At 45.8% G+C, this 47,776-nt stretch carries 40 protein-coding genes and 2 pseudogenes; 25 read left to right on the forward strand and 17 right to left on the reverse strand.

The features are described 5' to 3' along the window. The first annotated feature begins 311 nt into the window (after nt 1-311). Nucleotides 312-737, forward strand: a complete 426-nt coding sequence (locus MiSe_RS22030; protein ID WP_226584934.1) for a pre-16S rRNA-processing nuclease YqgF — start codon at nt 312-314, stop codon at nt 735-737. Between the two features lie 73 nt (nt 738-810). On the opposite strand, the gene MiSe_RS22035 is transcribed toward MiSe_RS22030, so the two are convergent. Continuing rightward, entirely contained in the window at nt 811-1,074 is a 264-nt protein-coding gene (locus tag MiSe_RS22035; protein WP_226584935.1) for a DUF3146 family protein, read from the reverse strand. 889 nt (nt 1,075-1,963) lie between these two features. Between MiSe_RS22035 and MiSe_RS22040 the strand changes: the two genes are divergently transcribed. Next, nucleotides 1,964-3,373, forward strand: a complete 1,410-nt coding sequence (locus tag MiSe_RS22040; RefSeq protein WP_226584996.1) for a GTP-binding protein — start codon at nt 1,964-1,966, stop codon at nt 3,371-3,373. Between the two features lie 153 nt (nt 3,374-3,526). Here the strand turns inward: MiSe_RS22040 and MiSe_RS22045 are convergent, their stop codons facing one another. Continuing rightward, entirely contained in the window at nt 3,527-5,227 is a 1,701-nt protein-coding gene (locus MiSe_RS22045; protein WP_226584936.1) for a mechanosensitive ion channel, read from the reverse strand. 228 nt (nt 5,228-5,455) lie between these two features. On the opposite strand from MiSe_RS22045, the gene MiSe_RS22050 reads away from it, so the two are divergent. After that, entirely contained in the window at nt 5,456-5,908 is a 453-nt protein-coding gene (locus MiSe_RS22050) for an SRPBCC family protein (protein ID WP_226584937.1), read from the forward strand. 115 nt (nt 5,909-6,023) lie between these two features. On the opposite strand, the gene MiSe_RS22055 is transcribed toward MiSe_RS22050, so the two are convergent. The 4 genes from MiSe_RS22055 to MiSe_RS22070 form a co-directional block, all read right to left on the reverse strand. After that, nucleotides 6,024-6,845 carry a SirB1 family protein gene (locus tag MiSe_RS22055; protein ID WP_226584938.1) on the reverse strand — a complete coding sequence of 274 codons (822 nt, stop codon included), beginning with the start codon at nt 6,843-6,845 and terminating at the stop codon, nt 6,024-6,026. Then, nucleotides 6,846-7,550, reverse strand: coding sequence for an actin-binding WH2 domain-containing protein (locus tag MiSe_RS22060; RefSeq protein ID WP_226584940.1), 705 nt, complete (start codon nt 7,548-7,550; stop codon nt 6,846-6,848). An 80-nt stretch (nt 7,551-7,630) separates the two neighbouring features. After that, entirely contained in the window at nt 7,631-8,332 is a 702-nt protein-coding gene (locus MiSe_RS22065) for an actin-binding WH2 domain-containing protein (protein WP_226584942.1), read from the reverse strand. Nucleotides 8,333-8,462: 130 nt separating this feature from the next. Further along, on the reverse strand, nt 8,463-10,013 hold the full coding sequence (locus tag MiSe_RS22070) for an FAD-dependent oxidoreductase (RefSeq protein WP_226584944.1): 1,551 nt from the start codon (nt 10,011-10,013) through the stop codon (nt 8,463-8,465). Between the two features lie 90 nt (nt 10,014-10,103). On the opposite strand from MiSe_RS22070, the pseudogene MiSe_RS53945 reads away from it, so the two are divergent. Continuing rightward, nucleotides 10,104-10,345: pseudogene (locus MiSe_RS53945) on the forward strand (hypothetical protein). Then, a complete protein-coding gene (locus MiSe_RS22075; protein ID WP_226584946.1) occupies nt 10,342-10,614 on the forward strand; it encodes a ParE family toxin-like protein in 273 nt (90 codons plus the stop codon). Before MiSe_RS53945 ends, MiSe_RS22075 begins: the two are co-directional and overlap by 4 nt. A 483-nt stretch (nt 10,615-11,097) precedes the next feature. Here MiSe_RS22075 and MiSe_RS22080 read toward each other — a convergent pair whose 3' ends face one another. Both MiSe_RS22080 and MiSe_RS22085 read right to left on the reverse strand, forming a co-directional pair. Next, a complete protein-coding gene (locus tag MiSe_RS22080; protein ID WP_226584949.1) occupies nt 11,098-12,354 on the reverse strand; it encodes a succinate--CoA ligase subunit beta in 1,257 nt (418 codons plus the stop codon). A 50-nt stretch (nt 12,355-12,404) separates the two neighbouring features. Continuing rightward, a complete protein-coding gene (locus MiSe_RS22085) occupies nt 12,405-13,322 on the reverse strand; it encodes an SDR family NAD(P)-dependent oxidoreductase (protein WP_226584951.1) in 918 nt (305 codons plus the stop codon). Nucleotides 13,323-13,613: 291 nt separating this feature from the next. Between MiSe_RS22085 and MiSe_RS22090 the strand changes: the two genes are divergently transcribed. Next, nucleotides 13,614-15,464, forward strand: a complete 1,851-nt coding sequence (locus MiSe_RS22090; RefSeq protein ID WP_226584953.1) for a hypothetical protein — start codon at nt 13,614-13,616, stop codon at nt 15,462-15,464. Nucleotides 15,465-15,777: 313 nt separating this feature from the next. Next, nucleotides 15,778-15,945 (forward strand): annotated as a pseudogene (locus MiSe_RS22095) (AAA-like domain-containing protein); the annotation flags it as partial. Between the two features lie 105 nt (nt 15,946-16,050). On the opposite strand, the gene MiSe_RS22100 reads toward MiSe_RS22095, so the two are convergent. Beyond that, nucleotides 16,051-16,824, reverse strand: coding sequence for an ABC transporter permease (locus MiSe_RS22100; RefSeq protein ID WP_226584957.1), 774 nt, complete (start codon nt 16,822-16,824; stop codon nt 16,051-16,053). Nucleotides 16,825-16,979: 155 nt separating this feature from the next. Here MiSe_RS22100 and MiSe_RS22105 point away from each other — a divergent pair, with 155 nt between their 5' ends. Further along, nucleotides 16,980-18,155 (forward strand): DegT/DnrJ/EryC1/StrS family aminotransferase, encoded by a 1,176-nt coding sequence (locus MiSe_RS22105; protein ID WP_226584959.1) that lies wholly within the window; start codon nt 16,980-16,982, stop codon nt 18,153-18,155. 247 nt (nt 18,156-18,402) lie between these two features. Next, on the forward strand, nt 18,403-18,534 hold the full coding sequence (locus MiSe_RS51105) for a hypothetical protein (RefSeq protein ID WP_264196640.1): 132 nt from the start codon (nt 18,403-18,405) through the stop codon (nt 18,532-18,534). Nucleotides 18,535-18,575: 41 nt separating this feature from the next. Here MiSe_RS51105 and MiSe_RS22110 read toward each other — a convergent pair whose 3' ends face one another. Both MiSe_RS22110 and MiSe_RS22115 read right to left on the reverse strand, forming a co-directional pair. Beyond that, entirely contained in the window at nt 18,576-19,322 is a 747-nt protein-coding gene (locus tag MiSe_RS22110) for a DUF561 domain-containing protein (RefSeq protein WP_226584961.1), read from the reverse strand. A 314-nt stretch (nt 19,323-19,636) separates the two neighbouring features. Next, nucleotides 19,637-19,813, reverse strand: a complete 177-nt coding sequence (locus tag MiSe_RS22115) for a hypothetical protein (protein ID WP_226584963.1) — start codon at nt 19,811-19,813, stop codon at nt 19,637-19,639. Between the two features lie 204 nt (nt 19,814-20,017). On the opposite strand from MiSe_RS22115, the gene MiSe_RS22120 reads away from it, so the two are divergent. The 3 genes from MiSe_RS22120 to mutT all read left to right on the forward strand — a co-directional run bounded on the left by MiSe_RS22120 (nt 20,018) and on the right by mutT (nt 22,184). Then, nucleotides 20,018-20,977, forward strand: coding sequence for an RNA polymerase sigma factor, RpoD/SigA family (locus MiSe_RS22120; protein ID WP_226584965.1), 960 nt, complete (start codon nt 20,018-20,020; stop codon nt 20,975-20,977). Between the two features lie 319 nt (nt 20,978-21,296). Then, nucleotides 21,297-21,641 (forward strand): DUF760 domain-containing protein, encoded by a 345-nt coding sequence (locus MiSe_RS22125; protein ID WP_226584998.1) that lies wholly within the window; start codon nt 21,297-21,299, stop codon nt 21,639-21,641. A 132-nt stretch (nt 21,642-21,773) separates the two neighbouring features. Beyond that, entirely contained in the window at nt 21,774-22,184 is a 411-nt protein-coding gene (gene mutT, locus MiSe_RS22130; RefSeq protein WP_226584967.1) for an 8-oxo-dGTP diphosphatase MutT, read from the forward strand. A 23-nt stretch (nt 22,185-22,207) separates the two neighbouring features. Here mutT and MiSe_RS22135 read toward each other — a convergent pair whose 3' ends face one another. Continuing rightward, nucleotides 22,208-23,371 carry a histidine kinase gene (locus tag MiSe_RS22135; protein WP_226585000.1) on the reverse strand — a complete coding sequence of 388 codons (1,164 nt, stop codon included), beginning with the start codon at nt 23,369-23,371 and terminating at the stop codon, nt 22,208-22,210. Nucleotides 23,372-23,680: 309 nt separating this feature from the next. On the opposite strand from MiSe_RS22135, the gene MiSe_RS22140 reads away from it, so the two are divergent. Beyond that, entirely contained in the window at nt 23,681-25,387 is a 1,707-nt protein-coding gene (locus tag MiSe_RS22140; protein ID WP_444980533.1) for a DUF2079 domain-containing protein, read from the forward strand. 275 nt (nt 25,388-25,662) lie between these two features. Beyond that, nucleotides 25,663-26,850 (forward strand): glycosyltransferase family 4 protein, encoded by a 1,188-nt coding sequence (locus tag MiSe_RS22145; protein WP_226584969.1) that lies wholly within the window; start codon nt 25,663-25,665, stop codon nt 26,848-26,850. Between the two features lie 56 nt (nt 26,851-26,906). On the opposite strand, the gene MiSe_RS22150 is transcribed toward MiSe_RS22145, so the two are convergent. Continuing rightward, on the reverse strand, nt 26,907-27,044 hold the full coding sequence (locus MiSe_RS22150; RefSeq protein WP_226584971.1) for a hypothetical protein: 138 nt from the start codon (nt 27,042-27,044) through the stop codon (nt 26,907-26,909). Between the two features lie 452 nt (nt 27,045-27,496). Here MiSe_RS22150 and MiSe_RS22155 point away from each other — a divergent pair, with 452 nt between their 5' ends. The 3 genes from MiSe_RS22155 (at nt 27,497) to MiSe_RS22165 (ending at nt 36,806) form a co-directional block, all read left to right on the forward strand. Beyond that, nucleotides 27,497-30,541, forward strand: a complete 3,045-nt coding sequence (locus tag MiSe_RS22155; protein ID WP_226584973.1) for a hypothetical protein — start codon at nt 27,497-27,499, stop codon at nt 30,539-30,541. Then, nucleotides 30,538-34,218: a helicase gene (locus tag MiSe_RS22160; RefSeq protein ID WP_226584974.1), complete on the forward strand. Its 3,681-nt coding sequence runs from the start codon at nt 30,538-30,540 to the stop codon at nt 34,216-34,218. The genes MiSe_RS22155 and MiSe_RS22160 overlap by 4 nt, the downstream gene beginning before the upstream one ends. A 365-nt stretch (nt 34,219-34,583) precedes the next feature. After that, nucleotides 34,584-36,806 carry a sensor histidine kinase gene (locus MiSe_RS22165; protein ID WP_226584975.1) on the forward strand — a complete coding sequence of 741 codons (2,223 nt, stop codon included), beginning with the start codon at nt 34,584-34,586 and terminating at the stop codon, nt 36,804-36,806. Here MiSe_RS22165 and MiSe_RS22170 read toward each other — a convergent pair. Further along, nucleotides 36,803-37,978, reverse strand: a complete 1,176-nt coding sequence (locus MiSe_RS22170) for a cysteine desulfurase family protein (RefSeq protein ID WP_226584976.1) — start codon at nt 37,976-37,978, stop codon at nt 36,803-36,805. The two genes, MiSe_RS22165 and MiSe_RS22170, sit on opposite strands and share 4 nt — an antisense overlap. A 149-nt stretch (nt 37,979-38,127) precedes the next feature. Then, nucleotides 38,128-38,520: a hypothetical protein gene (locus tag MiSe_RS22175; protein WP_226584977.1), complete on the reverse strand. Its 393-nt coding sequence runs from the start codon at nt 38,518-38,520 to the stop codon at nt 38,128-38,130. A 22-nt stretch (nt 38,521-38,542) separates the two neighbouring features. On the opposite strand from MiSe_RS22175, the gene MiSe_RS22180 reads away from it, so the two are divergent. After that, nucleotides 38,543-38,980, forward strand: coding sequence for a CAAD domain-containing protein (locus MiSe_RS22180; RefSeq protein WP_226584978.1), 438 nt, complete (start codon nt 38,543-38,545; stop codon nt 38,978-38,980). A 132-nt stretch (nt 38,981-39,112) separates the two neighbouring features. Here MiSe_RS22180 and MiSe_RS22185 read toward each other — a convergent pair whose 3' ends face one another. After that, nucleotides 39,113-40,231: a WD40 repeat domain-containing protein gene (locus MiSe_RS22185; protein ID WP_226584979.1), complete on the reverse strand. Its 1,119-nt coding sequence runs from the start codon at nt 40,229-40,231 to the stop codon at nt 39,113-39,115. A gap of 191 nt (nt 40,232-40,422) precedes the next feature. On the opposite strand from MiSe_RS22185, the gene MiSe_RS22190 reads away from it, so the two are divergent. The 3 genes from MiSe_RS22190 (at nt 40,423) to MiSe_RS22200 (ending at nt 42,737) form a co-directional block, all read left to right on the forward strand. Further along, the gene (locus MiSe_RS22190; protein WP_226584980.1) at nt 40,423-41,091 is read left to right on the forward strand and encodes an AAA family ATPase; all 669 of its coding nucleotides are present in this window, start codon (nt 40,423-40,425) and stop codon (nt 41,089-41,091) included. A gap of 235 nt (nt 41,092-41,326) precedes the next feature. Further along, nucleotides 41,327-42,181 carry an FAD-binding domain-containing protein gene (locus MiSe_RS22195; protein ID WP_226584982.1) on the forward strand — a complete coding sequence of 285 codons (855 nt, stop codon included), beginning with the start codon at nt 41,327-41,329 and terminating at the stop codon, nt 42,179-42,181. A gap of 136 nt (nt 42,182-42,317) precedes the next feature. Further along, entirely contained in the window at nt 42,318-42,737 is a 420-nt protein-coding gene (locus tag MiSe_RS22200) for an adenine nucleotide alpha hydrolase family protein (protein WP_226584984.1), read from the forward strand. Nucleotides 42,738-42,775: 38 nt separating this feature from the next. Here the strand turns inward: MiSe_RS22200 and MiSe_RS22205 are convergent, their stop codons facing one another. After that, nucleotides 42,776-43,393: a Uma2 family endonuclease gene (locus tag MiSe_RS22205; RefSeq protein ID WP_226584986.1), complete on the reverse strand. Its 618-nt coding sequence runs from the start codon at nt 43,391-43,393 to the stop codon at nt 42,776-42,778. A 194-nt stretch (nt 43,394-43,587) separates the two neighbouring features. Here MiSe_RS22205 and argF point away from each other — a divergent pair, with 194 nt between their 5' ends. The 4 genes from argF to MiSe_RS22225 all read left to right on the forward strand — a co-directional run bounded on the left by argF (nt 43,588) and on the right by MiSe_RS22225 (nt 47,522). After that, nucleotides 43,588-44,508, forward strand: coding sequence for an ornithine carbamoyltransferase (gene argF / locus MiSe_RS22210; protein WP_226584988.1), 921 nt, complete (start codon nt 43,588-43,590; stop codon nt 44,506-44,508). Nucleotides 44,509-44,992: 484 nt separating this feature from the next. Beyond that, on the forward strand, nt 44,993-45,634 hold the full coding sequence (gene lexA, locus MiSe_RS22215; protein ID WP_226584990.1) for a transcriptional repressor LexA: 642 nt from the start codon (nt 44,993-44,995) through the stop codon (nt 45,632-45,634). A 78-nt stretch (nt 45,635-45,712) separates the two neighbouring features. Next, the gene (locus MiSe_RS22220) at nt 45,713-46,993 is read left to right on the forward strand and encodes an AmpG family muropeptide MFS transporter (protein ID WP_226584992.1); all 1,281 of its coding nucleotides are present in this window, start codon (nt 45,713-45,715) and stop codon (nt 46,991-46,993) included. 100 nt (nt 46,994-47,093) lie between these two features. Next, complete coding sequence (locus MiSe_RS22225; protein ID WP_226584994.1) at nt 47,094-47,522, forward strand: Spy/CpxP family protein refolding chaperone; 429 nt, start codon at nt 47,094-47,096, stop codon at nt 47,520-47,522. Nucleotides 47,523-47,776: the final 254 nt, after the last annotated feature.

A 47,776-nucleotide genomic window follows, 5' to 3' on the forward strand; every position in this document is an offset into this window, starting at 1 on the left:
TGCCGCACCCTCAAGGGTGCGGCTACACAACCACAGCCTGCCTACGCAGGCTCAAAAATGTATATATGAATCATGCTACTACTGCCGCACCCTCAAGGGTGCGGCTACACAACCACAGCCTGCCTACGCAGGCTCAAAAATGTATATATGAATCATGCTACTACTGCCGCACCCTCAAGGGTGCGGCTACACAACCACAGCCTGCCTACACAGGCTCAAAAATGTATATATGAATCATGCTACTACTGCCGCACCCTCAAGGGTGCGGCTACACAACCACAGCCTGCCTACGCAGGCTCAAAAATGTATATATGAATCATGCTACTACTCCCGCTCAGGCAGGGATTTTGGGCTTCGATCCGGGGCGTGATAAATGCGGTATTGCCGTCATGGGAGCGGATCGCCAACTGTATTACCATGAAGTGATTCCGGCAGAAGTGGCGCTCGCTACCATTTCCCGCTTGCGGCAAAAGTATCCCATCTCGGTTTTGGTGATGGGAGATCAAACGACGGCTAAAGCATGGAAACGGCAACTGGAACAAGACTTGCCAGAACCACCGCCGATTATACTGGTAGACGAGCGCTATAGTACCCTGGAGGCGCGGGATCGCTACTGGCAAATGTACCCCCCAAGCGGTCTTTCTCGCCTCGTTCCAAAGGGAATGCGACCCCTTCCACGACCCGTAGATGACATTGTAGCTATCCTCCTGATTGAAAGATACTTATCGCGGGCATAGGGGATTGCAGATTGCAGATTGAAGATTGCAGATTGAAGACAAATCTAAAATCTAAAATCTAAAATCTGCAATTCTACAACTCGGCTCGGATGGTAAAAGCATAGTCCCCCCCAGGTTCCAGTTTGTAGTCGGATTTCTCCAAAAAACGGCTGAGGGGTTCTTGAATCAGAGCGCGTCCCAGGGAAGGCTGAAGGAATAATTTCCCCTGCTTGAAACACCACTGGAACTGCCAATCATATTCACCCGCTCTCACTTCGCCCTCAATTTTGCCCAACTCCCATGACTGTACGGTAATCCGGACATAGGCAGTGGTTTCCGGTAAACGTTTAGAACTCACGGTTCAATGGTTAGTCGATTTATTCCCAGTTCGTTTAACTAATTCGGCCCAATTCCCCATCCCTCTTATAGGGTGGGGATTATTGCCGGACGGCGACGAAACCATCCCCGACTAATATCAACCTAACGGTTGATCTGGGAGTGGGGTGGTTGTTGTCCCATCAACTCTTGGACTAGGCAATCTGTCGATCCAATCTTCAATCAACTGCGTCATAGTCTTTTCTTTGGCTTCTGCATATAGCTTTAGCTTGTTGTATCGACGCTCCGAAATCCTGAATCGTAATGATTTTTCCTTCATTTATGTGTACACAACGCGCCGCGCTTATGCTAACATAGAGATGGTCGATCACCCGCCCGACTGACTAAAAGGCTACCTATTAGGTGTAAAAGTACTAGCAGAGATCGGGGAAGACGCAAGTCTAGCTGGTTAGCCATTGCTGTAAATCCAAGATCAGCGTGTCGAAACATAAATCAAACTGCCTATGGAAGATAGGCGGCTGCCTGTGGAGGCAAAGTAAGACCATCATCGGGCCCGTGTCCCGAATACCTTCTTGGTATTCCTAACGTGGCAAGAGCCTGTGAAGCGGTAAACTCTGCATGACGAATAAGACCGTCCCTGAATTAAGTTGTTGTTGGAGAGCCACCAACCTCAGCTCTCGCAGGTTGGGGTACTTCACTTACCCATGATAAAAACCTCTTGCCATCACCAGCTTGGGCCGCAAATGTCGATATTAAATATTTCTTAGGATCGAAGCAGCATATAAGGCGATGCGGCTAAAAATCGCATCTCACCACAGCTATCCTTTGCCTTGGAGAATCCCCTCTTGAGTACTAAAAATTCTGGGGACAAGAAACCATTCTTCCCCCCTACTCCATTAAATCCCCCAGACCTGGATCGGCAACTCCAAAGCACGGTCGAGAGCTTTTCCGATCTTCAGGCGCAATTGAATTACAAACAAGCACAAACGGCGTTGCGAGATTTGGTAGAAAATCTAGATCTGACGCCTCAAGAGCGGTCTGGACTAGAACCGGCGATTTACGATTTGCAGGCGATGCTTTCCAAGCTAGAACGCTCTGTGGTGCAGATCGCGGTTTTTGGCATGGTGGGAAGGGGTAAATCTTCCATCCTGAATGCGCTGTTGGGTGAAAAAGTATTTGAAACTGGACCATTGCACGGCGTTACTCGCACGAGTCAGCGCGCGAATTGGCAACCTTCTGGGGATAGCGATCGCTCTATCCTACAAGTAACCATTAGCGGTGCAGACAATTCCCAAGTAGAACTCATAGACACTCCCGGACTCGACGAGGTGGACGGAGAAACCCGCGCCACTTTGGCTCGCGACGTAGCTAAAACTGCCGATCTGATATTATTTGTCATCGCGGGGGACATGACCAAAGTCGAACACGAGGCGCTATCTCAATTGCGAGAAGTGGGTAAGCCAATTTTGCTCGTGTTTAACAAAATTGACCAATATCCAGACGCCGATAGGCAGGCAATTTATCAGAAAATCCGCGATGAACGGGTGCGGGAGTTGCTTTCCCCCGATGAAATTGTCATGGCGGCGGCATCCCCCCTGATTGCTCAAGCCACTCGCCGTCCTGATGGCAGTTTAGCAGTGCAGCGGCAACCCGGTGCCCCCCAAGTCGATGAATTGAAGCTAAAAATTCTGGAGATTTTGCATCGAGAAGGGAAATCTTTAGTTGCTTTAAATACCATGCTCTACGCAGATGATGTCAACGAGCAATTGGTGCAGCGAAAGATGGAAATTAGAGATAGTAGCGCCAACCGATTAATTTGGAATACAGCTATTACTAAAGCCGTGGCGATCGCCCTCAACCCGATCGCAGTTATCGATTTGCTCAGCAGCGCTGCGATTGATGTCGCGTTAATCTTGACTTTATCTAAACTATATGGTATACAGATGACCCAAGCCGGAGCGGTTAACTTACTGCAAAAGATTGCGATCGCAATGGGTGGTTTAAGTGCAGGGGAACTGCTGGCGAACTTCGGTTTAAGTTCGCTCAAAAGCTTGTTGGGTTTGGCAACACCCGCAACAGGTGGGGTATCTTTAGGCGCTTACGTATCCGTCGCGCTTACCCAAGCGGGGGTTGCCGGTGTTTCTTCCTACGCCATCGGACAAGTAACGAAAACTTACTTGGCTAATGGCGCTGCTTGGGGACCAGATGGCCCGAAAGCCGTTGTATCGAGCATTTTGGCATCGCTTGATGAAGAATCGATTCTTAGCCGACTTAAAGATGAACTGCAAGCTAAGTTGAAATTGCCAATAGCTAATCGCTAATGGCTAATTGGTAATGGCTAATTGGTAATGGCTAATTGCTAATGGCTAATTGCTAATTGCTCGTGAGCATATTTTCTGGCTTTACCATGAGCAATTAACTATTAGCCATTAGCTATTAGCAGCCCTCAAAAGGTAACTAGCAACTTACGTTACTTAGTGTTGGTCTTTCTTGTCTTTAAATGAGGCTAGCCAATCTCTCACTTGGTCGGCGGCGATATCGCGACTCCCCAAACCAAAGGCGAGGGCAATGGCGACAGCGATCGCGCCCAACAACAAACCAAACGCCAAGTTAACGATATCGCTGGCGATTCCCATTTGTTGCAGTGCCATTGCAGAGACTAGGGCAATAATCGCAATTCGGGCTGCATTTCCCAGGATCTTACTTTGTGCCGTGCCGGAACTGACAATCAGGCTAAAGGCTAGGTTAGCCAGATACATACCAATGGCAAATACGAGCAATCCCGCGAGAATGCGACCAAAAATCCCCAGAATTCCCGTGACAATCGCCGTTAATCCTGCGAAAGCCAGTACCTCGGTTGCCGGTACGATCGCTAACAACATAATCCCCACCAGCACCACAATCCCCGCAATTTCTGAGGGAGTGCGGGTGGTTTTGGGTGCTGGCTGAGATTCGGGAGAGATATCTTCGACTACTGGCGTCGCAGTCCTTCTGGGTGCAGGTAGACCCAGCCAAGTGAAGATATTGTTAAAGCCAACGCTAGTCAGGATACTCGTGACAAAATCTGCCACAAAGCGTCCGATGAAGTAGGCGATCGCCAAAATTACCCCAGCGGTGAAGATTCTGGGAATGGCGTTGAGAATTTGGTTGAGCATAGCGATCGCCGGGGCGGAGATCGCATCAATTCGCAGCGCATTGAGGGCGGCGATCGCGGTCGGAATTAAAATCAATACGTAGACAACCGTACCGATAATTCCAGACAAAGATTGACCCGAAGTAGCGGGAGAAATGCCGAATTGGACACCTAGCCTATCCGTCCCTGTTGCTGCTAACAAATTCGTGACAATGCGGCGGACAACTTGAGCAATTAACCAACCGATTGCGCCAATTAATAACGCAGCAAAAATGTTCGGCAGAATCGACAGAATTTCATTGAGCAGCTGCTGTACTGGTTGCAGAGTTCCCTGCAACTGTAAAGTGTTCAGTATAGCCGGGAGAAACAGCAAAAAGATAAACCAATACAGCGTATTGCCAATGGTTTCGCTCAGAGAAAACCCAGTCGTGGGTGCTTCTCCAACTTGCTGACCCAAACGCCGATCCAAATTGAGCGTCCGCAGGGAGCGAGTTACCAGTAGTTTGACCAAACTTGCCAGTAACCAAGCAACTCCCAACAGAACCGCAGCACCTGCTAACTTGGGCAGGAAATCAAAAATTTGGGTGAGTAATTGGTTGAGGGGGGTAGAAACTGCCGTCAGCTGGAGTGTCTGTAAAAAGGCAACCAACGTGAAGATAATGATAATCCAATAGACCGCTTTGGCAATCCATTTCTCCACCTCTGGTGCCTCAGCGCCATCCGGACGCCCCGCTATCCAAGCAGAAATGCGGTTATCGATATTGGTGCGATTGAGGATACCCAGGGTTGCAGCGGATGCGATCGCCGCGATCACCCACCCCAGGACTAAGATCGCGATCGCTGCCAGGATGTTCGGGATAAAGCTGCCTAAATTTAGCCAAAATGTTTGGAAAAAGGCAGCCGTTTCGGCAGGAATATTCTGAGCCGGCGGCGGGGGTGCCGGTCGGGGTGGTGCGTTCTGTGCCTGTGCCAGAATTCCATTGATTGGCATCAATAAGCCCACATGCAGGGGTTGTGCCATATCTTGCCATATTTTATTCATGGTTCTCGATCAACCTCAGAATTCAGCGGCAAAAAGGCGAAAACTATCGCTTAAAGCGAAGTAATCGCTGACTGAGATACTACACTAATGCACCGAGTGTGGGAAGCCAGTATTTGTTATATTTTGCTACCAAATCGAGGCAAGGCATCTTGTGCAGGTGAGCAGGTGAGCAGGTGGGCGGTATTATCTGAGAACAGAGTGCTTTCTCCTCTCCCTCTGACTATAAAAATGTCACAGCAGCAAGTTTTTGAACAATCGATTCAAATCAATGCTCCAGCTACAGTAGTTGAGCATTGTATCGCCGACCGCGTTTTGATGCACCGATGGCTGAACCCCGCGTTGCGATGCGATCCGGTGGGTGAGTGGAGTACAGATATGGGGAGTCGCAGTCGCTTTGTCATTGAGGTGCCCCTGTTACAGCCTACACTGGAAAGTACGGTAGTCGAGCGAGAACCGGGGCTGATAGTATGGGAGTTTGACGGATTTTTTAAAGGACGCGATCGCTGGGAATGCCAACCGATCGAAAAAGGAACCCGTCTACTGAACCGCTTTGAATTCGAGGTTCCCAACCCGATAATTCGCTGGGGGTTCAATACCTTTGCCGCTGCTTTGACTCAACAAGATATGCAAGCGCAACTGCGTCGCCTCAAACGAGTCGCAGAAGGGCAAATAGGCAAGTAAGGGCGGGTTTTACCGACGATCTTTCTTTGCCAAAAACAGACTATTAAACTAAACCCACCCCTACCCCATGCAATTAGCAATTAGCAATTAGCAATTAGCAATTAGCAATTAGCAATTACCCATTCCCAATCTGGTCTAATAACTTGCGAATCGCGCCAGCATCTTCAGCATTGGGGACGCGGACGAGATAAGTTTCCAGATCCTGACTTGCCAGGGTCAACTCTCCGATTTGATAGTATAGAAGACCGCGATCGCGCAATTCCATCGGCGCACCCGGAAACAACAGCAAAATGCGCTCAACTACTGCCAGCGCTTGCTCCAACTGATGGCGATTCAGGTAAATTAATTTCAGATTCATCAGCATCCGCGCTAAAAAGCGGCGGTTACTAACTGGCTCTAAAAACGAGGGTTTTAACTCCACTCTTTGCTGATAAAGCTGAGATAATCTTTCCTGACAATCCTGCTTAAACAAAGTTTCGCCGCGATTAAACGCATCCACATAGATGCCAGCATCTTGAAAATCAGGTCGAATTAGAAAATGACCGGGCATCCCTATTCCCACCATTGGAAAATCAACCCGCTTGGCAATTTCCAAGTAAACTAAAGATAGAGTAATCGGGATGCCAGTGCGCCGCTCGATGACATCATTTAAGAAGCTGTTACGCGGGTCGTAATAATCATCCTTATTTCCAGAGAACCCCAAGTCATCATAAAGATACTGGTTAATCGTCTGGATGACCCGCAGGGGATAGCGTTGAGCTGGCAGACGCTCTTTCACCTCATCTGCCATTGTATCCAGGGCGCTGAGGTATTCATCCGGGTCGAGGTCTGGATACTCCTCTTGGGCAATATACAAAGCTGCCTTTGCCAGGTCGATTTGTTCTTCTGGCTGATATATTTCTTTGTAGAAGTATTGCCGTGGGAGGGGGAAGTCCATCTAATTAAAACCAAAAATTTCAGACACTGCTTTTACGATATCAAGATAAATGTTGCCTTGCATCTGACGAAACAGTTCAAAAGGCTGGTGGGGAGAGCCAAAAATCGGCCTCAGAGTCCAGCCTAGCTGACTTCCGACGAATCCATAAAGCAGCAACCATAACTGCAAGATCCTGGTACGAATTGCTTGACCTTCCGGGTCTTCATCGGAAATTAGCTGAATTCCATTATAAAGGAATTGAACCCCAATTACCCCCGTGAGCATAAAAATTGCCACATTCAGCAGTTTAAAGAACTGATAATGCCCAGTTGTAATCAGAAAAAACAAAGTGACGGGTGCAAAACCAAATAAAAGCGCGCTAATCACAGAAGCCGCACTCAGGACAACTGCAAAATGCTGCCCCAGACTGCGATTCGAGCCAAAAAAAGTACTAAAAATGTACAGGGTTGGTAAACAGATTAACAGCGTCAGCAAATAAAGACTTGGCAGCTTAATTGCCGAAGATAAAGATTGAGCCGGACTGTGGAATAAGCCAACAATTGCCCCATAAAGAGCGAAACAAACCGAACTGCAAACCAACAGCGAGATAATCTTACCTTGAAGCCCTTCACCCTGACGAATTTCTTGGAGAAAAGCTTTGCGATCGCGCAGCAGCGTAATCAACACCGTAAAATGATTTGTTGAGCGAGATGTTTTCTGAATCATAACTAACCTTGGTAATTGCTAATTGCTAATTGCTAATTGCCTCTTCTTCTCTTTGCGTCCTAGCGCTGACGCGCGTTCAATTAACGAAATCCCAAAAGATAGGCGAGAGATTGAAACACGCTCACATAAAAATTACCCTCCCTTTCTCTAAACAACGAAAACGGAGAATCAGGCATCCCGAAAAAAGGTCTAAGCGTCCATCCTAACTGACAACCGACGAAAGCGTAAAGAAATAACCAAGCTTGTAAAATCTTTCGCCGCGTATCGCTACCTTCAGTATCTTGTTCCAAAATACAATTTGCCGCCTGATACAACGAAGATACCCCAATCCATCCAGTTAAAGTGAAGATAGCCACATTCAACAAAATGAGAAACTGGTAATGGGTAGTACTAATCAAGAAAAACAGCGTAATAGGCGCAAAACTGAACAACAGCACGCTCGTTACCGAAACCGCCGTTAGCACCAAAGCGAAATGCTGACCAAACCTGCGCTTGGAGCCAAAAATAATGTTATAAAAGTACAGCGTTGGCAGACAAACAAGCAGCGTAATTAAGTAAAGCGCTGGCAATTTAACTGCCGAGGATAAAGCTTGCATCCAGCTATGATAAATTCCCATAATTCCGCCATAAATTGCCAGGAATAGCGAACTGCAAACGAGCAGAGAAAAGATTTTGCTGGGGATTTTTACCCCTTGACGAATTTCTTCTAAAAAGAGGGCGCGCTCCCGCAGCAGACTTATCATCACACCAAAGGATTTCGCCCCCTGAAATTGCTGTTTCATCCTGCTTTTATCCTCAACTAATTTATCTCGTACCCAGGCTCAGGCTGGGTACGAAACTGTGGATCCTCTGCATCGTTTTACTCATCCAGGCAGAGCCTTGAGGATCTAGTTCCCAGGCTGAGCCTGGGAACTAGAGTATAGAATAATCGCCGCCAGAACCATACTGCCAAGCTTCCACCCAACGATGGTAATAATATTGCTGAATAGGCGGTAAATTTTTCATCCCAGGTTCGATTGCTTTACCCAGTGGATAAAGAGCGCTATAAGCACCTAAATTTACATAATGAACCATCCAATCCAACAAGGTCAATAAACCTACCTGCGGAATAATTTTGACTACTAATCCAGGCTGGGCGAGAGAAGTTTTAAACAGCGTTTGCGACAGGGCGGGAAATTGCACCACATCTTGTAAAAACGGTTTTAACACATCTTCTCCCAACTGCTCCATTTCTTTAAATACCCCCGTCAAAAGTTCGTTAATTTGATTCGGGGGTATTTGTTGATTAATCCCGGCGCTCATCGAACGTTGAAACATCCACGTCACCGCTATACTTGGCTGATAAGGCTGTAGGAGTTTCAAAGCATTTTGACTCAATTGGTCGCTTTGTAGCGCCTCTTGGACGCCGTTCGCGAGACGTTTTAGATGCCGTACCATTGCCCCAAAACCGCCAAAACTCAAAGGCGATTGACTGCCGCTACTATCTCCAATCGGAAGAATGCGATTCCAAGGCATTCTTAAGGGACTTTCGCGGAAAGTAGGGAAGAAACCAAACAGCGCCCGTTTAAATTGCAATTGTTCGAGTTCTACCTGCTGATATTGGGGTAAAAGGCGCAGGTAGTCTTCAAAAAATGCTTCTAAACTAAAGCGCTGTGGGTTAGCATCCATGTAAGTAAACAGGTAGGTTGTTCTGCCATCGCGGGCGGGAAAGGCTTCCCAGAAGTACTGGCATTGATTTTGCAACGGTGTGAAGGAGTACAACAAGTCGCCCGTGTCGTTTTTCGGAAAACCTGTGGCACAAGTTCCGACAACTAGACAGACGCCATCGGGTTTTGTTCCTGCCCTGGCTTGTTGTACGATGGGGGAAAAATGTCCCATTGCGTCGATTAAGAGGCGAGTTTTGAAGTTGTTACCCGCTTCCAGCATTACTCCATCTGGATGGATAACTGCGCTTTGGAAGGGGGTTTTTTCAAATAGCTTGCCGCCCGCTTCGAGGAATTTTGTTTTGAGGGTTTCTAGGAGATAAACTGGATCGACGCCGATGTTGAGAACGTCTTTTACCCAGATATCGTTGCCGCCAAAAAAGCCGATGCGGGCGGGGTTATATTCGGTGGCGATCGCTTTTTCCAATTCTGCTGCTGAAAGCAGTCCCAATTCGACAAATGTTTCTAATTCTTTGCGGGATATATTCCATTCTTGATCTCTGCCGCGCAAGATTCCTCGTTCAACTACAGCAACTCGCCAACCTTTTTTGGCTAAAGCAGCGCCGATTAATATTCCTAAAGTGCCGCCGCAGATGACGACATCAAAATCTACTTCTCCCAAGGGTGTGGGATTTTCTTTGACTACGTTGGGGATGGGTGCGGTGTTTTCTTTGATGGTTTTCCACAAGGTATCGACGCGGCGCAGTTGTGCTAAGACATCGCCGGGGATTTGGGAAAGAATTTGTTCGGTGAGGGTCATGATGGGAGTGGGTTAGAGATAAAATACTAATTGTTATGGTAGTGCGATAAAATAATTGTGTCAGTATATCTGCTTGTGAATGCAGTAATTATGACCGAGTTATTAGAACAAGCCATTACAAAATTGAAGCAATTGCCAGCTAGCCAACAGGATGCGTTGGCGTAGCCTGCCGGAGGCATCTCGCTGCATTAATTCTGGAAGAATTAGAAGATGAAGTTTGTTGGGACAAAGCATTTGAGGAGTCTCAAGATTTACTCGCTATTCTGGCAGCAGAGGCGATGACTGAATATCGCGCAGGTAAAACTCAAGAGTTAGATCCGGATAGATTGTGAAATCCCGCACAACGGCTCAATTTCGTAAAGCTTTTGCCGATCTGCCAGCGCAAGTTCAAGCACAAGCGAGGGCAGCATATCGCCAGTTTAGGGAAGAGCCATCCCATCCCAGCCTTCGGTTTAAGCAGGTGCATCCAACTTTACCAATCTATTGTGCTAGATTCAGCAAAATTTATCGGGCAGTCGGTCAACCCATCGACGATTGTATTGTGTGGTTTTGGATTGGATCGCACGCTGATTACGATAAATTGTTGTCTCAGTTGCGGTAATAGTTTAATACAAAGCGATCGCTTGTTGTTGTGCCGAATGGGTGCGTTCGCTCCTGCTTCACTCTGAGCAAATTCCCAGCATTGCACAAACTTTTGACAATGAAATAGCTAATCATAGGGAACGCATTGAAAACATTGGGATTATTTTAATTAGGACAGGACTTACGCACGCTGCGCCAAAAACAAAGGTGATGCGTCAATCTCGCGACTGGAAACCCATGATTTTTCGTATCACCTTTGTTTTTTTGCGTAAGTCCTGTAGGACTTACGCCAATCACCTTTTTTTCTATGAAAAATCGTCACTTTGGAACTATAGATCCCAGCTTGAAACCAGGTTTCTACGATCGTCGTGGGTAAGTCCTGTTCTAGATCAATGCTGTCACGATATCAACACAACCAGGGATGGCTGGTTGAACTCGTACCCTAGTCCTGGCTTTCCACCATACAAGAAACCCGGTTTTTCTAAAAAACCGGGTTTCTTGATTATTTGGCTAAGGAAACTGCTTTTGAGACTGCTTCATCCAATTTATCTACCACAGATACTCCCAACCCTGCCAAACGCTCTCTAGCTGTGGCTAGGTAGGAACCCGCGAGGCGCACTACAAAATGGGGATAGTGAGTGTGCGATCGCACTTCCACCCCAGCAGCTACTTCCTGGGTCACGCTAACCCCACTACGGCGGCGACTCCCACTCGTTGAATTCACTGTTGGTTCTGTTTCCCCACTTGGTGGCAGATATTTGGCAATAATGCCAGCTACGCCATCGCAGGAAGTAGCTCCGCCTAAAATATTCACTAAAACAACCTTAATCCCCTTATTTTCGCTCAATAATCCCAGTCCCCTTTCCAAGCGATCGCACAACGTCGTTCCTGTCCCCATCCCCGTCATCTCTTCGCCTATATTCAAGTAGCTGGCTGGCTTTCCCCCTCCTTGGTATACCAAATCTAGGGTCACCATCCCCATCCCACTCCCGTTACACACCACCGCAATATTCCCTTCCGTTTCCAATACCTGGGGCGTTTGATTATAACACAAACTTAAATCTTTAGCAAGAGTGCGATCGTCTCCCTTTTCTTTTTCCCGCTGTTTTGCCAGCATTACCAACTCGCGATGGCGTCCCAAAGCCGCATCGTTGGCGATGACTTTACCATCTAGCGCCATGACTTCGCCAGCGGCACTGACACCCAGGGGATTAATTTCGACTAAATCCAAGTCTTTCTGGATAAACAATTTATACATCGCTTCGACGATGGTACTGACAGCGGAAATTAACTGACCCTGCAATCCCATCTTCAAAGCCAAACGGCGGGCGTAGAATGGGGAAAATTCACCCTCTACAATTACCTGCTGCATTTTCTGCCGCACCGCATCTGAATCCATACCGCCCTGGGGCGAACCCAACAAAACGGGGCGACAAAGGGTATAATCTAGGGCGACTGCCAGATAGAATTCTTGTGCGGCGTTGTAGCGAGCTTCTGCTAGGAGTACTTTGGGATACTCGCCCCGAATGGGTAATTGGAAAATAGTTTGAGCTGCGGCGATCGCATCGATTGTATTTTCCACAAATTTAATCCCGCCTGCTCTTCCCCTATTCCCCTTTGGCACCTGAGACTTCAACACCACTGGATAGGGTATCTTTAAATCCTTCAGGTCGCTAGGGCGGTCGATGCGTTGGGACGGTAAAACCGGAATGCCGATTTCGCGAAATAATTCTTTAGCTTGATATTCTAGTAGGTCCATAAATAATTGCGGTAGTGTGTATTGCGGTGTATAGTGACTAGATTCACCCACTACTTATTACCTACTACCTTTTCTTGCCAGTCTTTGGCGACTAGATCGATGCCGTAGAACCGCTGCCAGAAGCGATCTACAACCTTTGTCGGCAAGACTTTGGTCATGAGAAACAGCAAAATCTTGCCGCCCGTAGCAGCAGTATAGCGGGGTTTTGGATTGGTGTCTGTAAGACTACGCACAATTACCTCTGCCACGCGCTCAGATGTCCAAGCGCGGGAACTGGTTTTATCCTGCAATCCTTTTAAATTCTCAAACGCAGCGCGGTAGGGTGTATTTTCGGGATTTGTTACCGCTTGCTCAACGCCTTGGGCGGCTACGTCAAAAAAATCCGTACTCACCGGCCCTGGTTCAATAAGGCTGACTTTAATATTAAACGGCTCCAACTCCATCCGCAGGGCATCGCTTAGCGATTCCAAAGCAAATTTAGAAGCGCTATATAACCCGCCAAACGGAAACGCCACCCGTCCCCCGATTGAACTAATATTAATAATGCGTCCGCCGCCAGAGTTACGCATAACGGGAATTAATGCTCGGCTCAACGCCAACGGTCCCAAGACGTTAACTTCAAATTGCCGCCTTGCTGCTTCTGCCGGAACTAATTCTATCGGCCCCATTTGACCGTACCCGGCATTATTAACCAAGGCGTCAACGCGACCAAATCCTTCCAAGGCAATGCTTGCCAAGGCTTCGACTTGCTCGACCTTTGACATATCTGTGGGGACGACCAATACTTCCGCACCGGCTTTGCTACAGTAGGTGGCAACGGCTTCGAGCTTTTCGCTGTTGCGAGCTGCCAGAACTAATCGGATGCCTAAAAATCGTTGAGCCAAAACTTGTGCTAAAGCCGCTCCAATTCCCGTGGAGGCACCAGTGATCAGTACAACTTGTTCGGATAAGGCAGGAAAATCGGGCATAGTAAATTTAGTACTCCTAAGAAACTCCCTCAAGAGCAGGTGGGCAGGTGAGCAGGAGTTTCTTTTTTATATGACTGGTTGCGTTTGCTGCCCTGGGGACGCTCTTAATCTTATCTTTACATTTCTTATAAGTTTTCGCAGCGCACATGTCATGTTTGTGAGGTGGGAAAATTGACTTATTTGGCTGGTTGGATCTGAGAATAAACCCGGATGGGAGTTATCTGTAACAAACATCGACGTGAAAATCAAATTGATTAAAATTAACACTCAAAAAACCAAAGGTGGTACCCTATGCAAACAGTAGCGCAGCAGGATGAGATCAAAGCACTAAAGCGATTTTTGCAGAAGCGGTTGCAGTCAGAAGCAGCCTTGGAAGTACCCTTCCAACTACAGTGCGTTCTCAAAGATGGGGAATTATTGATTTTGGTGCAACACGAGGCATCAAACGGATTTGACGCGACAAACATCTTCAACACGCTACAGCAAGCAATTTCTGCCGTGGGATCGGCTTTGCCCAACCCAGGGTCGGACTTCCAGCAGGTACACGTTTTCCTGAGAGTGGCGGGACAAAAGCAGCCTTATGCAGCGGAAGATTTTACAGTAGAGAACCCAGTCGCTTCGACGAAGAACGCTTCTGAACTGGAAAACCTGCTGGCATTGGAAGAAGAAGAAAACCCGCCCCTAAGCTGGGATAATTCCACAAACGATCCCGAAACATCCGCAACGGGGACATCAAAACCAACAGTCGAATATCACCAAGGCGTCCAAAAGCAACCCACGCCAAAGCGAGAGAACCCGTTTAAAACAACACCCAAGGTGCAACAGCACAGCAGTGACAGCGAAACACCGTCGAGTGCGCCCCCAGTACCATTGTTGGCAGCCGTTGGTGTAATGGCGGGGGTGCTGTCATTGGCAAGTATTTACGCCTTGACGCGTCCTTGCACCATCGGATCTTGTTACCAGCTACAAAACGCGCAGCAGTTAAATCAAGAGTCAATTGCAATTCTGCGTCAAGCCAAGTCGGGGCAAGAATTGGTGGTAGCGCAACAGAAATGGCAGCAAGCCACCGAACAATTGAAAAGTATAGCCCCTTGGGCGCGCGATCGCGCCAAGGCACAAAACCTGTTACAGAATTACTCAGCGCAGATGGCGAGGCTAGACTTGGTTTTAACCGGGTTAAACAAAGCCACCCAAGCAACGCAAAAAAGTCAAAATCCTCCCCACTCGGTGCAAGAATGGCGAGACATCCTGGCGCTGTGGAACGAGGCGATCGGGCAAATGCGGCAAGTCGCTCCCAATAGTTCGGTTTATCCCCTAGTCAAGCAAAGATTAGAAGAATACCAGCTCAACGTCGCAATTGTCAACCAGCGCATCCGCACCGAACAACAAGCAGACCAAGAATTGATCGAAGCCAAGCAAACGGCACAAGTTGCCGAAGCGCGCATGGGGAACGCGCGCACGTTTGAAAACTGGCAACAAGTTTTCAATAGCTGGCAGGCATCAATCGATGCCCTCACCTCGATCCCGCCAACTACAACCGCTTACAGAGAAGCCCAGGATTTATTATTAAACTACCGACCTAAACTGGCAACCGCACGCGATCGCCGCACCAGAGAACAAATCTCGGCAAACGGTTACAATCAAGCCGTGAGTCTGGCATCTCTCGCCCAGCGCCTAGAACAACAAGGTCAATGGTCCCAAGCGGTCGCTACCTGGCGTCAAGCTTCTACCTCCGCCTCCCAAGTCCCCAGCGAAAGTTTTTACTACAATCAAACCCAACCGCTGATCGATGCCTATGCTAATGCTTTAAAGCAAGCAGAAGCCAATCTGAAAATATCCCTCATTTTACAAAAAGCCCGCTTGGATCTCAACCGCACTTGTTCCGGTACAACCAGGATTTGTAATTTTAATGTCGCCAACGATGGTATTAAGGTTTATCTTACTCCTGCTTATTACAACCAGTTGGTAAGAACTAACGCCACCGCCACTCTCAACGGCGACGCCGATACCCAACAAGCAGTCGAAGATCATCTCCAAACCTTACAAGCTGCCCTAGAAGCTATCAGCGAAAACGCTAACCTGCCCCTGGCGCTTTACGACCACCGCCGTCAACTTATCGGTACTCATACGCCTAAAAGTTAATTGGTAATTGCTCATTGCTAATTGCTAATTGGTAATTGCTTATTTAGGACTTACGCGCAGAAACCGGGTTTCTCTGAAAAATCGTCGATTTACAAATTAGAGATATAGGTCGAAACCCGGTTTCTAGTCCTGAAGCTGTTGCTTAAACGGGTAGCGATCGCCACACTGGTCTATTGTATCCACCATACAAGCTATCAGCGATCGCTTTACTTCCTTTTTAGGACATTATTAATTCCTGAAACCCTTGATTTGACCTTCTTCTTCCCCTAGCCCCTAGCTATAGTTGAGGAATCCAACAACAAAACCTCCCGCGATGAATGATAGATACCAAGTAGGCGGTAGTCTGGCATTTGATGCAACTAGCTATGTAGAACGACTTGCTGATTCCCCAATCTATGATGCTCTTCTTCGCGGTGAGTTTTGCTATGTCCTCAATTCGCGCCAAATGGGCAAATCTTCTCTTTTAGTCAGAACTAAACACTATCATTGCTAATTGTTCCTGGTAAAATTTTCCGGATATCCCATTAGCCATTAGCCATTAGCTATTAGCTATTAGCAGCCCTAAAAAGGTAACTAGCAAATTAAGTTAGTTAATTAGTTGCTCGGATGAATTGAAAACTTTTAAACATATGCCTTTTGTCACTAACAAAGTAGCGATTAAAGTAGCAGTTGCCACCATAAATAAAATTAACATCTGGTAAAATGCTGCTTGAAATGGGCTAACACCACCCAAAATTTGACCTGTGAAAAATCCTGGCAAGGTAATCACACCGACGATCGCCATCGAGTTTAAAGTGGGAATAATCCCAGCGCGGATTGCTTCAGTGCGATAGAATGCTACTGCTTGTTGAGGTGTAGCGCCCAAGCTGAGGTGAGTTTCAATTTCTATGCGCGAGGCGACTAAACTGCTGGTGAGGCGTTCGCCTGCGATCGCCGCCCCATTCATCGCCTGACCTAATACTATCGCCGCCAAGGGCACAAGATACTGGGGTTCGTACCAAGTCGGCGGATGCAATACCAACAAATTGACATAACCTACACTTAAAGCCGTACTGAGTAATAACGCACCCCACACAATAGGTAAGATTTGGGGAATCTTTTTACCGATGCGATTTCTTGCTACCAGCGCCGCAGTGGTGAGTATCAAAATTAACACAACTAGAACAGCTACTGGGTTATTCCCGGCGAAGGCTACCTCTAAAACAAAGCCTACCCCAAACAATTGAGCGATCGCGCGCACCGTCGCCGTCAACAGACGCCATTCCAGTCCCAGTCTTTCTATAGCAGATAACCCAATGGCAATTGCGATCAAACCCAATCCCCAAGCTAGGTGTACGATATCAAGTTGAATTAATTCCATATGCTAATCGGTAATGGGTAATCGGTAATTGGTAATGGGGTTATGGACATCCTACGGGAAGCCAACCAGCGCGTCATAGTCTTTTTCCCTCCTACCAATTACCAATTAGCCATTACCCATTACCATTCTTATAGGTAAAAATTACTGGTAAGAGAGTGAGCAACATTCCCCCCGTTGACTTGGCGCAGCAATATCAGATCATCGCAGAAGAAGTGAATGCTGCTGTTTTAAGCGTACTGTCCTCTGGTCGTTACATTGGCGGAAACCTAGTCGAAAGCTTTGAGCAACAGTTTGCCAGCTACACTGGCGTCAGCGAATGCATCGCCTGTAATTCTGGTACTGACGCGCTGTATTTGGCATTGCGATCCCTCGGCATCGGGTCGCAAGATCAAGTTATTACCACGCCCTTCACTTTTATAGCCACCGCCGAGGCGATTAGCGCCGTTGGCGCAACGCCAGTATTTGTCGATATTGACCCCGAAACGTTTAATTTAGACCTTAACCAGATAGAATCGGCTATTACCTGCAAAACTAAGGCAATTATACCAGTTCACTTGTTTGGGCAGCCTGTAGATATGACGCGCTTGATGGCAATTGCTTTTGCCCATAACCTGTTTGTCATAGAAGACTGCGCCCAAGCGACAGGGGCAGAATGGGCAGGGCGAAAGGTAGGCAGCATCGGACACATCGGCTGTTTTAGCTTCTTTCCCACCAAAAATTTAGGCGCTTGCGGTGATGGGGGCGCGGTGACTACTAATGATAGCGCGATCGCTACCCAAATTCGCCGCCTGCGAGAACACGGCACCAGCAGTCGCTACTACCACGAAGCCATCGGCATCAACAGTCGCCTAGACGCCCTGCAAGCCGCTATTGTGCAAATTAAACTACGTTACCTCGATACCTGGAATGCCCAACGTAGCGAAATTGCCACCCGCTACCAAGATCTGCTAAGTCCAATTCCAGGAATTATCCTCCCCCAAGCACCAACTAAGGGTAAAACTGTCTGGAATCAATTTACGATTCGGGTAATCGGCACAGATGAAGCGGCTACTAGGGACAGGGTACGCAGCCAAATGCAAGAAAAAGGCGTTTCTTCAATGGTTTACTATCCTTTACCCCTGCACTTGCAACCCGTTTATCAAGGTTTACCTTATCAGCAAGGCAGCTTTCCCGCTGCCGAACAAGCTTGCCACCAAGTGTTGTCTTTGCCAATATTTCCAGAACTATCTATCGAACAACAAAAGCGAGTTGTTTATGCATTAAAAGAGTCATTAGTCAATAGCCAACAGGGGCGGGTTTTACCGATGATCCATGCCATCAGCGACAATTGATTTAAACCCGCCCCGGTATTGTGTAGGGGCGGGTTTTACCAATTCAATAGGAACAATAAATTTCAGGCTGTAGGGGCACGGCATTTTTAAGTCTTTGGGTAGAAATTAAAACCGATCTACATTCCCTACAAACCTGTTAAAACAGCTGGAAAATCAAACTGTAGGGGCACGGCATTTTACCATTTTTGGGTAGAAATCAAAACCGATCTACGCCGTCAAACTGTAGGGGCACGGCATTCTACCATCTTTGGGTAGAAATCAAAACCGATCTACGCCGTCAAACTGTAGGGGCACGGCATTTTACCATCTTTGGGTAGAAATCAAAACCGATCCACGCCGTCAAACTGTAGGGGCACGGCATTTTACCATCTTTGGGTAGAAATCAAAACCGCTCTACGCCGTGCCCCTTCGCCCCTACGATTAAACGCGGATGCGGTTTTTGCTAGTTGTCGCCAAGGCTTCTACCAAGCTGCGGACGACTGCTATCATTGCGACTTCGCTATTGAGTTGGTTAACAGCCGATCCTACACCGACGCCAGACGCACCCGCAGCGATCGCTAAAGGTGCGGTGACGCTGGATATCCCAGAAGCGCAAAGTACCGGGACGGATACGGCGCGGGAAATTTCATACGCCGCCGCCAAGGTAGGTGCTGCCTTTTCGATCAGTCCCAGAGTGCCTCCATGAGTAGGGGCGCTGCTGGTACCCCCTTCGGTTTGGATAATATCAGCACCCGCTTTCACCAGTTCTTCCGCCAGATGTACCTGTTGGGACAGTTCTAAGGTATGGGGAACCGTCACCGATAAGGTAATGTGGGGCAGGAGACTGCGCGTTTGCTGCGTCAGCCCCAATACTTCTTCTGCTTCAAACCGACGCCCCAGGGCATAGAAACTGTCATAGTTGCCAATTTCGATCAAATCTGCACCCGCAGCCACCGCCGATACAAACCGATCCGGTTCCACTGCCGATACACAAATCGGCATATCTGTCAATGCGCGGCACAGGGAAACCAGATCCCGATCGGCGGCAATATCCACAAACGTCGCCCCGCCTTGGTGAGCGGCTTTCACCGTTGCTGCTACTCGCATAGGGTCGAAATTATTCAAGCCGCTGATAATTTTTAGGGCAATGCCTTGGTCAAAAGCACCCTGTAGTTTTGCATCGATCATCTAAAACCTCATGAGAGTGTGGAAACCACCATCTTTTCAGTGGTGGATGAAACAGGATGCAGCGTTTTTAAACGCTGTGGAGAGGTATGGTTGCCTCTCCCTGCGGATATGATTGTCCCCCAAACCCCATTTCTGGGGTAAAGTTAGCAAGGCCAAGGTTATCGGTCGGTACTATCTCAAAAGCACTGTCTTACACCTCGTAAAACTGTTTAACTCTTGAGTTCTAGAGCAGGGAACTAGCACTCTCATTCCCTGGTAGGAACTTGAACGCTTGCCGATAACTTCGTTTCCCCGTTGCACCGGACTCGGGCCCGTCAGCTACCTAAAGTTTCGAGGCAGTGAGCCGCCGTCTCTTTAGAGCGGGGTGCTGACTTTGCTTCTGTTCTCGTACAAACACTCGTACAAACAAATGTATAGCTCATTTTGACATTCCCGGTCCCCACCAGCTGCCTTGCGATCGCCAGATAAATTATTCCATCAAAGTCAATCATTTTTAATAAATCTTAATAGTCGAGCGGTCAGCCGAATTGTGGGATTTTTGTTTTTCAGGATGCAGTTATCACTTTGATTTCCGGGTAATCTCAAGGAATAACTCCCTGGCGACAAGGTACTAGTACCTGCAAAACCAGCCAAAAGAGCTATACAATGCCATTCATAAATGTTACAATTTTTTACAAAACTTTAAAGGTAGCGCCATGAAGACCGCTCAGACTTCCACAGACTTAGTGCGCACATACCTTCGGGAAATCGGCAGAGTTCCCCTGCTGACACACGAGCAGGAGATATTGTACGGCAAACAGGTACAGCGCTTAACGGCACTTATGGCGGCGAAAGAATCCCTTGCTGCTACGATAGACCGCGAACCCACTATGGCAGAGTGGGCGCAGCAAGTTGAGCTGTCCCCGTCAGAGATACAGCAGATTATGAGAGAGGGAGAAATTGCCAAGCGCAAGATGGTCGAAGCCAACTTGCGACTGGTGGTATCGGTTGCCAAAAAATATATTAAGCGCAACGTAGACCTGTTGGATCTGATTCAGGAAGGCACGATTGGGATGCAGCGGGGGGTGGAAAAATTCGACCCGACCAAGGGGTATCGGTTTTCCACCTATGCCTATTGGTGGATTCGTCAGGCAATTACTCGTGCTATAGCGGAAAAAGGTCGGACGATTCGCTTGCCGATCCATATCACCGAGAAGCTGAACAAAATTAAGAAAGCTCAGCGCTATCTATCCCAAAGACTGGGAAGAGCTGCTACCGCTGCCGAGTTAGCCGAGGAATTAGAGTTGACCCCGAAGCAGGTACGGGAATACCTGGAGCGCTCGCGTCAGCCGCTATCGTTAGATTTGCGCGTCGGCGATAACCAGGACACCGAACTGGTAGAACTGTTAGAAGATACCGGGCCTTCCCCAGAAGAATTCGCCGTGCAGTCGGCACTCCAGACAGATCTGGAAAAGCTGATGTCGGATCTGACGCCCCAGCAACGGCAGGTGTTAGAGTTGCGGTTTGGTTTAGAAGACGGACAAGCTTTAACCCTGGCTAAAATAGGCGATCGCCTCAACATCAGCCGCGAACGAGTGCGGCAGATCGAACGGGAAGCCCTGACAAAACTCCGCAAGCGCAGAGCGGATATGGAGGAATTCCTGGTTGGAGCATAAAAAAGATAGAGAAGAGGGAGAGGGGGAAGGTAAGAAAGAGAGGAAATAGGGAGCCGAAAAAACCTTTGCATTCTGCTTCATCTGAGGTATAATAGTATACCTTTCCTCGATCTCGCTCTTTCTTATCCCTTACCAATGCCCGATTCCAGTGAGAAAAACCACCAGACAAAGGTTCGGTTCCACCCACTACGTGAGTTAGATCGGATTGCTACAGTAGTTGACATAAGCGCATAAATAGCAAGCTCGGTTGTAAACATTTCAAAAGTGCGCCTTTTAAAGTTAAGCATTCAAACAATTGCACGCCACTACGGAGGTTATGGTGAATCAATCATCTAATAGAGGCCCAGAATTTTTGAAAGAAGAATCCGAACAAGCGAATTTGCTGTGGCAATACGTGCAATCTATGAGTCCGGATACAGTTGCCCAGCTATCGAAACCCTCTTCGGCTGAAGTTTTTCAGGTGATGGAACGCAACATTATCGGTTTGTTGGGCAACCTGCCTTCAGAACATTTTGGAGTCACCATTAGTACCAGTCGGGAAAATTTTGGTAGACTTTTGGCTTCTGCCATGATTAGCGGTTACTTTCTCCGCAACGCCGAACAGCGGATGACTTTTGAGAAATCTTTGAGCGGTGTTGAAGCCAGCGCCCCCGAAGGCGAATAGGCAAGCAGTGGGGTGCGTTGAATATGTCGTCCCCACTCAAAAACTCGACAGGCTACCTCAACGGCCTGTCGAGTTTTATTATGGGGGAATTGAAGCGATCGCTCCTAAACTGGGATAAAATCTGAATTACCGATGCGCGAACCAAACGCACCCTTACCCCATAAGCTAATTGGCGTTGCCGCGATATGGAACGACCAACAACAAATATTAATTGACCGTCGGCGTCAAGATGGTTTATTAGGAGGATTGTGGGAATTTCCCGGTGGCAAACTAGAGCCTGGTGAAACCGTTGAACAGTGTATCAAACGGGAAATATTAGAAGAGTTGGGAATTGAAATCGCAGTCGGCGACCATTTGATTACGATTAACCACCCCTATTCTCACTTCCACGTTACCCTAATCGTGCATCATTGCCGCCACATCAGCGGCGAACCCCAGCCGATAGAATGCGATGAAGTGCGTTGGGTAACGTTAGATCAGCTTGATCTGTATCCGTTTCCCCAGGCTAATGTCGAGATTATCAACGCACTGCGAAAAAGCTAAAGCAACTGCGCCCATGCCCCATCTTAACTTTGTCGATAAACTGGCAAAGTGAAGTGGAAGCAACTGCCACTACCGGGAGTAGAATCTACCCAAATGCGACCGTAGTGTGCTAGAATGATGCGCTGACACAAAGATAAACCAATTCCGTATCCCTCCTTGGCTTCATCCCGTTGGAGGCGGAAGCTGTCTTCAAAGATGTGTTCTCGGCTTTCTTCGGGGATACCGGGACCATTGTCGCTGACGCTGACCTGTACTTTCTGGGAAGTGCGGTGCAGGATCGAAATTTCAATCGTGCCTTCTTCTGGGGTGTATTTAATCGCATTGTCGAGCAAATTTACCAGCACTTGACGCACTCGTTCTGTATCGGCATATACGTAAGGCAAGTCTTTGGGGATATCGGTTGTCACCTGCTGCATTTTTGCTTCAAATACGGGTTTCATCGAATTGAGAATATCTAAGCAGAGGTTCTCCAGGTTGAGTTTTTGCGGGTGAATGCGGAGCGTTGCTGTTTTCCCTTTCCCTGCTTGGAGTATATCGGCAATCAGCCGCTCGATGTTCCGGGTTTGCACTCGCGCCTGTTTGATTAAATGGGCGGTGAGGGCGGGTGTTAGCCGCGATATTTGACCGTTATGAGGATTGTAGTTGGTTTCTAGGGTTTCTAGGGCAATCGAAGCCGCCGTGAGGGGATTTCGCAGGTCGTGCGCCAGCATGGAGATAATCCGGTCTTTGAACTGCAACAACCGTTGTAGTTCTTCGTTTTCCTGCTTCAGTTGAAAAATTTCTTCCGTTAGTTGAATCAGTTCGGCAAAATTGTTAATCGAAGCGAGCAAAGGTTGGGTGGTTACACTGGCATCAGGTTGTAATGTCAGATGCTCAATCGCATCGTGTTTCCAGCGCGTCCACCATTCCTGCAATTGCGCCACTAAGTTACTACCTGCCAGCACATGTCGCGGCGGTGGGCTGATTTTAATCAGCGCTGGCGTTGCCACCAGTTTAAAATGTTCGGCTAGATACGGTTGTGCCCCAACATCAATGACCTCAAATTCTAACGGATAGTCGGCCTTGAGGTGTTCCAGATCATGTCGGAGTTGCTGAAGTTGTTCAGTGGAACTTGGACGTTCGTCTACGAATAACAACAGCTGTAAAGGCGTCTGGGGATGGGTTAACTTTTCAGCAGTTGCTGGCATGAATTCTTTTTTCAGCACGGCGGAATTTCCAAGGTGACGCTATTCCAACAGGTTAAGGTAATCAACCAGGTGAGGGTAGAGTACTTGCCCGTTTGACTTCTATTTATAAGCTACCTCTTTCTGAGTATTCTAGTAAGTCGTTGCCACTATCTTAGGGTATAGGGCATCTATCATGAAGTATGCGGCATGTTTTACCCACGATCTATGCCATCGGCGACTGTTTATTTAAACCCGCCCCTATCTTGAGTCATACAACATAACATGAGACTCTGATCGAGAGCGTAAATTGGTGAGCGAGTGATGGTGTTGATGGCGCGAAAATCACCCCAAGTGCGGGTTCTCCTGGTGGGAGCGATCGCTTTCTTCGTTTTGGCTCTTACTTTAACACTGCACCGGCACTTCTGTTTCTATTCTTCCTACGACCAGGGGATTTTCAACCAAGTTTTCTGGAACGGTATTCACGGGCGATTTTTCCAAAGTTCCCTTTCTTCCCAACTTTCTACCAATGTCGTCCACAACGGCGAGGTTCCTGCCGTATATTACCACCGTTTGGGGCAACATTTTACACCTGCTTTATTACTTTGGTTACCGATCTACGCCCTGTTTCCGTTTCCAGCTACTTTGACCCTATTGCAAGTAACTTTAGTCACTGCCGCTGGATTGGTTTTATATGCTTTAGCCAGGGAATATTTACAACCAACGGTATCGGCAATAATTACCTTGAGCTTCTACGGCGCTAATGGGATTGTGGGCCCGACACTGGCTAATTTTCACGATATATGCCAACTGCCGCTATTTATGTTCGGCCTGCTGCTGGCAATGGAAAAACGCTGGTGGTGGCTGTTTGCTATTCTCTCGGCGTTCATTTTAGCCTTGCGGGAAGATGGCGGCATCAGTTTGTTTGGTGTCGGATTTTACCTGATAGTCAGTCGCCGCTATCCTAAACTTGGCTTGGTTGTATGTACCCTGAGCTTTGGTTACATGCTGCTACTTACTAATGCGATCATGCCGCTGTTTTCCGATGATATTTCCCGGCGGTTTATGATCGAACGGTTTGGTCAGTATGCGGATGGGGAAGAAGCTTCTACCGTAGAGATTATTTGGGGTATCGTTAGTAATCCTTTGCGATTGCTGGTAGAACTATTTTCGCCCTTTTTTGGGACGATTCGCTATTTAATTAGCCATTGGTTACCGTTTGCCTTTGTCCCAGCTGTAACACCTGCAGCTTGGGCAATCGCTGGCTTCCCCCTGCTGAAACTATTCTTAGGTAAGGGCGAGTCGGTTTTGGCAATTAACATTCGCTATGCCATGACCGTCGTGCCAGGGCTGTGTTACGGTGCTATTCTGTGGTGGAAAGGTCGCGAAAATCTTCTGGATGCACCGCTGCGCCAGTTCGTTATCCAACCTTTTTACTCGCTGCGATCGCTTACACGATGGCGTAAAATCATCGACCGGGCGATAAACTGGTTCGAGCAGCACCCAAAATGGCTGAAACTCTCGATGCGGCGATTTTGGGCAGTTTGTCTTTGTATTTCGCTGTTTTTTAGCTTTACTTCCAACCCAAATCGCACGCTATCGTTTATAATCCCCGATTCCATTCAACCTTGGGTTTACGTGCCGCTACCCCGTCAGTGGGAACACGCCACAGCAATTCGTTCCCTACTAAATCAAATCCCTAAGGATGCCAGCGTATCGGCGACAACGTTTATCGTGCCACATCTTTCGGGTCGTCGCGAAATTATCCGGTTTCCTTCGTTGCAGTTCCGCAACGATGCACGACAGGTGGTAAAGGTAGAATATGCGATCGCGGACATATGGCAGTTGCAACAGTATCAACCAGCTTTTAGAGGCGATCGCCAAACCTTACAGGATAGCCTTCGCACCATCAAACTGGTTACTAGCGAGGGAGAATACGGCATTATTGGCTGTGAGGATGGCGTGATTTTGATGCAAAAAGGCGCGGCTTCTAACCCAAAAGCCTTAGCAGCATGGCAGTCAATTGTCAATAGCAAGTAGGAGCGAAGGGGCATCTTGTGCAAGTGACCGGGTGAGCAGTTGTGCTGCTTGAAGTAGATAAAAATTGGTTTTCTTAGATCTTGCACCTGACATGGGTCAGACAGGCAGGATGCCTATCCCACCTGCACAAGATGCCCCATGCCCTCTGCTCAGAATGTAAAGAAATCAACAAGTTCATTAACTTTAATTACAAAAAGTTAAACAAATTGCCATAATGAGCGCAATGGAAATGTGTCAATCTTAATAAATCCGTAACCTTGAGGGGCTTGGAAGCGATGAAGATTCTGGTATTGACTTGGGAATTTCCGCCTCGGTTAGTCGGGGGAATTGCACGCCACGTCGCAGAATTATATCCAGAACTGGTCAAATTAGGGCATGACGTCCACTTGATCACGGCGGAATTTGGAGAAGCACCGATGTACGAACTGGTGGAAGGCGTGCGCGTCCATCGGGTACCCGTAGGGTGGAGTCACGACTTTTTCCACTGGGTGGCGAACCTGAACGAGAGTATGGGTCGCCACGGCGGTAAAGTAATGTTAGAGGATGGGCCGTTTGATATCATCCACGCTCACGACTGGTTGGTGGGAGATGCAGCGATCGGGCTCAAGCATAATTTTAAAGTCCCCCTGGTAGCCACCATCCACGCCACGGAATACGGACGCCACAACGGTATCCATAAAGAGGAACAGCGCTACGTCCACGGTAAAGAAAACATCCTTTCCTACGAAGCTTGGCGAATTATTGTCTGTACCGACTACATGCGGCGCGAATTGCAACGCGCATTTAATACGCCTTGGGATAAGATGGACGCGATCTATAACGGCATTCGTCCGGAAAAAAAACTCCGCTGGCACGATTTTGATGCGTGGAAGTTCCGCCGCCGCTATGCCAATGATGAGGAAAAAATTGTTTATTACGTCGGACGCATGACTTATGAAAAAGGCGTTTCCGTGCTGTTAAATGCCGCCCCGAAAGTAATATGGGAAATGGGAGGTTTGGTTAAATTCGTCCTGATAGGCGGCGGCAATACCGACCACTTGAAGCGTCAAGCTTGGAACTTGGGAATTTGGGATAAATGTTATTTCACTGGCTTTATGTCCGATGAAGATTTAAATAAATTCCAAGCTATTGCTAATTGTGCTGTTTTCCCCAGTTTATACGAACCGTTTGGTATTGTAGCTCTAGAAAGTTTTGCCGCGCGCGTACCCGTGGTTGTATCGGATACGGGGGGTTTACCAGAAGTAGTGAAACACACCAAGAACGGTATCACAACTCGTGTCAACGACCCCGATTCCCTCGCTTGGGGTATTCTGGAAGTGTTGAAAAATCCCGGTTACTGCCAATGGTTGGTTGACAATGCTTATGATGATTTAGAACGGCGCTTTAGTTGGTCTAAAATCGCGCGGCAAACCGAGGCAGTTTATCAACAAGTGGCGAAAGAGCGATCGCGTGTTGATTGGTAATCCTACTCCTCAGTAGAGACGGGATGTCTCCCGTCTCTCCAATCATAGAAGGTAAATTAGCCCGTTACCCATCCATTGAAGAGGACGCGGGGACACGGGGAAATTCTGACGCGGGGAAACCCCATGCCTAAAGTCAGGGGATTCCAACAAGGAAGAATTTTCTCCCCTATTTCGGATAAATTCGGTAGGCTCAAAACCAGGTGCTTCGATCTTGGGAAGGGGTGCTTAGAGTGTCTCCCCAACTCCTTTGTCAGAGCATCTTCAAAGGTCAATCTGCGAGACTGAAAGCGGGTATTCCTGGAACACCTTAGCTCTTTATGCAACAGTTTCAGGACTTACGCAAGTGTCACAATAAAAATATCAATAGATGTTTGTAGTAGGCACTTTAGTGCCGATTGCAAGCGAGTGAGGGAAAGCCTTTAGGCTTTGTTTGTATAGCGGCAGCAAAAATGGCAGCGCGCTTGACAAACTCAGGTGTACCTCATCTGCCTGCAATCCGCTATAGTGCCGATCTTGAAGCGCTGTTCGCGTAGCGTGGCGTCAGCTATAGCACTTACTACGAACAAACTGATGTGCCAGTTGCGTAAGTCCCGAGTTTGTTTGGTATATAATACATTTGTACCTTTTATAATTTTAGGGAGCAGATATGGTAAATACTTTGGCAGAAGGCGACAACGGTCTAGTGCGGCTGGATTACAGCGATTTGTTGACTAAAATTTTAAAATTACTGCAAAATCACGATACCAAAAATCGCTTTAGTTTATCCAAAGATGGCAACCAATTGCTGATCGATCTTGACGAAATAGCTTTTCAGGTAGCGTCTTCAACGATTGAGAATCCCTTGGGAATATCTGCTAGCAGCGCTAAGTCCGCCAGCGTGAATTTAAGTCGGGGGGTCAAACCTTTTTTTATTAATCAAGTTCAGCAGATTAGAGATTGTTTAAAACAGCATGTAGAATCTTTACTTAAACAAGAGGGTCAAGATATATCCCTTGAGGACTATGTTAACAGCTTAGCTACAGAATTAAAAGAATTAACAGGTGAAAGCAAAACTTTGGGATTTACTTATCCTTTCGGGAAAACCCATGAAGGTTTGCAAAAGCAGCGATTAAGCGTGGAAAACAATGCTAGTAATAATTGCTTGCTCAAATCTCATAAGCTAACAATTACAGTAGAAAACACAAGTAAGTTTGACGAAGAAATACAAGCCAGTCTGAGAAATTTTATCAACCTCAAGTTTTCTTCAAATCAGCAAGAAGACCTGAATGATATTCTTGATGAGTTAGTAGCAGATCGCCAGTCTGATTTTTATATACTCAAGCGCCTGATGGATACAGAAGCGCTGGGAAAACTCCAAAGAGAAGCCAAGATTAAGTATTTAGAATTTTTGTTAGAACACCTGGATAAGTCCAGAGATGCTATCTACCTTAAAGACTTGATCCGAAGACTAAAATTAATCGAAGACTACATCAGCGATGTTGAAAAAGAGGACGGACATTATGAAGTCAATTATGCGGGAATATCAGTAAATTACAAAGATTTATTTTGCCGTGCTGAGGCGTTTGATATGTTACCTATTATTCCTTTAATAGTGGGTTATTTAGGAGAAACGACTGATGAAAATTCGGGTAAGCTACAGTTCATATTTGGACTTAAGCTCAAGTTAGGCGGTAAGGTTCAATCCCAAGGCGGAGAAACTGTTTTTGACTATTACCTAAATCAAATTGATTCTAACAGTACCGAACATAAAGAGAGCATTTCTGATTCGTCGTTCAAAAAGAAGTTTTTTGTAGAAAAAGTATTAAAAATAACTTTGTTATATTACTTTGTCTTTGCTAGTAGCGATCCCGCCGGGGAGGGTTACACACCAGAATCAGATCTAGAATACGATCCTAGATTGGTTTTTGACCAAAAAGTATTGCCGATATTAAAAGGTTCTGATGAAAATAAAAAACAAAGCATTTTGAGAGGACTGAAAAAGAAATTAGCGCAGTACAAGGTTAATGAGAAGGTAGAAAAGCTTAAGAAATTACTGCTGAGTTTGCTTCAGAAAGATACTTCTTTACAACCCCGAAATTATCCCCTGCATATCAGTCTTAAGAAAGGGATTTTGGAGCAAGATGCTAGCACTATTTCTAAAAATAGTACCTTGTTTAAAAGCGAATTAAGAGAAAATCCTAAAGCGGCTTTAAAATATATATCAGTTGGTAATTCCAGCGTCGATACAACTTCACTTTGTAATCTTACAGCCAACATCCAGATTAGCGAGATTCACTATTTCTCTACTGAGGATAGCCAAAGCTTCAGTATGGAGTACGATCTCAGAAATATTTACACAATACCTGTTCTTTTGGTTCCTCAAGACGATGATTGTAGAAAGATTGCTGAAAACATATCTCAAAACAATTTAAAACAGAAAAAGTTATTGGAATTTACCTATAACTATCAACGCCTGAGAGAACAAGTCTTTAACAATGAAGACTCACCAAAGGCTTTTGTTTATCGAGTGACTTTCTCTTTACTTGCTTATACGACGCTAAAAGTTTTACTTGATTCAGCAAAACGCCGGTTATTTATTCCCATCTTGCGACTGCATTTGAGTGACAAGCAAAACCCTGCACCGGAAGAAGAGTTTATGCGCTCTCTCTTTGCAGTATTATCCCATCTCTTGAATGAAAGACATCGCTCGAATTGTCAAGGATTCTGCATTAGAAGTATCAATCAGTATAAAATTCGTAATGGTCTGAGTTCGCTGTACTCAATTTTACCTAAGAAATTTAAGTTCAATACACCTCCTACGGAACACCAGCTAGACAAGCTAGCAATTATTGTAGTGTCTAGTCGAGAAAGCGATCGCAGCAGATCAAGCGATTATAAAATTGCCAACTTGATGGGAGAAGTTGTCGGAGTACAGCGTCAGTCTGATGGCACGATTCGATTATATATGAGCGGGAGTTTCTCTGATAACTATGGTAGCCAGGAAATTCACAATCATCCTGATGTTCTCATCGATGAAGTCAATAAGCTTTATCAACAAGGATACAGACACTTTTTGTACATTGCCAAGTCTCCCTATTGCAATACTTTAAACATGACCAAAACAGAAGAAGATGAAGAGTTATTTTTTATGTCAAAAGCTGTGATACGGTCTTTAAAGGGAGAGCGCGAAGACATCAAGATATACCCCATATTTTTTGACAAATACTATGCCGTAAATATCGGAAAGATTAAAGCTAGTTCATTGTACATACAAGATATATCAGAGTTAGAAACTTTGGTGAAAGACCCCAGTAAACAAGCCGTTGTATTTTTCAACCTCTTTAATGGAATTAAAGTCGGTAACGAGAAATACTATAACGGGGTTATTTCCTACGCTACCCTATTAAACATCTATGAAGGGATTTTAGATGACCAAGATATTCGTATGGGTTTGATGTATGATAATTCCCTAAAAAACGATTTGCTACAGTTTCTGACTCTATTCCATTTTTCTCGGTATGAGGCGGCGCCGACACAATCCCGTAATATTAGTTTTAAGCTCGATCCATATGAGAACCTTATAGGCGATGATAGCGTTGGATCATTGTCTATATTTAAAGACATGACAGGCAGAGTTAAGTTTAATTCGTTAGCCTTTTTAACAGAAGTGAGAAAAGCTTTAAACGTGCAGCCAGATAGTGAGGAAACATGAGGGGATACGATCTAGGACAAGAATTGGGTCGTTTGTTTGAAGTAGGGTTCAATATTGGGATGCTTGCCTATATTGAACAAAATCAGTTATCTCATAAATTTGGGAAATTATATCGTCAATATTTACAGCAGCTAAGTTTCCCAAAAATGCTGAAGCAACTAGCAATTAAAGCGGAAGTTATTAGCGAACAAAATAGACAGATTATTGGCAAGTGGGGGACTTTATTCTTACAAAAAAGCTTTCTGGCTGGTTTAAATTTTTTCAGCGAGTATATTAAATCTACAGGGTGGAAGAAACATCAGCTAAAGCGTCTAGAAATTTTGTACTACCAGTGCTGTTTTTGCGGTGACAACAGTCTAGGAACTATTAATAAAAGTGACGACGAAGTATTTAAAGAAGTTTTATCGCAGTTTGGCGAGATTGAAGTTGATATTAGTAAATATTCCGAGAAAGGAGAATTTTTACGTGCAGATACTTTGATTCTCATCCGGTGTGGAAAGCAGTTGAGGGTTTTGTGTCTGGATTATTCAATATTTTCGATTAAATCAATCCAGGATTTGGTGGATGTAGATAGCGTAGAAGTAATCCGGAGAATTTTGCTTAGTGAAATTAGATATTTAAAGTCGAAAAGTGTTTTTTGTAATTTAGGGTTAGATAGTAAAACTTCCGAACTAAATCTATCGGAAAATCTGGCACGGTACTTTACTGCTTTCAAGCGAGGGGACAAAGAAACTGCGAAGTTAATTCAGGCGGCGAGTTATGCTCATAGTTTTGCTGAATTCTTACGATCGCATAATTTTCTGACAGCAGAAACCGAGGTGATTTTTAATGTCGTGGGGTATAGCGATCGCGGAATTAGTGCGATGTCCCTGAATCGGGATAATTTAGATATTTTAGCAACCTGCTCTCACATTTACAAGCGCGATTCCAGCGATTTAGAAATTCAAGATGCTCGCCAGGAAGTTTTAAGATTAATTAAGCGAAACGCCGCTAAAAGTTTTCAAGATGGTAAAAATTTTATCAATAGACTTTTAGACGTTTCCCAAGATGGGATAACTTCTATTGTGCATCAAGATCGTGTGGAGAATTTTCTCAACTCAATCGATGCGATCCCGCCATATTTAGCAACACAACTTCAAGTTACCCCAAACTTAGATTTGAGACAAGCTCACGCAGAACTGATTACCAAAGCATTAGATTCTGATGTTACCTATATATTTTTAACAGGCAATCCAGGGATAGGTAAAACGACTGCGATCGCTAACTTTCTTAAAACTGAAAAATGCCTCAATGAAGGTTTTTTATTCTTTTATGTCAGTCCCCGAACGCAAGTCAATCTAGACATCATCGAAAAGTTTAAACAAACACCAACAAACTTATATGACGACCGGATATTTACCATCACCACTTCCGCCGATTTAATCAAAAATAACGGTGGACAATGTACGGTAAACTACCTTTCAAATCAGCGTGACGATAATTTTGTAGAGCAAACTGTACATTTTGTCAATCAAAATACACAATTAGTTTCTCAGGGATTATCTAAAAATCTTAAAAGACTAACAGAAGACCAAATTCAAGATGTATGTCAGCAAAACCGAGGGGTTTTAGATAGCATCTGCGAAGCCATCTACACCACGATCAACCGTAACCTTTCTCATAATATAGTAGCGACAGTTTCGATTCAATCTTTGAAGAAAACCCAAAGCGGAAGAGACACTTTATATCATTTTGAAAAAATCTTTAAATCTGCCTATAATTCTACAGAAGGTATGGTAATTACTTCTCAGATGAAACAAATATCAAGTAAAATAAAACATTTATTCATAATGATTGATGAAATCACAGGAGACGATAGCGGAGTAGAGTTCCTCAATGGAATTAGTAGGATTTTAAAAAATTATGGTTTAATCGATAGTCAATATGGTTTTAACACCAAAATTATTGTGTCTGATGCTTCAATTGTTGACCCAGATGTAATTAAGCAGCATTTAGAGGAAACAAAGGCAGAACCTAATAAAATATTTTTTAGGAAAGCTGCTGCTAAGGCTTCACCTTTATCAGTACAAACATTCCAGTTTAAAGACTTAAAGGCTAGGGTTATTAATGCTAACTCTTATCCAGCCAAAAGTTTAGAAATAAGCTATAAAATTTTTATCGAGTCTGTTAAGTTCAACGAACAGGTAAATCTTCCCAGAAAGTACGAGCTAGAGAATTGCGTTCAAAACCAGATTGTAGAAGACATAAATACCTTTTTAAACCAGCAAAATACCGCTCAATTGATTGTCTATATTCAAGATAAACAGAGATTGACTGACCTGATTGAAAAGATTAGAGAAGAGCGAGGCGAATTTATACAGCATCAAGACTACCTGGAGATTCACTCTGACTCCGAAAAACAACGAATTCACGAGTACATAAATCGCGTCCAAGTTATCTTTATGACTGCCTCAGCGAGTCGAGGTCTATCATTTCCTAAAGCTAAACATATTCTAGTTGATATTCCCCGGTTTGAAATTGAAAAAAACCTGATGGAAGTGATTCAGGTCATTTACAGAGGTCGTGGAAGTTACAACGAAGATGGCATCAAGAAAACTTTGGACGGTGAAGACAAGGAGCTAATTTTTTACTTGTCCGAGCAAGCTGTATATTATCCTAAAGACCGTCACTCATCCTTTCATAACTCTAGTAACGAGCAGCAGTTGTCTTTACAAGAAAGCGTGCTGAGTCTTTTGAACGTTCTGCTAATTTTAAAGACTTCCATTATGACGCGAATTTTTGGTTCTGGGTGCATAGGTCAAAATGATTTCATCACGATTCCAATCGGCGGAAAATCAGTATTTGCTGCGGGTCAAACTTTTAGTAGCAAGATGGCTACGCTGATTAAGCAACTCAAAAAAGAACACAAAAAGCGTCGTAACGATGAGTTGTTACAAGAGGTCTATACTACCTTAGAAGGTTTGCTAAGTTCAGCCGAAATAGTTTTGCGAGATTTGGCTAATTATAACGAGCAAGGACTTTCTTATCTGGAATTGCGCGAGTCATTTTATACTAAATTATTGCAGGTAGTAAATAATAGTTTAGATAGTTTACTAAGTTTTGTTCCAATTCAAACAGGTTATATCAGTGGCAGTTTGTTAGTTGTTCCTCTGGCAGGCAGAGCGGTAGAAGAAAAGTATAAAATGCGACTGGGACAGGAAATTGTGACTTTTAGTGACGGTAAATTACTCAATCAAATGTCCGAAATTAAAAATAGTACAACCTATCCAGATAGTCTACGTTCTGCTATTAAGGAGGCGATGGATTTAGTGAACTTGCTGGAGGAACAACCCAATAAGACACAAAAATTTGCACAGAACAGCCAGTATTCTGACCAGTATTATGCTTTACCCTTATTTATGTTTGTTAGCGGTGAGGCGATGAGTCAATATTTTGGCAGCAATGATGAAGAACCGGAAGATCAAAGGTTTCGAGATATTTTAGCTACGTATCTTAATTCTCTCTATCCTGTCAGTAATATTTTGCCGATTGGTCACAAATATAAGGATTTCCCGTTTCTGGTTTTTAGAAGCTACAGTTTAAATGAGATTAGAAGCAAACTTTTTACAGATAAGTATTTTCTAACTTCTAATGAATTGAATGTCCTAAACTTGATGCTTTCTCAAGACTCCCAATAGCTAAATTAACGTCGCGTGTTTTCCCGCAGGCGGGGTCAAAAACCGGGTTTCTGCGTCAATCTCGCTCGGATCGCCTTTGTTTTTTTGCGTAAGTCATGCTGATGATGATTTAGAACGGCGCTTTAGTTGGGCTAAAATTGCGGGGCAGACCGAGGCAGTTTATCACCAAGTGGCGAAACAGCGCTCGCCAGCTAATTGGTAATATTCTCTCCAGGAGAGAGGGGATGGATTCCCTCTCTACTTAAGCGAAATTTTAATCAATGCCGTAGCAAGTGGGCGAGACAGAAACAATGTGGGCAATATAACTCTGGATACCTGGGTGAATACCACGCCAGATTTTGCTAGCGCCATTGTTATCGAACCCCATGAACCTACCTACTGCTAAACCTACCCAATCCTTATCCCTCCAGTGGTTGCTCATCGTTCCCTTTGTGCTGCAAATATTCGGTGCTGTGGGATTGGTGGGTTACCTGTCTTTTAGAAATGGGCAAAATACCGTCAACGATTTGGCGAACCAGTTGATGGAGAAAACCACCGATGTTGTGGATGAACACTTAGACCACTATCTGAAGATTCCCCATCAGGTGAACCAGATTAATGCAGATGCGGTGCGCTTGGGTTTGCTTGATTTGCGAGATCGCAAAAAGGCAGGACAATATTACTGGAAACAGATGCAGGTGTACGACTTCACCTACATAGGTCACACCTCTGGTGATGGGACAGGTGCGGGTGCTGCTCGCTACGACGACAAAACTGTCACCATTAATGAACAGGTTTCGCAACCGCTTAAAAATTCATACACTTACACCACCGATGCGGATGGAAATCGCCAGCAACTTCTCTACAACGTTGATTTTGATGCCCTCAATCAGGCGTACCATAGCAATGTTGTCAAAGCAGGCAAACCCATTTGGTCGCGCATCTATACCTGGTATGAATCCACCGGGTCCATCCCTCCCTACATTTCGGCTTCGGCAAACTACCCCCTCTACGATAAAGATAAAAAGCTAATAGCAGTGCTATTCAGCGATTTTCACCTGCTGAAGTTGAGTGAATTTTTACGCAATTCCAATCCCAGTCACACGGGACAGATTTTTATCATAGAACGGAATGGCGCACTGATTGCCAACTCCGGGACGGAGAAACCCTACCGCATTCGCAACCACAAAATTGAACGCATCAACGCGATTGATAGTCCTAACCCTTTGGTACAAAGTGCAGCTAAACAACTTCAGCAACAGTTTAAAAACTTCCAGAGTATTGGTGAAATTCGCAATCTGCAATTTGACCTTGAGGGCGAACGGCACTATGTCCAGGTTATGCCCTGGAAAGATGCTTACGGGTTAGATTGGTTAGTAATAGTTGCGGTTCCAGCACGGGAATTTACTGCCGAAATTGATGCCAACACCCGCGATACCATCCTGCTTTGTTTGGCATCTCTCCTGATCGCCACTCTAATAGGATATTTGACCGCAGCCTGGATTACGCGCCCTATTTTAAAGCTCAGCCAAGCCTCAGAAGCCATTGCCAACGGACAACTCTATCAACAAGTTGAAATCTCCTACTTCAAAGAGTTAGGTATTTTGGCAAACGCATTCAACCAAATGGCACAACAATTGCGCGAATCTTTCACTGCATTAGAGGAAACAAATGTAGAACTCGAAGACCGAGTTGAGGAACGCACGGCTGAACTTAAAAACACCCTAACAGAACTGCAACGCACGCAAGCACAAATGCTCCAAAGCGAGAAGATGTCGGCATTGGGGCAAATGGTGGCGGGTATTGCCCACGAAATTAATAACCCGGTCAATTTCATTCACGGCAACCTCTCCCACCTGCAAGAATATGCTGAATATTTGCTGAAATTTTTGCAACTATACCAACAACACTCCCCGAATCCAGTCGCGGAAATTCAAGCCGAAGCTGAAGAATTGGATCTGGAGTTTTTACAGGAAGATTTGGTGAAAATATTGGGTTCGATGAAAGTGGGAACTGACCGCATTCGTCAAATTGTACTGTCGTTGCGCAACTTTTCGCGCATGGATGAAGCAGAATTTAAGGATGTCGATCTTCACGAAGGAATTGAGAGTACTTTGCTGATTTTGCAACATCGCCTAAAAGCTAGACTGGAACGTCCTGAAATTGAAGTGATTCGAGACTATGGCAACTTGCCCAAAGTTGAATGTTACGCCGGACCCCTGAATCAGGTGTTTATGAATATTCTGGTAAATGCGATCGATGCTATCGAAGAAGTTAATGCCAAGCGAACTGATCGGGAAATCAAAGATAATCCCGGTCGGATTACCATTCGCACATCTGTGGTAGATTCGCAATGGGTAGAAGTTGCGATCGCAGACAATGGTCCCGGCATTCCCGAACCCGTTAAACAACGCATTTTCGATCCTTTCTTTACTACCAAACCTGTGGGTAAAGGTACGGGGATGGGGATGTCGATCAGCTATCAAATTATTACAGAAAAACACAATGGCAAATTGGAGTGTTTCTCCACTCCTGGAAAGGGAACTGAGTTTGCAATTGTGATTCCCATCCAGCAACAAGTTCGTAGCGATGCCCCGTTGGCGAGCTAAACTTTAGACTGGGAAAGAGATGCAACTCGTAGGGATTTGATGGTGGCGATCGCATGTTGCGCCACTGTATCTATCTCTGCTTCTGTATTAAACCGCCCAATACCAAACCGAATCGAAGCATAAGCAAGCGCCTCCGAATGTCCCAGCGCCATCAGAACGTGGGAGGGACTCGTTTTAGTCGAGGTACAAGCAGCGCCGGAAGACACCGCCACAACGGGTTGCAACCCCAGTAACAACGCCGCACCGTCCACCCCCTCGACGCTGATATTCAGGTTACCCGGTAACCGCTGGGTATGATGACCGTTGAGAAAAATGTCCCCAATTGGGGATAAATTTTCCCACAAACGCTGGCGCAAGTTGGTCAAACGTTCCATTTCGCAAGGCATTTCCTCTAAAGCGAGTTCTACCGCACGAGCAAACCCGACTATTTGCGGCGGGTACAGGGTACCAGATCGCATTCCCCGTTCCTGTCCTCCCCCGTGTAACTGGGGTGCGAGTTTAACTCTGGGGTTGCGGCGACGGACGTAAATAGCTCCAATACCTTTAGGACCGTATATTTTATGAGCGGTCATCGATAAAAGGTCGATATTCATCGCCTCCACATCGAGGGGAATTTTACCCAATGCTTGGGCAGCATCGGTGTGAAATAATACCTGATGTTCGCGACAAATTGCGCCAATTTCTGCCAAGGGTTGCAACACGCCAATTTCGTTATTAGCTGCCATGACTGACACTAAAATAGTATCGGGACGAATTGCTGTTTCGAGTTCGGCTAAATCGAGCAGTCCGTCTGGTTGTACGGGGAGGAAGGTGATATCGAAACCGAGGGAGCGCAAATACTCACAAGGGTCGAGAACCGCGTTATGCTCGGTGACGACAGTAATAACGTGACGCCCTTTTTGGAAATAAGCTTCCGCCACTCCTTTTATGGCTAAATTATTTGCTTCCGTCGCCCCACTCGTAAAGATAATTTCTTCTGGTGTAGCGCCAATTGCTGCTGCTAAAATTGCCCTGGATTGTTTCACCGCTGCTTCTGCTTCCCAACCATAAACGTGGTTAATGCTAGCGGGATTGCCAAAGTGTTCTTTAAAGTAAGGTAGCATTGCCGCTAACACCCGTTCATCGACGGGGGTGGTTGCGTGATTATCGAGGTAGATGGGACGGTGAGACATCTGGGGAATTTTAGATTTTAGATTTTAGATTTTAGATTTTATTTGGGGATGGGGAACTGGAAAATGGCATAAGTTTTTCAGGTTAATCTTAGATTATTTTAGCAAATTTTTATAAAATTATACAAAATTGGCTTGATAGTCCTCTGGGTCTAAAATAAAAAGCGATCGCAACCACGAGTGGCAGATCTCGCGCCATACGGTTGCGATCGCAACGGGTGGAAATAAGCACAATGGCAGCAGATCGCATCTGCTTTCTGAACAAAATTAAAGCGAATTCCAGGGTTGCTTGCAGTCGCAAATAATACCGAAAATAGAGCGGGAGGCAGATAGCCCCGTATTTTTAAATCGGGGTGGAATGGCGACACGGGCAGATTTATCTGCCGTGCAGTCACCTTAGTTGTTACATAACTTATTATACAAATGCCATCTTTGAGGGAGATGAGGGAGATGAGGGAGATGATGCAGACAAGCAAAATTAGAAGAAAAATTAATATGTTGTAGCGAGAGCGGCTGATAACGATATCCTCAGAAAGTAGTTTCAAGTTGTTATTCCTCTGAATCGATATGCAGCCTGAAAATCCCCCAACAGCCACAAATAAGGCTGAAACGGAATTGCCGACCGTAGAGGTCAAAGTCCAAGCAGGAGAAACGGCGACGCCATCGGTGTCGTCAGAGGAACCCCCGAAGGAACAATGGCGGCAGGCAGTAGACCAAGTCTTAAAATTTGTAGATACGCCGCCAGATTACGTCAGCAACTTTTTTACGACATACAAGCGACCCCTGATTACCGTTGGTTTAATTCTGGCAGGCTTTGTCAGCGTTAAAGTCTTATTTGGTTTGCTCGATGCGATTAATGACATTCCATTAGTAGCACCAACCTTGGAGCTAATTGGGATAGCATACACGGTTTGGTTTATTTACCGCTACTTGCTGGGTGCTAGCAACCGCAAAGAATTACTCGACCAAATTCAAAACCTGAAAAACTACATTGTTGGGAGTTAATGGGTAATGGGTAATGGGTAATGGCTAATGGCTAATGGCTAATGGCTAATGGCTAATGGGTAATAGTAAGGGAAAGGGTTTCGCTCCCTTCTTACTCTCCCAATTACCTATTACCAATTACCTATTACCAAATTATTGCGATCGCCAAATTCTAATCGTCTCATCTCTAGACCCGCTACCGGCACTGACAATAATTTTCCCATCGCGGCTAAAAGCAAGGCTACGCACTTGATCTGAATGTCCGGAAAGGGTTTGCAGCAATTGTCCCGTATTCATATCCCAGCGTTTAATATTACTACTTTCATCGCCGCTGGCAATTGTTTTACCATCGGGGTTAATCGCCACAGTAAAAACCGGACTTTCATCTTGCAGCGTGCGAATAACTTCGCCATTATCCAGATTCCAAATTTTAATTGTCTTGTCGTGGGAACCGCTCACCAACATTTTACCATCGGGACTAAACGCCACCGACCAAACGGCATAAAAAGTATGTCCCTTCAAACTGCGAACCAATCTACCAGTACTCAAATTCCAAATTTTAACCGATAAATCTTGATTGCCACTTGCCAAACTTTTCCCATCCGGACTAATAGCAACCGATAAAATCATACCCGAACGAGGAGAAAGGGTACGCTGCAATCCTCCAGTACTTAAATTCCAAATTTTAATCCTGCCATCTCCACTTCCACTCACTAATGTTCGACCATCTGGACTAATGGCAACTGAATAAATTCCGCCCGAATGTCCGGATAAAGTCCGTCGCAATCTACCCGTTTCTAAATTCCAAATTTTGAGAGTTTTATCGCTACTGCCGCTCACTAAAGTTTTACCATCTGGACTAATGGCAACTGCTAAAACTGGGTTAGTATGTCCCGTTAAAGTCCGCCGCAGTTCACCCGTTTCCAAATCCCAAATTTTAATACTTTTGTCGCTACTGCCGCTGACTAAAATTTTACCATCCGGACTAATCGCAACTGTCCCCACTCCGCCTGCATGTTCTGTGAGGGTTTTAGTTAGAGTAAAATTGGTTGCGTCAGTATTTTGGGATGGGGCAGTCGCTGGCGGCGTGGGTGAGGCTGCTTGCGCCACCGTGCGTCCATAAATTTGGGTTCCGGTTAATACCAACAAAAGCAGCCCCATACTGACGAGGATTTGATTTTTAGGCTTTAAGAAGCGGATGAGGGTTGAAAATTTTGGCATCAGCGGCATTTTATCACTCCATTTTGACTTAGTATAAGTATTTTGTGCCAAAGGTCAACTACCCTGGTAAGGATTGCGCTAACCGACAAATAGTTTACATTACCGTCAGGGGCGATGCGAGCGCAAGTTTTGATAAAAGCAAATCCGCGCACTACTTCCCCCTTTTTAAACGAACCGCCAAGAAGCCAAGAACGCCAAGAAGAAGAGATAGAATAAAGAGGGTTTCTCAGAGCGGATTGGGTATGATTCATTTAAGAGCTATTTGTCAAAAAGCTGTTAAAAATTCTAGCATTTTATTTCCTTTCAATCTGGCTTTAATCAAAAATTTAAAATCAATTAACTTGCATCAGCCTGTAACTTTATTTGTGGGGGAAAATGGGTCGGGAAAGTCAACGTTGTTGGCAGCGATAGCAGCAGGTGTAGGAGCAATAACCGTGGGTGGAGAAGACATTCAAACGGACAAAAGTTTAGACCCCGCCAGACGCTTATCCAACCAGTTAAAATTTGTTTGGAATAAAAGAACCACGCGGGGATTTTTCCTGAGAGCAGAAGACTTCTTCAACTTTGCCCGACGCCTCAATAATATGACAAAAGAACTAGAAGAACAAGCTTCAGAGTATGAAGGAAAATTTAGTGGATATGGCCTTCAATTAGCCAAGGCAGCAGTTTTGGGACAAAAAGCAGCTTTAGTGAGTAAATACGGGGATAATTTAGATGTTAATTCTCACGGCGAAAGTTTTTTAAAGCTTTTTCAATCGCGTTTTGTTCCTGGTGGATTATATCTGTTGGACGAACCTGAAGCACCCCTCTCGCCACTGCGACAATTAGCATTTTTATCAATGCTAAAAGATATGGTAAACCAAGATAGTCAATTTATTATTGCGACTCACTCTCCCATTCTCATGGCCTGACCCCAAGCATCTATTTTGAGTTTCGATAGCTATCCAGTTAAAGAAGTAGCCTACGCTCAACTCGAACAGGTTACTTTAACAAAAGCTTTTTTGAATAATCCAGAATCATACTTGCGGCACTTGTAAAGAAACCAGAAACCCGGTTTCTTCGAGAAACCGGGTTTCTAGGACATCTGCAAACAAAACAGCTCGAATATTCGCTACCCTACAAAGAGGGGTATTCACAGGCTAAACAATGACCGAAGACATGCAACGCGAATTTGCCAGTCGCGAACAGATGGTAGCCTATCTGCGCGAACAATTTCCAGCAGCAGCGACGCGGGATGACCATATTAGCGAGACTCTAGGTGGACGTAAAGCTGCTCTTAAAGTACTTGCAAAAGTAGATGCGGCACGCTATGGAAAATCTCGTAATTTCCTTACTGGTGCAGTAACGCGCTTATCTCCTTACCTGCGTTATGGCGTGCTGAGTTTAGCAGAAGTTCGCGATGCCGTACTCAAGAAAGTTAATCATAAAGATGAAGCGAATAAATTAGTCAACGAACTAGCTTGGCGCGACTACTGGCAACGGTTGTATGCTGAATTAGGGAATGATATTTGGAAAGATCGGGAAGAGTATAAAACGGGTTACGATGCTAAAGCTTATGCCGATACTTTACCGGAAGATATCGCCAAGGGCAATACGGGTTTAGTTTGCATTGATAGTTTTAGCCGCAACTTGCGGGAAACTGGTTACCTGCATAACCACGCGCGCATGTGGATGGCTGCTTATATCGTGCATTGGCGGCGCATCCGTTGGCAAGCGGGTGCGAAGTGGTTTTTGTCACATTTGTTAGATGGAGATCCTGCTAGTAATAATTTATCTTGGCAGTGGGTTGCTAGTACTTTTAGCCATAAGGCGTATTTTTTTAATCGGGAAAATTTGGAAAAATATACAGAGGGGGTTTATTGTAAAAAATGTCCTTTTTACGGACATTGCGATTTTGAGGGAAGTTATGAGCAAATAGAAAGACGTTTATTTCCTAAAACCGAACCGTTTGAAAATCGCAGCGGTAGCCAAAGTTGGCAACAGGGGAAAAGGCGGCAGTAGTCTGTTTAAAATCAGCGAGGCAGATCCTCTAAAAGTTCATTCCTAGGTTGAACCTGGGAACGAGAATAACCGAGGATCCGCCTCTAAAAGTTCGTTCCCAGGTTGAACCTGGGAACGAGAAACCAGAAAAATTACCATGAGCAATAATCCGATTGTTTGGGTTCACGGTGATTGTTTGAGTCCTGATGGCCCTGCACTGCAAGAATATCCGAATGCACCGGCAATTTGGGTTTGGGATGATGCTTTGTTAGAAGAGTGGCAAATTAGTCTCAAACGCATTACTTTTATTTACGAATGTTTGTTAGAGTTGCCTGTAGTTATTCGGCGGGGTAATGTGGCGACTGAGGTGGTAGCTTTTGCCAAGTCACATAATGCTGATTTGGTTGTGACGGCAGAAAGTCCGAGTCCTCGGTTTGTTGCTATTTGCGATCAAATTGAGCAATCTATCCCCGTGGAAGCGTTCGCAGTCGAGCCATTTTTGGAATATGACGGTTATATTGACCTGAAGCGCTTTTCGCGTTATTGGAAAGTTGCCGAAAGGTATGTTTTTGAGTAAACCGATATGCACACCCCTAGCACTCGCGTTCGCCAGCTTCAACCTAGTTCCTCAGCATCAGAAAGATCGCTTTCTGATTCAATTTGTTCAAACTTTACTTTATTGTACAAATCGAGCCGGGAAATTTGAAAGGGAACTGAGGTTAAGGCGATGACTTCATCTTCTTCATCATATTCGCAAAGTTCCCATCGCTTGTTCCCGGTCTTAGAATACTGTTCTACTCGAATACGGGTTTGATCGATTAATAGATACTCTCGAAAAGTTTCTATTGTTCGGTAAGCTTCAAATTTGTCTTCGCGGTCGTATCCTTTGGTGGATTTCGACAAAACTTCTACGCTCGCATGTGGATTTAAAATTATATCTGTACGGTTATTGAAATACTCTGGTTCGCCAGCGACAATCATCACATCTGGATAGGTGTAAATCCGCCGCTTGGGTATCCACAAACGAACATCCCCCATGAAGACTTCGTAATCTTGCTGTCTGAAGGCAAAATTTAGAGAAGCACTAAGATTGAGTGCAATTCGATTGTGATTTGTCGTTCCGCCTGCCATAGGTATGATTTGTCCGTCAATGTATTCGCTTTTGTAGTCGGCAGCTGCTTCTAGTTGCAGGTATTGCTCTGGGGTGTAATATTGCCGTTGTGTTACTTGCATAGTTTTGTCAGGATGCGAACGCGAGTGCTAGGGGTGTGCATATCGCTTCTACCATTCTAAGCAGCTACCAGGGAGAGGCAGAGGAAAACGCAAGACTAAGCGCAATTAAATCTGGTAGGTTTTTAACACAGTCTTTTTGTAGCGCGGTAGGTTGCTGCCATGCGCGATCGCACAAAACTTCACCAGAGATGAGTATGGAAACACTCAAAGGACGAGATTTATTAAGTCTGGCAGACCTAAACGCCAGCGAGGTCGGCGAACTTTTGGAATTGGCAGCGCAAATGAAAGCAGGAACAGTCCATCGGCGCTGCAATAAAATTCTCGGTCTGTTGTTCTCGAAAGCTTCCACCCGAACGCGGGTTAGCTTTACCGTCGCGATGTATCAGTTAGGCGGACAGGTAATCGACTTAAATCCCAACGTCACCCAAGTCAGTCGCGGCGAACCTTTAATCGATACGGCGCGGGTGTTGGATCGGTACCTCGATATTGTGGCAATTCGCACCTTCGATCCCAAAGATTTGGAAACGTTTGCCGATTATGCCAAAATTCCGGTAATTAATGCCTTGAGCGATCGCGAACATCCCTGTCAAATTTTGGCAGATTTACTCACCGTGCAGGAATGCTTTGGTTCCCTCGCTGGTGTCACTTTAACTTATCTCGGCGATGGCAATAACGTCGCGAATTCGCTGCTGTTGGGCTGCGCTCTGGTGGGGATCAATGTCAGAATTGCTACACCGTCTGGCTACGAACCCGACGCGGAAGTTGTGCAACAGGCAGTTGCGATCGCTAATGGTGGTTCTGAAGTGACAATAACCACCGATCCCATTGCCGCTGCTAAAGGCGCTCAAGTCCTTTACACCGACGTTTGGGCAAGCATGGGACAAGAAAACTTAGCCGATCAAAGGATGCCCGTTTTTCAACCTTATCAATTAAACGATGAATTGTTGAGTTTATCTGACAAAACGGCGATTGTGTTGCATTGCTTACCCGCACACCGAGGGGAAGAAATTACCGATGCCGTCATGGAAGGAAACCAGTCGCGAGTTTGGGATCAAGCTGAAAACCGAATGCACGCACAAAAAGCTTTGCTCGCTAGCTTGCTTGGCGCAGATTAGATCCTGTGCTTTTGACCCATGACCATTAGACCTCAAGAGAAAAGAAACTCACAAGCAGGCAGGATGCCTACCCCACAAAAGATGTGGTCGAAGTCTAATGGGTGCGATCAAAACCGGTTGAAGATCGAGAAAAGAAACCGGGTTTCTATGAAAAACGGTTTCTTTGCCTAATTCCTGGCGCTCGAGGCCAGAAACCGGGTTTCTATGCCAAGAGAGCTCCGCAGAAACCCGGTTTCTTTGCGTATCAACGACTTGCGATCGTACCATAACCAATTACCAATTACCAATTAGCAATTAGCAATTAGCAATTAGCCACTAGACAAATATAGGGCTTTAATAGTACGAATGTTCTATAGGAAGAGTTTTGAGTTTTAACTCTCGCCTTCACGGGGAGGCAGGTTTACAGATATAGTTCGTTTGTATCGCCCAAATTCAGACTTAAACCCGCCTCCAAAAACTCGCGTACCATTTCTAACCAATATTTATGGAACCTCTAACAGAAGCTCAACAAGAACTTTACGACTGGCTAGTAGACTACATTCGCCAACATCAACATGCACCTTCGATCCGGCAAATGATGCGCGCGATGAACTTAAGGTCACCCGCGCCGGTTCAGAGTCGTCTAGAACATTTGCGTTCTAAAGGATACATTGATTGGACAGATGGGCAAGCCCGTACAATTCGGATTTTAAAACAAAGCACAGGAGGAATTCCGGTTTTAGGAGCGATCGCAGCGGGAGGTTTGGTAGAACCCCATACCGACACGGTAGAACGACTCGATTTTTCCAGTTTATTCTTCCCGCCGCGATCGTTTGCGCTGCGGGTTATGGGAGACAGCATGATCGAAGATCGCATCGCCGATGGAGATATGGCGATCATGCAACCCGTATCAGAACCCAGTCAAATCAAAAACGGCGCGATTGTGGCGGCTAGGGTAGAAGGAATTGGCACCACGTTGAAGCGCTTTTACCGCCGGGGAGAGAAAGTCATCCTCAAACCCGCCAATCCCAAATATCCGCCGATTGAAGCACCCGCCGACCAAGTTCAGGTGCAAGGCGTATTAGTTGGCGTCTGGCGTCGGCTAGACGTGCCGCTCAAACCAGCTACCACTTCCTCCCAGCGATAAGCACGCCTCCGGATAAAGGCTCTCTCCTGTGGGAAGATCGCTCAAGGTTAAGAGAATTATCCCTCCAGGGAGGATCGTTTGAAAGCAATTCAATCTTGGTTAAAAGTATTTGAGAGTCGCAAAATGGCGGCTCTTTTATTATTGGGCTTTTCATCGGGGTTGCCCTTTTTATTGACTAGAAGCAACCTGCAAGCGTGGATGACGAAAGAAAACGTCGATATTACGGCGATCGGACTGATTAATTTGGTAGCCTTGCCTTACTCGTTAAAGTTTGTTTGGTCGCCGTTGCTAGATAGGTTTGTGCCGCCATTTTTAGGGCGTCGTCGTGGCTGGCTGATTTTAACCCAAATTGTGTTAGCGATCGCGATCGCGGCAATGGCAATCCAAAAACCCGCCCAAGCGTTACAACTTGTGGTGATCAACGCCGTAGTCATAGCCTTTTTTGGTGCTACCCAAGATATTGCTGCCGATGCTTATCGCACCGATGTATTAGAAAAACTAGAAATGGGAGCCGGTGCTGCCGTTTTCGTTTTAGGATACCGCATAGCCGTCTTAGTTACGGGTTCGGTAGCCTTCATCCTAGCGGATCAAATGCCTTGGCCCATCGTTTACCTATTAATGGCGGTGCTGATGGTAATCGGAATCGTGGCTACTATTTTCGCACCGGAACCCATTTTAGACCACAACCGCCCCGCCTCGTTAGCAGAGGCAGTAATATTGCCGTTTGGAGAATTTTTTCAGCGCAATGGTTTACTGTTGGGCGTCTTAACTTTATTGTTCGCCATCCTCTACAACCTGGCTGATGCCTTACTTAGCAGTTTATCTACGCCGTTTTTGCTCAATACTGGCTTTTCCCAAACCGATATTGGTGCGATTCGCGGCGGGATGGGTTTAATTGCGACAATTGTCGGAACTTTAGCGGGCGGATCGATTGTCAGCAAGCTGGGCATTAATCGATCGCTGTGGATCTTTGCCGCACTGCAAGCTTTGAGTAATTTCAGCTACTTTGCGATCGCCGTCGCGGGTAAAAATTATCCGTTATTGGTATTGGGCATCAACGTAGAAAACTTCTGCGGCGGGATCGCATCAGCGGGTTTTGTTGCTTATTTAATGAGTCTTTGCAACCAGCGCTATTCTGCTACCCAATATGCCTTGCTCACCAGCTTCATGGCTTTTAGCCGCGATGTGTTGGTATCGCCTTCTGGCTTTTTACAAAAAGCCACCGGGTGGCCTGTATTTTTCCTGATTACCATTGCAGCAGCTATACCCGCGTTTATTTTGCTACCAGTGGTTGCGCCTTGGAAAGCCGAACCAGCCCCCATGCCTAGACCAGGACTCGATGATATGGCTGATGAGTAATTTTTTGAACCTTTTACTTTTGGGTGGTGTCTAAACTACACGATCGACGATGCCTGCGTCGTTGCGATCAAAATCTACCACTAGCAACAAAAGTAACTTGATGAAGAAACTATATCTGGTTATACCTGGAGCTTTAGCTTTAGCACTCGCAGTTTCCCCCGTGCTACCTGTCCTCACCGAACCAGCTTCTGCTCTCCCTGGAGAGGTAGCCGAGAGGCGAGGTGAAGGATGGGGCAGACGCCTCAACCTCACCGAACAGCAACAAGCTCAAATGCGGCAAATCCGAGAATCAACCAAAGCCAAAATCGATCGGATTCTCACCTCAGAACAGCAAGCAGAACTTCAGCGTGCAAGACAAGAGCGCCGGAGGCCAAATTTGACCCTCACTGACGAGCAAAAGGCTCAAATGAGGGCAATTCGGCAAGAAGCCCGACGACAAATGGATGCTGTCCTGACAGCAGAACAAAAGCAGCAGCTGGAACAGATGCGGCAACAAAGACCCCAGCGTCGCCAGCAACCCTCCCCGTAGGGCGGTAGGGCGGTAGGGAACATGAGGTAGGGGCACGGCATGATCGGTAGGGGCTAAGGCTAAAGTAAGCTTTGTCGCTAAAGGCAAAGTTTTTTGAATGCCGTGCCCCTACCATGTTTGGCTGACGGCAGAACAAAAGCAGCAGCTGGAACAGATGCGGCAACAAAGACCCCAGCGTCGCCAGCAACCCTCCCCGTAGGGCGGTAGGGCGGTAGGGAACATGAGGTAGGGGCACGGCATGATCGGTAGGGGCT

The sequence above is a fragment of the Microseira wollei NIES-4236 genome, assembly GCF_020521235.1.
Lineage (GTDB): Bacteria > Cyanobacteriota > Cyanobacteriia > Cyanobacteriales > Aerosakkonemataceae > Microseira > Microseira wollei.

Bases quoted from the DNA above. Each gene is read 5' to 3' on its own strand.
- MiSe_RS22120 (WP_226584965.1), top strand. From the start codon at position 20,018: ATGAAGACCGCTCAGACTTCCACAGACTTAGTGCGCACATACCTTCGG.
- MiSe_RS22170 (WP_226584976.1), bottom strand. From the start codon at position 37,978: ATGTCTCACCGTCCCATCTACCTCGATAATCACGCAACCACCCCCGTC.
- MiSe_RS22080 (WP_226584949.1), bottom strand. From the start codon at position 12,354: ATGGACCTACTAGAATATCAAGCTAAAGAATTATTTCGCGAAATCGGC.
- MiSe_RS22030 (WP_226584934.1), top strand. From the start codon at position 312: ATGAATCATGCTACTACTCCCGCTCAGGCAGGGATTTTGGGCTTCGAT.
- MiSe_RS22050 (WP_226584937.1), top strand. From the start codon at position 5,456: ATGTCACAGCAGCAAGTTTTTGAACAATCGATTCAAATCAATGCTCCA.
- MiSe_RS22045 (WP_226584936.1), bottom strand. From the start codon at position 5,227: ATGAATAAAATATGGCAAGATATGGCACAACCCCTGCATGTGGGCTTA.
- MiSe_RS22110 (WP_226584961.1), bottom strand. From the start codon at position 19,322: ATGATCGATGCAAAACTACAGGGTGCTTTTGACCAAGGCATTGCCCTA.
- MiSe_RS22200 (WP_226584984.1), top strand. From the start codon at position 42,318: ATGAGCAATAATCCGATTGTTTGGGTTCACGGTGATTGTTTGAGTCCT.
- MiSe_RS22100 (WP_226584957.1), bottom strand. From the start codon at position 16,824: ATGGAATTAATTCAACTTGATATCGTACACCTAGCTTGGGGATTGGGT.
- MiSe_RS22085 (WP_226584951.1), bottom strand. From the start codon at position 13,322: ATGCCCGATTTTCCTGCCTTATCCGAACAAGTTGTACTGATCACTGGT.
- MiSe_RS22060 (WP_226584940.1), bottom strand. From the start codon at position 7,550: ATGATTCAGAAAACATCTCGCTCAACAAATCATTTTACGGTGTTGATT.
- MiSe_RS22205 (WP_226584986.1), bottom strand. From the start codon at position 43,393: ATGCAAGTAACACAACGGCAATATTACACCCCAGAGCAATACCTGCAA.
- MiSe_RS22135 (WP_226585000.1), bottom strand. From the start codon at position 23,371: ATGCCAGCAACTGCTGAAAAGTTAACCCATCCCCAGACGCCTTTACAG.
- MiSe_RS22160 (WP_226584974.1), top strand. From the start codon at position 30,538: ATGAGGGGATACGATCTAGGACAAGAATTGGGTCGTTTGTTTGAAGTA.
- MiSe_RS22165 (WP_226584975.1), top strand. From the start codon at position 34,584: ATGAACCTACCTACTGCTAAACCTACCCAATCCTTATCCCTCCAGTGG.
- MiSe_RS22070 (WP_226584944.1), bottom strand. From the start codon at position 10,013: ATGACCCTCACCGAACAAATTCTTTCCCAAATCCCCGGCGATGTCTTA.
- MiSe_RS22145 (WP_226584969.1), top strand. From the start codon at position 25,663: ATGAAGATTCTGGTATTGACTTGGGAATTTCCGCCTCGGTTAGTCGGG.
- MiSe_RS22190 (WP_226584980.1), top strand. From the start codon at position 40,423: ATGATTCATTTAAGAGCTATTTGTCAAAAAGCTGTTAAAAATTCTAGC.
- MiSe_RS22115 (WP_226584963.1), bottom strand. From the start codon at position 19,813: ATGATTGACTTTGATGGAATAATTTATCTGGCGATCGCAAGGCAGCTG.
- MiSe_RS22155 (WP_226584973.1), top strand. From the start codon at position 27,497: ATGGTAAATACTTTGGCAGAAGGCGACAACGGTCTAGTGCGGCTGGAT.
- mutT (WP_226584967.1), top strand. From the start codon at position 21,774: ATGCGCGAACCAAACGCACCCTTACCCCATAAGCTAATTGGCGTTGCC.
- argF (WP_226584988.1), top strand. From the start codon at position 43,588: ATGGAAACACTCAAAGGACGAGATTTATTAAGTCTGGCAGACCTAAAC.
- MiSe_RS22065 (WP_226584942.1), bottom strand. From the start codon at position 8,332: ATGAAACAGCAATTTCAGGGGGCGAAATCCTTTGGTGTGATGATAAGT.
- MiSe_RS22180 (WP_226584978.1), top strand. From the start codon at position 38,543: ATGCAGCCTGAAAATCCCCCAACAGCCACAAATAAGGCTGAAACGGAA.
- MiSe_RS22225 (WP_226584994.1), top strand. From the start codon at position 47,094: ATGAAGAAACTATATCTGGTTATACCTGGAGCTTTAGCTTTAGCACTC.
- MiSe_RS22055 (WP_226584938.1), bottom strand. From the start codon at position 6,845: ATGGACTTCCCCCTCCCACGGCAATACTTCTACAAAGAAATATATCAG.
- MiSe_RS22090 (WP_226584953.1), top strand. From the start codon at position 13,614: ATGCAAACAGTAGCGCAGCAGGATGAGATCAAAGCACTAAAGCGATTT.
- MiSe_RS22140 (WP_444980533.1), top strand. From the start codon at position 23,681: ATGGCGCGAAAATCACCCCAAGTGCGGGTTCTCCTGGTGGGAGCGATC.
- MiSe_RS22195 (WP_226584982.1), top strand. From the start codon at position 41,327: ATGACCGAAGACATGCAACGCGAATTTGCCAGTCGCGAACAGATGGTA.
- lexA (WP_226584990.1), top strand. From the start codon at position 44,993: ATGGAACCTCTAACAGAAGCTCAACAAGAACTTTACGACTGGCTAGTA.